Source organism: Gemmatimonadaceae bacterium (assembly GCA_035606695.1).
GTDB lineage: Bacteria > Gemmatimonadota > Gemmatimonadetes > Gemmatimonadales > Gemmatimonadaceae > JAQBQB01.
Map to the genome: position 1 here is coordinate 173,014 of DATNEW010000027.1, position 57,671 is coordinate 230,684.

Sequence of the window (57,671 nt, forward strand, 5' to 3'; positions counted from 1 at the left end):
GGACGAGGATCTCGAGCCCGATCCCGACAACAGCGCCGGCGGCGTCCCGAAGTCGGTCGTCATCGATCCCGCGTTCACGTGGGAAGACGACCGTCCGCTGCACATTCCGTGGAATCGCACGATCATCTACGAGTGCCACGTCAAAGGGATGACGAAGCTGCACCCCGACGTCCCGGAAGGGTTGCGCGGCACGTATCTGGGCTTATGCAGCGATCCGATGATCGAGTACTTCCTCGGTCTCGGAATTACCGCGATCGAGCTGCTGCCGGTGCATCAGTTCGTCGTCGATCGCCATCTCGCGGAGCGCGGCCTCACCAACTACTGGGGCTATAACTCGATCGGCTTCTTTGCGCCCGACGTGCGCTATGCCGCCAAGGGGCTCGGCAATCAGGTGTACGAGTTCAAGAGCATGGTGAAGACGCTTCACTCGGCGGGGATCGAAGTGATTCTCGACGTCGTGTACAACCACACCGGTGAAGGGAATCATCTTGGGCCGACGCTCTCGCTGCGGGGCATCGACAACCAGGCGTATTATCGGCTCGCGCCGAACAAACGGTACTACACGGATTTCACCGGCACCGGCAACAGTCTCAACATGCAGCACCCGCGCACCATCCAGCTCATCATGGATTCGCTGCGCTACTGGGTGAACGACATGCATGTGGACGGCTTTCGCTTCGACCTGGCGCCGGTGCTCGCGCGGGAATTGCACGACGTCGACAAGCTTTCATCGTTCTTCGACATCATCCATCAGGATCCGACGCTGGCGAACGTCAAGCTCATCGCCGAGCCGTGGGATGTCGGACCCGGCGGCTATCAGGTCGGCAACTTCCCGATTCGGTGGGCGGAATGGAATGGCCGCTACCGCGACGTCATTCGCCACTACTGGAAGGGCGATCCCGGCTACGTGCCCGAGCTCGCGTCGCGGCTCGCCGGATCGAGCGACATCTACGAGCCGAGCGGCCGCGGCGCGTACGCCAGCGTGAACTTCATTACCGCACACGACGGCTACACGATGTACGACCTCGTGAGCTACGAGCAGAAGCACAACGAGGCGAACGGCGAGAACAACAACGACGGACACAACGACAACATCAGCCGCAACTGGGGCGTCGAGGGCGAAACTGACGATTCCAAGATCCTCGACATGCGATTCCGCCTGATGCGTGACCTGATCGCGACATTAGCCTTCTCGCAAGGCGTACCGATGCTGTCGCACGGCGACGAGATCGGACGCACGCAGTCCGGCAACAACAACGCGTACGCCCAGGACAACGAGCTCACCTGGATGCACTGGGATCTCGATGAGCGGCGCAAACAGCTCCTGGCGTTTACACGGAAGTGCTTGAACCTGCGGCACAGCCACGCCGTGTTACGGCGGCGGCACTTCTTTAGCGGCGAACCAACGTTCAAGGGTGGGCCGAAGGATCTCTGCTGGATTCGGCCCGACGGACAGGAAATGAATGACGGCGACTGGCACAACGGCGAGAACCACGCGCTCGGCATGCTCATCTATGGCGAATCCACCGATGAGACGGACGATCGCGGCCGTCCGATCAAGGGCGACACGCTGTTGTTGATCACCAACGCCACCGATCAGGCAATCGCGTTCACGATGCCGACGATCGAAGGCGATGGCATGTGGGCCGAGATGATCGACGCGGCGCATCGCGAGCTGCGCGTCATTACGGGGCAGGTCGAAGTTTCCCCCTACTCGCTCGCGCTGCTGCGCTATGGCGAGAACAGACGAATGACCGATGGCTGAGAAAAAGAAACCGACGGACGACGCGAAACCGCGCGCCCCGAGAAAAAAGGCCGCGCCCAGAAAGAGCGCGGCAAAGAAAGCGGTGGCCGCCGTCGCTGCCCCGGAGCGCGCCGCGACGGAAATCTCCCGCGCCGACATTGAGCGTTTGATCAATGGCGACCACGCGAGTCCGCATTCGTTCCTTGGCGCGCATCCGTTGACGCTGTTCGGCGAGCAAGGCGCGGTCGTGCGAACGCTTGCGCCGAACGCGAAGCGCGTCGAGTGCGTGCTGCAAGACGGGCGCTCGGTCGAGCTGGAGCGCATCGCGGAAGGCCTGTCGGATTTGTATCAGTGTTTCATCCCGGGAATGACGCCGCCGTTCGCGTATCGCTTGCGCTTTACGTATCACGACGGGGCGGTGTGGGAGCGCGACGATCCGTATCGCTTCCTGCCGACGGTCGGCGAGATGGATCTCCATCTCTTCAACGAGGGCACGCATCGCGCGTTGTGGAAGAAGCTTGGTGCGCACGTACGCACGGAAAACGGCGTGTCCGGCGTGAGCTTCGCCGTGTGGGCGCCGAATGCCAAGCGCGTGAGTGTCGTCGGCGATTTCTGCGGATGGGACGGCCGAATTTTTCCCATGCGCATGCTGGGCAGCTCCGGCGTGTGGGAATTGTTCGTCCCTGAAATTCAGCCCGGTGCGTTGTACAAGTTCGAGTTGCTGACCCGCGAAGGATTGATTCGCGTGAAGACGGACCCCTTCGCGGCAAAGCAGGAGCAGGCGCCGGGGACCGCGTCGATCGTGCAGCTCGAGGACAACTACGAGTGGAGCGACAACGCGTGGATGTCGTCGCGCCGCAAGACGGATCTCGTTCGCTCGCCCCTTTCGATTTACGAAGTACACCTCGGCTCGTGGGCGCGCGTTCCCGAAGACGGTAATCGCGCGCTGTCCTATCGTGGGATCGCGCCGCGGCTCGCCGAGCATGTGAGGAATCTCGGGTTCACGCACGTGGAGCTGATGCCGATCATGGAGCATCCGTTCTACGGATCGTGGGGCTATCAGGTGAGCGGGTACTACGCGCCGACATCGCGGTATGGTACGCCCGACGATTTTCGATACTTCGTCGATGTGATGCACCAGCACGGCATCGGCGTCATTCTCGACTGGGTGCCGGCGCACTTCCCGAAAGACGACTACGCGCTTCGCCGCTTCGACGGCACCGCGCTCTACGAGCACGAGGATCCGCGGCTGGGCGAGCATCCCGATTGGGGAACGCTCATCTTCAATTACGGGCGCAATGAGGTGCGAAACTTCCTCGTCGCCAACGCGCTGTACTGGTTGAACGACTTTCACTGCGACGGCCTGCGCGTGGACGCCGTCGCGTCGATGCTGTACCTCGACTATAGTCGCAAAGCCGGGCAATGGATTCCCAACGCCAAGGGCGGCCGCGAGAATCTCGAGGCGATCGACTTTCTGCGGCAATTCACCGAAACGGTCGCCGCCGACGCGCCGGGGTGCGTCACGATCGCCGAAGAATCCACCGCGTGGCCCGGGGTGACGACGCCGGTGAACGAGGGCGGACTCGGATTCACCTTCAAGTGGAACATGGGTTGGATGCATGACACGCTCGCATACTTCGCGCGCGATCCCGTGCACCGTCGCTTTCATCAGGACCGGCTCACGTTCGCGATGCTCTACGAGTACAGCGAGCGATTCATCATGCCGCTGTCGCACGACGAGGTCGTGCACCTCAAGGGTTCGCTGCTGCACAAGATGCCGGGCGACGATTGGCAGAAGCTCGCCAATCTCCGCGTGCTGTATACGTACATGTTCACGCGGCCCGGCAAAAAGTTGCTGTTCATGGGAAGCGAGCTCGCGCCGTGGACGGAATGGAATCACGACACGAGTCTCGATTGGCATCTGCGCGACTACCCCGGGCATGCCGGCATGGAGCGCTTCGTCAGTCGTCTCGCGTCGGTCTACAAGCAGGAACCGGCCTTCTGGCGCGAGGACCACAGCTGGGATGGTTTCAGTTGGATCGACGTGGCCGACAAGGAGAACTCCGTCGTATCGTACGTCCGCCGCGCCGGTGACGCGCACGCCGTCGTCGTGCTGAATCTCACGCCGGTGCCGCGCGAGCGATATCGCATTGGTGTGCCGTCCGCGGGACCATATCGGATCGCGTTGTCGAGCGACGATGCGGAGTGGGGCGGCGGCGGCTACGGCTCGGCATCCGAGCTCGAGACGCAGCGGTCCGGCTTTCATGGATACGAGCAGTCGCTCGAGGTCACCCTTCCGCCGTTGGCGGCGTTGATTCTGAAACCAGCGCGCTAATGAGCTCAGCGCTTCGCGAGCTTGCCGATCGCGCCGGCATCATTCCCGAGTACGTCGACCAGACTGGCCGAGAGACGCGCGTCGCGAGCGACGAGACGCGGCGGTTGCTGCTCGCGGCGATGGGACTCGACGCGAGCAGCGACGACGCGGCGCGCGAGACACTCGCGGCACTGGATGCCGAAGAACGCGACGCGCTCATCGATCCGGTGCGCGTCGTCGAGATCGACGGCGACGACGCGCGCCGGGTTCGCGTGCGTGCGCCGGCGTCGCGCGCCAGCAGCGGTCCATGGCGGCTCGAGGTGGTGCTCGAGAATGGCGAGCGTGCGGTGACCGAAGGGCCGTGGCGCGGCGACGCAACCATCGAGCTGAGTCTCCCCGAGCTGCCACTCGGCTACCACACGCTGCGGCTCTCGATGAATGCCGGCGGCAGCGAATGGAGTGCCGAGCAGCGGCTCATCGTCGTGCCTTCACGCTGCGTGGTTCCTGATGACCTGTTGAACGGCGACAATGCGTTCGGCGTAATCGCGAACCTCTATACGGTACGCAGCACGACGAATTGGGGTGTTGGCGATCTCTCTGATCTCGCGACCCTGGCGCGATGGAGCGGCTCGGTCGGCGCGGATTTCGTTGGCGTGAATCCATTGCACGCGTTGATGAACCGAGGCCACGAGATCAGTCCGTACAGTCCCGTCAGTAGATTGTTTCGCAACCCGATCTATATCGATCCGGCGCGCGTTCCCGAGGTGCACGCCGACGCGGCGCTGCGCGAGCGAATTGCATCGCCGGAGTTCCAGACCGAGGGCGAGGCGCTGCGTGAGTCGCGCGACGTGCGCTACGCGCAGGTGATGGCGGTCAAGGGCCTCGTGCTCGATGCGGCATTCCGGTTCTTTGATTCGCAATCGCGTGACGGCGATCGCGCGCGCGCGTTCCAGGCGTATTGCCGAGCCAACGAGCCCGCATTGACGCGCTTCGCGCTGTGGATGGCGCTCGCCGAAGAGCACGGCGGCGATTGGCGGCGGTGGCCGGACGACTTGCGCGATGCGCGCGGCCCGGCGGTCGAAGCCGCGCGAACGCGCTTGACTCAGCGCGTCGAATATCACCGATGGCTGCAGTTCGAGGTGGATCGGCAGTTAGGGGATGCCTGCGTCGCCGCGCGCGAGGCGGGGATGCGCATTGGCCTCTATCAGGACCTCGCGATCGGCACGTCGCCGAGCGGGGCGGATGCGTGGGCGTTTCCGGAGCTGTTCGTGCGCGGCGTCAGCATCGGCGCGCCGCCCGACCCGTATTCCGCCACGGGACAGAATTGGGGCCTGCCGCCGATCTTTCCGCGCGCACTCAAACGCAACGGCTACGCGTACTTCATAGATCTCATACGCAGTGGCTTTCGGCATGCCGGTGCGTTGCGGATCGATCACGTGATGGGCCTGTTTCGCCTCTTCTGGATTCCAGAAGGAAAGAGCGGCGCCGACGGGGCGTACGTGCGCTCACCGTCATACGACTTGCTCGGCATCGTCGCACTGGAGAGCGTGCGTCATCGCGCGATCGTCGTCGGCGAAGACCTTGGCACCGTACCGCCCGACGTGCCTCCGGCGCTGAATAAATGGGGCGTGTTGTCGTCGAAGGTGCTGTACTTCGAGCGCGGTGACCATGGCTCGTTCCGTCCGGGCGCCCAGTATCCGCGCCTGTCGCTCGCGACCGCGAACACGCACGACATGCCGACGCTCGCGGGTTTCTGGCAGGGACGCGACATCGACGTCCGGCGGAGCGTAGGGCTCATCGAGAGTGACGACGACGCCGACCAGGCGCGTGCCGACCGTGAGGTCGATCGCGCGCAATTGCTGCGACGGTTGTCCGAGGAGCGCGTGCTGCCGGAAGACCACGTGTCGCCGACGTCGGCCGAGTTGCGCGCGGCGGTGCACGGGTTTCTGTGTCGCTCGCCCGCGCAGCTCGTTGGGCTGTCGCTGGACGACGTCGCGGGCGAAACGGACGCGGTCAACGTTCCCGGGGTCGGTCCCGACAAGTTCCCGAGTTGGACGCGCAAGATGCGCGAGCCGCTCGAGATCATCATGACGAGCGAGACGGCCGCGATCGCGATGCGCTGTGACGGGAGACGCGGTGTCCGGCCGTAAGCTCACGGCGACATACCGCCTTCAAATGAACGCGAAGTTCACCTTCGCGCAGGCGCGCGCGCAGCTCGACTACTTCGCATCGCTCGGCGTCTCGCATCTCTATCTCTCGCCAATCCTCGCGGCGCGCCGCGGCAGCATGCACGGCTACGACACCGTCGATCCGACACGCGTCAACCCCGAGCTCGGCACTGAAGCGGACTTACGAGATCTCGCAAGCGCGCTTCACGCGCGTGACATGGGGCTCGTCGTCGATATCGTGCCGAACCACATGGGGATCGGACCCGAGAACCTCTACTGGGACGACGTCCTCACGTACGGCGAGCGGTCGCGCTTCGCGAAGTGGTTCGACATCGCGTGGTCGGCGCACCCACAGCACAAGCTCGTATTGCCCGTCCTGGGTGACGAGCTCGAGAACGTGCTGGAGCGCGGCGAGCTCTCGGTGAAAGTTCAGGAAGGCGAGACACCGCGCGTTGTGTACTTCGGGCAATCGTTCCCCGTCGATCCCGCGTCATTACCACCCGAGCTGCAGCTCGCCGCGATCGATCCCGAGGAAACCGGCGAGCTCGCCGATCTCTTTTCCGGGACCGCGGGACGCGATCGGTTGCGCGCGCTCCTCGACGTTCAGCATTACCAGCTGGTCTTCTGGCGTCGTGGCCCAACGGAGATCAACTACCGCCGCTTCTTCGACGTCAACGATCTCGCCGCGCTGCGCATGGAAGACCAGGACGTCTTCCGCGCGACGCACGAGTTGATCCTGGGCTTTGTGCGCGACGGCGTGGTCGACGGGCTGCGTGTCGATCACGTCGACGGCCTGCTCGACCCGCGCGCCTATCTCGGCCGCCTTCGTGACGCCGTCGGACCGACGACGCCGATCGTCGTCGAGAAGATCCTGTCGCCGGGCGAGCAGTTGCGAACGGACTGGCCGATTCAAGGCACGACGGGATACGAATTCCTCAACGATCTCGAGGACGTGTTCCTCGACGCGCCGGGGTACGCCGAGATCGATTCGACGTATCGTCGCATGCGGCGGTTTGGCGCCACGACGTTTCACGATCTCGCGCGTGCCGGCAAGATCGCCGTCCTGAATGGAGCAATGCGCGCGGAGGTACTGCGTCTTGCAACGCGCCTGCAACCGATCGCGCGCGGCGGAGGACATCGGTGGTCACCGACCGAGCTTGCGACCGCGCTGACCGAATTCATGGCGTCGCTGCCAGTGTATCGGACGTACATCGATGGCCGGCCCGAAATCGAGCAAGCGGACCGTGCGCTCGTTGACGCAGCATCCTGCGACGCGCGGGAGCATGCACCGCAAAGTGCCGCGATCATCGCGTTCATCGCCGACGTTCTGCTCGACAACGTCTCCGGCGCCGCACCCGACCAGCGTCTCGCGTTCGTGCAACGCCTGCAACAAGTCAGTGGGCCGGCAACCGCCAAGGGCGTTGAAGACACGGCCCTGTATCAGTACAAGCCGCTCGCCTCGCGCAACGAAGTCGGTGGCGGGCCAGATCGCCCGCTCGACGACGTCGTCGGGCGCTTTCATCGCGCCAACATCGAGCGCCGCGAGCGTTGGCCGAGCGCGCTGATCACGACGAACACGCACGACACCAAGCGCAGCGCGGACGTGCGTGCGCGCCTCGACGTGATCTCGGAGTCGCCACGCGAATGGGTGCGTGCGGTCAAACGGTGGCGTCGTCTGAACGACAAGCATCGTCGCCCGGTCAAAGGCCGCATGGCTCCGGATACCAACGCCGAATACTTGTTGTATCAAATGCTCGTGGCGATCTGGCCGGCCCCGCGTGCTGCACGACGCGTGGATGATCTTCCCGACCGTGCCTGGCGCGACGCGGCGCGCGAGCGACTGAAGCAGTACATGATCAAAGCCGTGCGCGAAGCGAAGACGCGCACGAGTTGGGTCGATCCCGACGCCGAGTACGAAAAGGCGATGGAAGCATTCATCGCCGCCGTGCTCGAGCCGCGCGATGACGCGCCGTTTCTGTCGGACGTCGCGCGCTTCGTGTCGCGTATCGCGCTACCCGCCGCGTGGAATTCACTCTCACGCATCGCGCTGCATCTGACCTCGCCCGGCGTGCCCGACATCTACCAGGGCGACGAAGCGTGGAACTTCGCCCTGGTCGATCCCGACAATCGGCGACCGGTCGACTATGCGATGCGCGCCAAGATTCTCTCGAAGCCGCTGCCGGAGCAGCTCGACCCGTTCGACAACCAGACCAAGCTCGGGCTCACGCGCGCCTTGTTGCAGGTGCGCCGCTCGAACCCCGAGTTGTTCGCGGAAGGAGTGTATCGCCCGCTCATCGTGACCGGCGCACGCGCCGCACACGTGGTCGCATTCGTGCGCAGCCTCGGAACGACTCACTGCGTCACGATCGCCGGGCGCTTGTTGTGCACGCTTGCCACGTCGACACCGGAAGAATGGTGGGGAAACACGACGGTGGAGCTTCCGGCCGAGTTGCAGGGTATCGAATGGAGCTCGCAACTCGGATCGCAGCGGATCGCAGCGACGCGCGAAATTCGCATCGCTCCTCTGCTCTCAGCGCTTCCAACCGCTGTGCTCGCAAACTAGGTTGCTGTCGTTCGTCTCACCGCACTCCCTCCTTGCGCCAGGCTGATCCGTTCCGCTGGCACGAAATACTCGGGGCAACGCCATTTTTCATTTGCTTGCCGAGGCCTGAATGAACACTTCGTCGTCGACAGTCGCTTATTTCTCGATGGAGATTGCACTCCACAAGGCAATCCCCACCTATAGCGGCGGACTCGGCGTTCTTGCCGGTGACACGCTGCGCTCGATGGCCGATCTCGCCGTACCGGTCGTCGGTATCACGCTGCTCCATCGCAAAGGCTACTTCGAGCAGCATCTCGACGAGCAGGGCAATCAGACCGAACAGCCCGTCATCTGGCGGCCTGAAGACATGCTGGAGTTGGTCGATGCACGGGCCTCGGTGCAGATCGAAGGACGCACGGTGCATCTGCGCGCGTGGAAGTTCACCGTGAAAGGCCACGGCGGATACGAGCTTCCCGTCTATCTCCTCGACACGCAGCTTCCCGAGAACAGCGAGTGGGATCGCACGCTCACCGACTATCTCTACGGCGGCGACAGCCACTACCGACTCTGTCAGGAAGTCGTGCTCGGCATGGGCGGTGCGGCGCTGCTCGACGCGCTTGGCTGCCCGGCCGAGACGTATCACTTGAATGAAGGCCACTCGGCACTGCTCACGTTGTGCTTGCTCGAGTGGCAGCTCGACGGGCGCAAGTCGTTCGAGCTCGACGAGAGCGACATCGAGGAAGTTCGCCGGCATTGCGTGTTCACGACGCACACGCCGGTGCCCGCGGGCCACGATCGCTTTCCGAACGATATGGTCCGTGGCGTGTTGGGCGACGAACAAGTTGCGCTGCTCGAGGCCGCGCATTGTCTCGATGAGGGCATGCTCAACATGACACACCTCGCCCTGCGCCTCGCGCGTTTCGTGAACGGCGTGGCGATGAAGCATCGCGAAGTGTCGCAAGGGATGTTTCCGAATTTTCCGATCGACGCCATTACCAACGGCGTGCACGCGGGCACGTGGGCCGCGCCGGCGTTTCAGCGGCTGTTCGACAAGCGCATTCCCGAGTGGCGCAGCGACAATCTCTATCTCCGCTATGCCGTCGGCATTCCGCTGCCGGACATTCGCGCCGCACATGCGGAGGCGAAGAAGGACATGATCGACGCGATCGCCCAACGCAGCGGCGTCACGCTCGATCCCAAGGTCTTCACGCTGGGTTTCGCGCGTCGCGCCACGCCGTACAAGCGCGCCGATCTCGTGTTCAGCGATCCGAACCGGCTGGTCGAGATGGCGAACGCCGTGGGCCCGATTCAAATCGTGTTCGGCGGCAAGGCGCATCCGAACGACTCGGGCGGCAAGGATCTCATTCGCCGCATTCACGCCGCGGCCGCCGAGATCTCGGCGACGATCACGGTGGTGTACGTCGAGAACTACGAGATGGAGATCGCGGGCCGGATGGTGGCGGGCGTCGATCTGTGGCTCAACAATCCGATGAAGCCGCTGGAGGCGAGCGGCACGAGCGGCATGAAGGCGGCGCTCAACGGCGTGCCGAGCCTGAGCGTGCTCGATGGCTGGTGGATCGAGGGCCACGTCGAGGGCGTGACCGGCTGGTCGATCGGCGGCCTCGATCCCGAAGGGGATCAATCAAAGGATGCTAATGAGATTTATCTAAAGCTCGAACGGGTCATCCTGCCGCTCTATTACGGGCTGCCGTTCGCGTACGCCGAGGTGATGCGGTCGTCCATCGCCATCAACGGGTCGTTCTTCAACACCCAGCGCATGGTCGAGCAATACGTTCGCAATGCGTACTTTCCGTATGCCGAGCCGGCTGCCGTCGCGGTGGGGTAAGCCGCGTTTCCATTCGCCGCTTCCACTCGCTCTTAGCCTTTAGGCCGTAGCCTCCTCGAACTGCTCTTCCATCTCCGCGGTCTTTCGCACCGCCCTGATCGCCGTTCCGCCCGCCACGACGGCGCCCAGGACGATGTAGATGTAAAAAGTGTAAAACCTCCACCAGAGCAACGCCGCGGCGAACAGCGCCGGCCCGATCACGCCGGCCAGTGCGGCGCGAAACGCCAGCTCGACCGCGCCGCCGCCGCCCGGCGCCGGCACTACCGCCGCGCCATACAACAATCCGAGCGGCCACAATGCCAGCGGCGCAAGCGGCGCCGACGCTCCGGCGCCGAGCACCAATGCCGGCAACACGCAAAGACGCATGGCGACGTGAACGACGGACATGGTATACGACGCCGCGGCCCAGCGCATGTCGATGTGCTTCACGCTGTCCACTGTCGAGCGGACCTGCGCGAACCAGCGCTGAATGAGCTCCCACCGCCGGCCGCCGAGCCACATGCGCCTCGCCCATCGCGGAGCATCGTCGCCGACGTGGCGGCGCGACAACGTCACCGCCACGACCGCGATGCCGATCACGAACCCGGCATACCCGCCCACCACGCCGACCAGCGCGCCGAGCACCACTCCCGCGTGCCTGAACACGATCGCGACGACCAACACGACCGTGCCGAGCGACAGCGCCTCGAGAAATAATTCGGCGAACAACACGACGAGGGCGCTCGGCGTCGGCACACCGGCTTCCGCGAGCACGAGAAAACGAGCCGGCTCCGCCCCTGAACGCGCCGGCGTGATCGACGCACCGAAATCACCGGCCAACGTCGTGCGGAGTGCCGTGGTGAATCGCAGCTCGATGTTCGCGGCTTTCGCGCTCCACGTGATCTTGAGCGAGCGCGTGAGGATCTCGATCACGACCGCGGCGATCGCCAGCGCGTGCGCGCGCAGCGGCAGTCCGATGGCGCTGCCCGCACGCCACCAGCTCACGATGAAGTACGCCGACACCCCGATCACCGCGATGAACGACGCGATGGTAAAAGCCCAGCGCTTCCAGGTCATGCCGCGAGGTGTCGGTTTGGCATTCCTGCATGTTAACACGCCAAGATGCGAGATGCCGGATGCTAGCGTGCTGCTAGCATCCGGCATCTCACATCCCGCAACTCGGTTCGCTTACGGCCAGCGTGAGATATTGCCTTCCTCGTCCGCCGCGGCACCCGCCGACGCTGCCGCCGCCGGCTTGATGATGTGGCTGATCTGCTGCCGCGCATCATCCAGATGACGCTTCGTCGCAACGTCGGTCGCACGCTTCTGCGCCGTCGCCAGCTCCGCGTCGAGCTGCTTGAGCTCTCCGCGCAGCATCGACTTGATCTCGCCCGTGTTCGACGGCGGAGCCGCCGCACCACCACGTCCACCACCCGCGCCGCCACGACCGCCTGCCGCCGCACCAGCCGCCGGCGGATTGATCTTGTTGCCGACGTCCGTCAGATAGTCGCGCTGCAGACCGCGGCGGTACGCATCGATCTTCACCGGGCCAGTGCCGTAGATCTCGGTGAATACGCCGTGGCGCAGATCGCTGAGCATCTCACCGAGCGTGTAGACGTCGCTCGGATTCTTCGCCAGCGCTTCGTTCTCGACCAGGCGCGTCATCTTCGCATCGTTCAGCAACGCGTTGATGATCGACCCCTGCGCGTTCACGATGCGCATCACTTCGCCGTTCGGTTCCGTCTTGCGAAGGATGTCCGTATCGATCAACCACGTCGGCGTCTGGAAGCCATTCTCGGCGATGAACTTCATTGCCGCCTGCTGCTTGGCTTTCGGCACCGGCGTGAACCGGACGCCGGGCTGATCGCCGTACTTCTCCTGCGAGTTCATGCCGCCCACGACGTTCGCTACGTGGCCGAGCTCCGTGCGGAACTGGCCGACTTCGCGGTTGTAGAGCTCCGCGAGCACGTCGAAGTCGTCGGTCGGCTTCACCGTCGCCGACTCGATCCACTGCATGTTGCGCTTCAGGTTCTTGAAGCCGAGCTCCGTCGCGCGCACCGGATCGATGTCGCCGACTGCCTCGGTCTCGTCACCCGGATCCGAACCGAACGCGCCGCTCGTCGAGAAGCGGAGCCACGGCTTCGTATCCTGCTCGCGCGCCCACTTGTCGAGCGTCACTTCCTTCGCCTCGGCCGAACGAATCAACTCGGCGCCGGTGTGCGTGGCGCCCTGCTGCGCGACCTGCATCGGCGTCGCGATCGGCGCGTAACCCCAGTGCGTCGCCCAGATGTCGTACGGACCAATCTTGGGGATCAACAGCTCCGGCGCGATGTGATCTTCCGGCTGCACGACGTAGTTGAAGCGCGAGTAGTCCATCAACGTCGACACGTGGCCCATCCGGCGCAGGAAGTCGGCGTTGCGGATGGAGTCGATCGGATACTGCGAGCTCGCCTTCATGTTGTGCTGGAAACCGATCGTGTGACCGACTTCATGCGCGAGCACGTATTCCAACAAACGCCCCATGAGCGAATCAGGATATGGGAACGTGCGGGCGCGCGGGTCGTTCGCCGCGGCCTGCGTGAAGTACCACGTACGCGCCAGGTTCTGCACGTTCTGATAGAACTGAATGTGCGCGTTCAGAATTTCGCCGGAACGCGGATCGTGAACGTTCGGACCGCTGGCGTTCTCCGTCGTGGACGGCAACCACCGCACCACCGAGTAGCGCGCATCTTCCGGCGACCAGTCGGGATCGTTCGTCGGCGCATCCTTGGCGATGATCGCGTGGCTGAAGCCCGCCGCTTCGAACGCCGGTTGCCAATCCTCGATCGCCTTCTTGAGCCACGGGCGCCACTTCATCGGCGTGTTCGCGTCGATGTAGTAGACGATCGGCTTCACGGGATCAGAGACCGCCGCGTTCGGATCCTTCTTCTCGAGGCGATAGCGTGTGATGAAGCAGCGCGTGTTGTTCGCCATGCGCTGGTCGTCGCCCGCGTAATCCGTCACCGTCAGCGAGAAGTAACCGACGCGATTGTCGCACAGGCGCGGCTCCATCGGCGTGTCGGGCAGCTTGTGGAAGCTGTACGACGCAACGATCGTCGCGGTCGGCGCGCTGAAGCCGGCGCCGCCGCGACCACCGGCCGGGCCGCCACGACCACCCGCGGCCGCACCACGTCCGGCGCCGCTGCTCGTCAGCGTGAGCGTCGAATACACGTTCACGTTGTCCGGGAACGTCGCCGAACGCTCGATCCACGAGCGCGTCGCGTCGATCTGATAACCCGCGCCAACACGCTGCGCCGGCGACAGCTCGGTCGGCGGCTGCGTGAAGAGGCGCGTCACGTCGATGACCGGCGCCGAATCCGGCCCGTACGCTTCGACGTTGAAGATCGCGATCACAGGATGAACGTTCGACGCCGAGACGGCGCCCGCCACCGGCGACAGCGTGTCGCTGGCCATGATCTCGTTCGAGATGCCGCGCAGCAGCACCTTGTTCTCACGACGCTCGAACTGCAGCATGCGGTTGCCCGCCGCCTGACCGTCGTAGCCCGCGCCCAGCGCGGTCTGCGCGATTTCCTGCACGAGCAGGATGTCCTTGTTCAACTGTGAACGAGGAATCTCGAACAACAGGCGATCGCCGATCGTGTGCGTCTTGAAGAGACCGTTCTTGGTCTTCGCCTGCGCCGTGACGACGCGGTTGTACGGAAGCGGATTCGTAGCGCCATTCTGGCCACCGGCGCCGCCACCTTGACCGCCCCGACCACCGCGGCCGGTCGCGGCCGGAGCGGGTGATTCGGGCGATTCTTCAGGGTTGGCGGGAGCCGAAGGCTGCGGCGCCGGCCGCGTCTGGACGGGAGCGGGCGCGGGAGCGGGTGCCGGCTTTTGCGTGCAGCCGATCGCCAGGACCGCTGCTGCCGCAGAACCGAGCACGAGTGTAGAACTCGTACGCATAGACACCTATGGGGATGGGAGACTGAAACGACGAAGGGCCGAGAGCCAGCCCTCCGTCACACGAACGGCCGGAGCGCGAAAACCGTTGATTGGCGGGCGCGCACGCCACCTGCGTTGGGTCGGGACATGGCCAAGTCGACGTTCACGAGGCGAGCGGTCGAGCTCGACACCGGCGACGAGCCGGTGCCGGGAATTCTCCAGCTGCCACACGCCGACGCGCCCGCGCCGGGCGTCGTCCTGCTGCATGGCTTCAGCTCGCGGAAGGAGCGAATAGCCGACTCCATTGGTCGCGCGCTCGCCAAACGTGGTGTCGCGAGCCTGGCGATCGACCTGCCGCTGCACGGCACGCGCGAGGGCAACATCGAGAATCTGTCGCTGCGCAATCCCATGGCGCTCGTCGCGAAGTGGCGGCTCGCCGTTCGCGAAGCGCACGACGCTCTTCAATACATGGCGGAGCACCCCGCGATCGACCCACGTCGCATCGCGCTCGCCGGCTACTCACTGGGCGCCTATCTCTCGGTGATCGTCGCGGGTGACGATCCGCTGGTTCGCGCGGTCGCCTTGGCCGCGGGCGGCGATCTGCCGTCCGAAACGCCGTTCGCGTCGCTCGTTCGAACGATCGCCGATCCGCGGCGCGCGGCGCGCCGGCTCATGGGCCGTCCGTTGTTCATGATCAACGGGCGTTACGACCGTACCATTCGCCCCGAGCAGGCGCGCGTGCTCTTCGAGGCGGCCGAGGAGCCGAAGGAGTTGCATTGGTATAACGGCGGCCATTGGCCGCCACCCGATGCGATCGAACAGGTGGCGGTTTGGCTCGCTACCCAGCTCGCATCGCGTCCATCGGATCGAGACGAGACGCACGACGCGCCGGTACATAGCTCGCCGCGAGCGCGACGGCGAAAAGCAGGACGAACACCACGCCAAACGCGATCGGGTCCGTCGTCGTGATCTGATAGAGCAAGCCTTTCAAGACTCGCGTCGCGAACACCGCCGCGACTCCCCCGGCGACCATGCCGATCATCGCCAGCCACAAGCCGTGCGAGATCACCAGGCGCACGATGTCGCGCTGGCGCGCTCCCAACGCAACGCGAATGCTGAGCTCACGCCCGCGTTGCGCCACGAGATACGCGATCACGCTATACACGCCGAGCGTCGCGAGCTGCAGCGCGATGACGCCGAATACGCCGACGAGCAGCAGCATGAAGCGGCGAGTCGCTACCGAGCGGCCAATGATCGTCTCGATCGTCTGGAATCGCAGCGCGACGTCGGGCCGGAGATCATGGAACGCGCGCCGCGCCGCCGTGGTCGTCGCCGCTTCGTTCGACGTCGCGATGATGACCTGCACCTCGCGGTGCGACGGCCGCTGCCGCGCCGACACGTAGATCGTATTCGGCGGCGGCGACGAGAGATCCTCCTCGCGCGTGTCGCCGACGACGCCGACAATGGTCATCGGCGTCAGATCGCCGTCGATGTTACCGAACTCGATGACCTTGCCGATTGCACTTTCGTTCGGCCACTGCGATTTCGCGAGCGATTGACTGATCACCGCGACGTGCGGCGCGTCGCGCCGATCTCGATCGTCGAAGAGGCGCCCGCTGATGACGGGAATGTTCAGCGCCTTGAAGTATCCGTCGGTGGCCTGCTGATAATTCGCGTATCCGCTATGCGACTTGTCGCGGAACAGCGGCTCGAGCGAGTTGAAGTCGAGCTTCACATCGGCACTCGCGAGAATGCCGAACATGCCGTTGCTGCTCCCACTGCTGAAGGGCGGTGCGCTCGCCAGACCCACCGCCGTCACACCGGGAAGCGCTCGAGCGCGCGCAAGCAGCTCATCTTCATATTGCAGACGCCGATCGAATGCCGCCGCCGGGGGACCGTCGCCGTCTTCATACGCGGCGCCGGCGATCACGACTCCCTTCGTGCGAAATCCCGGGTCGACACTCAGCAAATTGACGAAGCTCCTGGCCAGGAGCGCGGCGCCGATGAGCAGGACCACCGTCATCGCCAGCTGCGCGACGACGAGCGTCCCGCGCACGCCGTAGCTCGCGCCGCCGCTCATCGTACGCTGCGACTGCGCGAGCGCGGCACGCAAATCACCGCGCGCTCCGCGCCACGCCGCGATGATGCCCAAGGTCACCGCCGTCGCCGCCGAGACCGCGACCGCGAACGTCATGACGCCCCAGTCGATGCTCAGCTCGTTCACTCGTGGAATGGACGCCGGACGAAGCACGAGCAGCACCTTCACACCCGCGTACGCAAGCAGCAAACCGGCGACACAGCCGAGCGCCGCGAGCAATCCCGACTCGATGAGCAATTGCTGAATGAGGCGACCGCGCCCCGCGCCAAGTGCCACGCGCACCGCGATCTCATTTTCGCGCGAGGCCATCCGCGCGATCATCAAGTTCGCGACGTTGGCGCACGCGATGATGAGCAGCAACGCCGACGCGGCGAATATCAGCACGAGGAGCGGCTTGATGTCACCGATGAGCCGTTCGCGCAACGTGATCGCCGCGCCGTCGACGGTCCACGTTGCATCGCCGACCCGCGCGCGCAACGATCGAAGCATCGACGAGAGGTCTGCGTTCGCCAGCTGCAGCGACACGCCCGGCCGAATACGACCGATCACTTTCCAGTTGTGCGCTGTGTAGCTCGTGTTCTTCGAGGAGGTCTCGCGCGCTTCGAGCAGATCCGTACCCGCGGGAAATTCCTTGCCCGGCGGCAGAACGCCAACGATCGTCACCGGACCCGAGCCCGTCAGGATTTTCTTCCCGATCGCACTCGGCGAACGTCCGAATTGCCGCTCCCAGAAGCCGTCGCTGATGACGGCGACGGGTCCTGCACCGAGTTGCTGCTCTTCGGGCGCAAAGAACCGCCCGCGCAGCGGCGTGACGTGCAGGACGTCGAAGTACCCGCGCGAAACGAGCGCGTACGGGACGCGGATCGCCTCTCCGTCGCTGATCACCGGCATCACTCCCGCCTGATACTCGGCCAGCGCCTCGAAGCTGTGATTCGCCGCGACGATATCGTCGAAAGTCGGATCGGCCATGTTGCCCATGGGCTTTCCCTTCGCGTCGATACCGAGCACGTACACCATGCGCTCGGAGTCGTCGAACGGCAGCGGTCGCAGAATCACGCCGTTGACGACGCTGAAGATCGCCGTGGTGGCGCCGATGCCGAGCGCCAGCGTGATGACCGCGACCAGCGCGAAGCCCGGCGCTTTGCCGATTTGTCGCAGAGCGAAGCGCGCGTCCTGAAGGATGGAAGCCAACCGTTCACTCGTCTGCATGCGTTGCATGTGCGCAACCTCGATGGAAACACAGTAGTCTTTGAGATCATCGACGTCGCCGAACCGGCGAAGCGCCTCGGCGTAGGCCTGTTCGCGAGAGTACCCTTGCGCCTGAAGCGCGTCGGCCCGCCGCTCGACATGAAACCGCACCTCGTCGTCGAGATCGCGCACGATGCGCTCGGCCGTCGTCGGCAGCCGAAACGCGCGTCGCACACCGGCGGGAATTTGCATGAGCGTTCGCTCAACTCGTTTCGAGAATGCGCCCGACGGCCGAGGCATAGCGGCGCCACGTGGCCGTTTCGGCGCGCAGCTGCGCGCGGCCGCGCGCGGTGAGCGAGTAGTACTTCGCGCGGCGATTGTTGTCCGACAGCCCCCACTCGGCTTCGATGGCGCCGCCGTCTTCGAGGCGATGCAATGCCTTGTAGAGCGCCGCGTCGACGATCACCAGCTCACCGCCGCCGCGCTCTCCGATCCACTCGGCGATGGCGTAGCCGTGCATCGGGCCCCAGGTGAGCGTCTTGAGCACGAGGACGTCGAGTGTGCCGTGCAGGAGATCGCTTGCGTCGCGCGCCATCCTTCTCTCCACAAACCAGGTTGGGGGAGAGCACGTTAGCGCTTCGCGATGCCGCGTGTCAAGCGCATGTCACGCGGGTGTCAGACGCGCATCAAGCGCGCATCGCGTACACCTCGATCCACGGCGCCCAGTCGGCGCGCGCCGCCGCGACGCGCCGCATCACACGCTTCATCATCAACTCTTCCCGCCGAGCCCACGGGCGCGTCCATTCGTCCCCGGTGGGAACCAGCACGTCCCCGCGCACGTGTGCGATGCGAAACCCCGCATCGCCGAACAGTCGCGCCAGCGAGCGCACGCTGAATCCGGCGCGGTACGGAAACGTCAGCAGATTGTTCTGCGCAAGCGCCGCCCGCGCGGTGCGACGCACGGACGTGAAGCGGCTCCGCAACCGCCGACGCACACGCGCGTAAAACTCACCACTCGGCACCCGTACGGCGAGCACACCGCCGTCGTTCAGCAACCGCGCCGCCGCGATCACCGCGGCGCGCGGCTCCGGCAACTGATCGAAGGTGTTCCAGATTGCGACCGCGTCGAAGCGTCGGTCGTCGTCGAACGTACTGAGCGTGCCATCGTGCACCGCAAAGCCGAGCGAGCGTGTGAACTCGTTGATCTCGGGATTGATGTCGAGCCCTTCGACGCTCAGTCCTTCGTCGCGTGCGGCGGAGAGAAACGCGCCAGCGTAGCTTCCGACCTCGAGCCCCGATCCGCCACGACCGAGCACGCGACGCAGCTCGCGCGCTTGATCGCGAATGGCGGGCAACTGCGTGTCGTGCAGCGATCGCAGGACGTCGCGATCCGGCGTGGTACGCGCGTAGATCTCGGTGAGCTCGTGCGAGCGCTCGACGGGATTGCGATAGACGAGCCCACACTCGCGACAGCGGACGACGGCGATGGGCGGATGCTGCGAGAACGCCACCCGATCGAGCAATCGTTCGGGTGGCGTGTCGGGACGCAGGCGTGCTTGATGGAATTCCCACAGCGCTTCGACTTCGGCGCGCAGGTCATCCTGATCGGCGATGAGATCGGAGTCCGAGTGGCCGCAAACGGCGCAGTGGGCGGGTTCGTACGATATGGACACGCTGCCGAGCGAATGCACGAGCGATGCCGAGGCAAAAGACCGTCATCCCGAGCGAAGCGAGGGATCCAACGTCTCCCTCAGAGAGCTGGCCGCTCTACTGGGACGATAGATCCCTCGATCGCTTCGCTCACTCGGGGTGACAGCCGAATCTTCACGGAATCTTGTAAAAGTCGATTTGATTGTCATTGAACCGCGGAATCGCCACCACGCTCCGCTTCGTATCCACCGCAATGTCGGCCGGCCCCGACACACCGGTCACGAGCTTCGACAGCACGCCGTTCCGCACGACGTTCACCGTGCCGTCGGCCCAACTCGACACGAGAATGCGGCCGTCGGCGAGCACTTCGACGCCGTCGTACTGACCGGGCCCCTGTACGAGCGTTGCGGTCGTCTTGTCGCCGTCCTTCCAGGTTTGCACCGATTTTCCGTCCGACGGACCGAGCACGAATCGCGCGTTCGCTTTGTCCCAGGTGATCCCGTTCGGCGAGTTGAGCGAATCGACCTTGATCGACGTCGCCTTCCCGCCCGCGATCCTGAAGATCTGATCCGTGCCCGGATGTGACTGGCCGCCCTTGTCGTCGAACGCAATGCCGGTGTCGGTGACGTACACGGAACCATCTCCGCCGATCGCGACGTCGTTCAGAAACGTCGCGTTCTGCGACGAGAGATCGATGTCCGCGAGCTGGGCGCCGGTCTTTCGATTGAACGCGCGCACGTGATTGATGTCGGCCACCCATAACGTGTCGCCCGATAACGCGAGGCCCTTCGGTGCATCGAGTGTCACACCGTTCTTTCCGCCTTCGACGAGCATCCTCATCGCCGCGCCGGTGCTGTCCGCGCGCAGAATCGCGATGAACCCGTTGTTGTCGTGCTGCGACGGATTGCCGTTGATGTTCGAGACGTAGTAGAGATCGAGCTCCGGATCGTATCGCACGGACTCGGGCGTCTTCATACCGGTTGCTTCGCCGAGTTTGGCGGCGGCGGGCGCGTTCGAGTCCGTTTTCGCGCAGGCCGGCAACACGATGGTTGCGAGCGGGAGGGCGATAATGAGTGAACGCATCGTAGATCTCCTGGTTGGGTCGCCGGACACAAAAAAACGGTGCTACGACAACGTCTGACAAGATCCGACAACATCTGAGCAGGACAGCAGCCCCTCTCGCCAGATTCGGCCACCGCGCCGTTCAACAGATCCGGTCAGATTCTGCCGGACCTGGTCGTAGTATGACGCAGTTGATCTGTTCATTGGCGTCCCCACTAGAGTCGCGCCAGATTCTCTGCCATGAGACATCTCCCACTCCTCGCGGCACTGCTGCCGTCGCTGCTCCTCGCCCAGCGCGACTCCGTCGCCTTCGCCGGCCTGCACTGGCGCGAGATCGGCCCCTATCGCGGCGGTCGCTCCGTCGCCGCAACCGGGAATCCATCACGCCCCGATGAATTCTGGATGGGCAGCCCCGGCGGCGGCGTCTTCAAATCGATCAACGCCGGCCAGTCGTGGGCGCCCATCACCGACAAATATTTCGGCGGAACGATCGGCGCCATCGCCGTCGCACCGTCGGCGCCCGACATCGTCTATGTCGGCGGCGGCGAGTATCCCATCCGCGGCAATGTCTCGCATGGCGACGGCGTCTGGAAGACCACCGACGGCGGCAAGACCTGGGTCTCGCTCGGGCTTCGCGACACTCGGCAGATTGGCGACATCGTCGTGAACCCGACCAATCCCGACATCGTTTACGTCGGCGCGCTCGGACACGTGTGGGCGCCGAATGCCGAACGGGGCGTCTATCGCTCGAAGGACGGCGGCCGGACGTGGCAGAAGATTCTCTTTAGAAATGACTCAACGGGCGTCGTCGATCTCGTCATGGACCCGAACAACCCCAGCGTGCTGTACGCGGGATTCTGGCAGGCGGGGCGCACGCCGTGGCTGTTATCGTCCGGCGGCAACGGCAGTGGTCTGTGGAAGACGACGGACGGCGGCGACAACTGGGTCGAGCTCACGCGCAATCCCGGATTGCCCGCGGGCATCTGGGGCAACATCGGCGTCACCGTATCCGGCGCGAATTCGAACCGGCTTTGGGCGAACATCGAGGCCGACTCCGGCGGCGTGTTCCGTTCCGACGACGGCGGTCGAACGTGGACGCAAACCAACAGCGATCGCAATCTCCGCCAGCGCGCCTGGTATTACACGAAGATTCACGCCGATCCCAAGGACACGAATGTCGTCTACGACAACAACGTGTCGTTCATGAAGTCGACCGACGGCGGCAAGACGTTCCGTGCCGTGCGCGGCATGCAGCATGGCGACTCTCACGACCTGTGGATCGATCCGAAGAATCCCAACCGCATGGTCGAGTCGGACGACGGCGGCGCCGAAGTCAGCGTCGACGGCGGCAAGACGTGGAGCGACGAAGACTTCGCGACGGCGCAGTTCTATCATGTCATCGCGACCACGCATTTTCCGTATCATGTCTGCGGCGCGCAGCAGGACAATTCCACGCTCTGCGGGCCGAGCCGCGGTGATTTAGACATCTCTCAATGGCTCGAGGCGGGCGGCGGCGAGTCGGGCTGGATCGCCGCGCGCGCCGACACTCCCGACATCGTGTACGCGGGCAGCTACGGCAATCTGCTCACGCGCAAGGATCTGCGGACGGGAATCACCGCCAACGTGAATCCGTGGCCCGACAATCCGATGGGCCACCCGGCGATGGACCCGAAGTACCGCTTCCAGTGGACGTTCCCCATCGTCGTGTCGAAGCACAACTCGAACGTCGTGTACGCCGGCTCCAACGTCGTGCACAAGACGACGAACGGCGGCCGGAGCTGGACCGTCATCTCCCCCGACCTTACCTACCACGATCCCGCCACGCTCGGCAACTCGGGCGGGCCGATCACCAAGGACCAGACGTCCGTCGAGTATTACGCGACTGTTTTCGTGATCGAGGAATCGCCGATCACGCCAAGGATTCTGTGGACTGGATCAGACGACGGCAAGGTGTTCGTCACGCGCGACGGCGGTGTGCATTGGACGGATGTCACGCCCAAGGACATGCTGAAGTTCACGCGCCTCTCGAGCATCGACGCGTCGAAGTTCGGCGAGTGCATCGCCTACGTGGCCGCGAATCGGTTTCAGCTCGACGACGATCGGCCATATCTATGGAAGACAGCCGACTGCGGCGCGCATTGGGCGCGCATCGATGGAGCGCTTCCGTCAACCGAGTTCACGCGCGTGGTGCGCGAGGATCCCGACAAACGCGGCCTGCTCGTGGCCGGCACCGAGCGCGGCACGTGGTACTCGCCCGACGACGGCACACACTGGCAGTCGCTGCGACTCAATCTGCCGTACGTACCTGTTCACGATTTGGTATTCAAGAACGGTGACATCGTGCTCGCGACACACGGCCGCGGCTTCTACATCATGGACGACATCTCGACGCTCGAGCAGATGACCGACGCCGTCGCGGCGAGCGACGCGCACCTGTTCACGCCGCGCGATCAGTACCGCCTGGCGAGCGGCGGCGGCTTCGGCGGCGGCGGACGCGGCGGCGCGGGTGCCGCACAGCAGGTGACGCCCGAGAACGCGCCAGTCCATCCCACCGGCCAGAATCCACCGAATGGCGTCGTCGTGCAGTACTGGCTCAAGTCGGCAAATCACACGGTGGCGCTCGATTTCCTCGACGCCACCGGCAAGGTCATTCGCAGCTACTCGAGCAAATCGGACACGACGCGCGCGCAGCCGAACGCAGGCGACGATTTCTTCGCGCCGCCGCCGCCGGCGCGCGCGCCCAATCAGCGCGGCGTGAACACCTTCGTGTGGAACATGCGCTATCCGGACGCGTCGAGTTTCCCGGGCATGATCCTCTGGGCCGCCAGCGTGACGGGCCCGCAAGTCCCGCCCGGCACGTACAAGGTGCGCATGCTGGTCGACGCCAAGCCGATTGCCACCGAGGCGTTCAGGATTCTCCCCGATCCGCGCGTGAAGGCCACGCTCGCCGAGTGGGACGCGCAGGCGAAGCTCGCGCTCCAGATTCGCGATCGCTTCTCCGAAGCGAACGACGGAGTCACCGACATTCGCCGCGTGAAAGCCGAGCTCCGCGACCGCCAATCCAAAATCCCCGCCGCGCAGCAAGGCGCCTTCTCGGCACTCGCCGGCGCGTTTGGCGCGGCATTGAGCCAGGTCGAGGATTCGCTGTATCAGACGAAGAATCGCAGCGGCCAGGACCCGCTGAATTATCCCATCCGTCTCAACAACCGCATTGGCGCGCTGCTCGGTGTGGTGCAGAGCGCCGATGGCGCGCCGACCAAACAGTCATACGACGTGTACACCGTCGTCTCGAAGGAGCTGAACGTTCAGATGACGAAACTGAAACAGCTCATGAACGAGAATCTGCCGAAGATCAACGCGATGCTGAAAGCGGCGGGGCTCAAGGAGATCGAGCAGAAAGGACCCATCGCTTGAGCGATGGGCGTTGTGCGATGGGGGTTGGGCGTGAGACTCCATGACCGCCCATCACCCATCACCCATCACCCACCGGGACCGCCATGCCCATCGCATGATACCCCTTGTCGACGTACACCGTCGACCCGGTAATCCCCGACGCCAACGGCGAACACAAAAACGCCGCCGCGTTCCCGACCTCTTCCGCCGTGAGCTTCTCCGTCAACGGCGCGTTCGCCGAGACATACTCCACCATCTTTCCGATGATGCCGATCGCGCTCGCCGCGCGCGACGCCAACGGGCCCGCCGAGATGGTATTGACCCGCACGCCAAACTTCCGCCCGGCCTCGAACGCGAGCGTTCGGGTATCGCTCTCGAGGGCCGCTTTGGCCGACGACATCCCGCCGCCGTAGCCCGGAATCACGCGCTCGCTCGCCATGTAGGTCAGCGACACGAACGAGCCACCGTCGCGCATCAGCGGCCCAAGACGCTGCACCATCGACACCATCGAATACGCGCTCGCGCTCACGGCGCCGACATAGCCGTTACGGCTCACCTCGAGCAGCGGCTTCTTCACTTCCGGCCCGTTCGCGAGCGAGTGAACGACGATGTCGAGCGGCTTTGCTCCGAAATCCGCCACGAGCCGCTGGGCCAGTCCGCCGATCGAGCAGTCGCCCACATCCGCATACCGTTTGTTGTTTCGAACCTCGTCCGGCATCTCGTCGTAGGAGTCGTAAACGGCGTCCAGCGGATAGATCTTCTCGAACGTCAGCAGGTCGCCCGACGAGAGCTTGCGTGATTCATCCATCTTCCCGCGCTCGAGCAGATTCAAAAAGATATTCAGCGCCGGCGGCCACGTCCCCACCGACACGCTCGCGCCGGCCTCGGCGAGTGCCTTCGCGATGGCGAATCCAAAGCCGGCATCATCGGCGACACCCGCGACCAGCGCGCGGCGGCCAGTGAGATCGAGGGAAAGCATGGCGGAGAATATAGGCCGCTCAGGGATTGTAACCCACAGCGCCCACATTTCGTCTAGTGGGCGACGACGTTCACGGGAGGGGCGCGGTGGCGACAGTACTGTATGTCGATGACGAAGACGCGATCCGGCGAGCGCTTCGTTCGTGGTTGGTTCGCCGAGGTCACGTGGTCTTCACCGCGGGTTCCGGCGAAGAGGCCCGCGCCGTGCTCGAATCGCAAACGGTCGACGGCGTCTTCATCGACATCTGGCTGGGCACCGAAAGCGGCTTCGATCTCTTCGAGTGGATCGACATGCACCGGCCCAAGGTGGCCGAGAACGCTGTTTTCGTCACAGGCGACATCATCCGCGACCCCGACGTCGAGCGTTCCCTGAACGCCCTCGAGCGTCCCGTGTTGACGAAACCCTTTGAACTTGGCGAGCTCGAGCGAATCGTTCGCGGGTGGACAGCGCAGTAGGCGGCACGCATCCTGTAATTCGCGATGGATGTGAGCCAACCTGCCCGCCCATTGATCATTGGCCGGGACGACAGCGATTTGCCTGTCGTTCCCGGTCCCTCGTTCGCGCGCGGTTTGTGGCGCATTGCTGCCGCGGACGTGTCGAGCGGGAATCAGGTCAAACTGCTGCGCGACGGACCCGCGACCTTCGAGACGATGATCGAGCTCATCGACGGCGCCGAGCAAAGTGTCGCGCTCGAGAGCTACATCTTTCGGTCGGACGAGGTCGGCAAGGACATGGCGAGCGCGCTCGAGCGCGCCGTTCAACGCGGAGCGAACGTTCGCTTACTGCTGGATTGGGTCGGCGCGCGCGGTACCTCGCGGAAGTTCATCAAGCAGATCCGCCACCGCGGCGTCGACGTCGCGATCTTCAACGCGCCCGGCTTCCACCGCTGGCTCGGCGCTGTGCCTCGCGATCACCGCAAGCTCCTGGTCGTGGACGGATCCGTCGGCGTGACCGGCGGCGTCGGCGTGGGCCGCGAATGGACGACCGGCGTTCAGAAGAAGCAGCGGTCGCGCTGGCGCGACACCGCGGTGAAGATCGAAGGACCCGCGGCGCACGACATGATGTCGGCGTTCGATCACATGTGGCGCCGCACCAAAGGGCACGAGCGGCGCGGATCGCACCGCTTCCTGCGCCGGCCCGCGCGGGGCGCCCATCTCGATCCCGCAACAGACCAGCCCGCGCTCGTCGGCATCATCGAAGGCGAACCGCTGCGCTGGCGCGTGTCCCGCGCGCTGCAGATTCAGGCGATCTCGGCGCGGCGATCGATCTGGATCGCCACCGCGTACTTCACGCCGTCGCCATCGGAGGTCGAAGCGCTGAATGGTGCCGCGCGCGACGGAGTCGACGTTCGCATTCTCTTGCCAAGCCGCAACGATCATCCATGGGTTTCGCTGCTCGCGCGGCGCTACTACCGGCGGCTGCTCACCAACGGCGTGCGTCTCTGGGAGTGGCAAGGCGAGATGATGCACGCCAAGACCAGCGTGGTGGATGGACGCTGGGTACGCGTCGGTTCCACGGACTTCAACCCACTCGGCGTCGCGATCAATTACGAGCTCGACGCCGTCATCGAAGACGCCGCGCTCGGGCGGGAAGCCGAGCACATGTTTCTGGCTGATTTGGAAGGATCTCGTGAAGTCACTCTGTAGTCTGTTGCTGGCTGCGACGCTCGCGGCGCCCCTGGTGCCCCTGGTGCCCGCGGCCGCGCAAGTCGATACGATCCGTCCCTCGCATTCCCTGTTCACCTGGCGTGACGGAGTGCTCGCCGCCGGCTTCGCGGTCGCGACGGTCGCCATTCGCCCGCTCGACAAGGCGGCGGCAAATGTATTACAGAATCCTTATCGTCAAAAAAACCGGGTGTTCAAGACGGCGGCGACCATCGTTCGCGACGTCGCGCAGCCGGGCTCCTACGTGATCGGCGCATCGATGTTCGCCGCCGGGAAGGCCACGCACTCGGAACGGCTCGCCGAAGTCGGTCTCCACGGTACCGAAGCGTTGGCGATCGGCGCGCTGTTCGCCGACGGGTTGAAGTACACGTTCGGTCGCGCGCGGCCGTTCGTCGATACGGTGCCCAATCCGGACAACTGGCAACTCTTTCGCGGCACGAAAGGCGGGAACTATCAATCGTTTCCGTCGGGGCATACGACGGCGGCGTTCGCCGCCGCGGCAGCCGTGAGCGCCGAAACGAGTCGGTGGTATCCCGAGCTCACGTATTTTCTCATCGGGCCCGTGATGTACGGCGGCGCCACGGCCGTGGGCCTATCGCGCATGTACAACAATCGGCATTGGGCGAGCGACGTGATCATGGGTGCCGCGATCGGCACCTTCGCCGGAACGAAGGTGGTGCGTTATCATCGTACGCACCCCGGCAACAAGGTCGACAAATCGCTTCTGAACATCGGTTGGTCGCCCGGACATGGGCTGACGCTGGGCGTCGTGCGCTGAGTCGTAGTTCCCAACGCCCAACGCCTGGCGCTCACCGCGGATGAAGCCCGGTCTCATCATCATGGCGGAGCTTCGCGGCGAGATCGCTGAACGGGTGCACGCGATTCAACAGCAGTTCGATCCGCGCATGGCCGCGGAGCTGCCGCCGCACATCACGATCACGGGTTCATCGGGCATGGGTCCTATCGCGCCGGATACGGGTGACGACCAAGTGCGGTCGGCCCTCGAGCCGATCGCCGCCGGTACCGCGCCGATCGTCGCGCGCCTCGAGCCGCCGATGCGCTTCATGCAGAGTCCCGTGGTCGTGATGACCATCGATCCCAACGGTCCCATCCGCGCGCTGCACGAAAAGATCAAGCTGAGCGGCTTATCATACGAGCAGCCGCGCTTCACGTTCACGCCGCATCTCACGCTCAGCTTCTATCCCGAGCTGGCGCGCGACCGGCTGCGCGAGCTGCTGCGCTTTCGCATCGCCGAGCCCATTCTCATCGATTCCATTCAGGCGTACCGCGCGATCGATCTGACGCGAACCGTCAAAGTCGTCGATCTCCCGCTGGGCGCCGTGTAAGCACGCACGCAATGTCACCATCCGAGCTCGCACCGCCCGAGATCCTTCGCCGCATCGAAGCCGACGCCGACGCGCAGGTGGGACGCGCGTTCATGCAAATCGCGGCCGACTACTTCACCCAAACACGCGCGCGCGATAGCCGCGTTTCAACTCCGCACACACCGGCTGGTCTCGCGGCTCGATTCGACGAACCGCTCCCGCGCGATGGTCATGCGATCGACGAGATCATCGCGCGCATTCGCGCCGACGTCGTTCCGGACAGCAATCATCTCTTTCATCCGCGCTACGCCGGCCATCAGATCGCCGGGCCGTTGCCCGCGGCAGTGTGGACCGAAGCCGTCACGGCCGCGCTCAATCAATCCGTCGCGGTCTTCGAGATGTCGCCCGTGGGGACGGTGCTCGAGCATCGCGTCATCGCATGGATGTGCGCGCTCGCCGGCTTCGGTGCGGAAGGTGGCGGAACGCTGACGAGCGGCGGGACTGAAGCCACGTTCACCGCACTGCTCGCGGCGCGCGGCGCGGCGATTCCCGATGCGTGGACGAATGGCGTCGGCGCCGATCCGCCACTGCTTCTGTGCGGCGAGCACGCCCACTATGCCGTCACGCGCGCCGGTGCGGAGTTGGGCATTGGCATGCGACACGTACTGCCGATTCGCTCGCGAGACTATCGCATGGACGTCGATGCGCTGCACTCCGCGCTGCACGAGTTGTCGCGAAAGGGCAAGCGCGTGATGGCCGTCGTCGCAACCGCCGGCTCGACAGCGACGGGGTCGATCGACGATCTCGACGCGATCGCATCGCTCTGCGACGAACATGGCATCTGGCTGCACGTCGACGCCGCGCACGGCGGCTCGGCGCTCTTCTCGGCGAAGCATCGCGCGCGACTCGCCGGCATCGAGCGCGCCAGGTCGCTTGCGTGGGATCCGCACAAGATGATGCTCGTTCCCACACAAGCAGGCATGATCCTCGTCCGGAACGAGCGCGACCTCGACGCCGCGTTCTCGCAACGCGCGCCGTATCTGTTTCAAGGCGGACACGGCGAGCGAAGCTGGGATCAGGGAACTCGTAATTTCATTTGCTCGCGACGCGCCGACGTGCTCAAGCTCTGGGTCGCGTTGCAGCGGCATGGCGCGGACGCCTTCGGCGCGATGTACGATTACTTCTGCGATCTGACGCGGCTCGTCTATGACGAAGTCATGGAGCGCCCCGACTTCGAGCCGCTCCACGAGCCGGAATGCAACATCCTGTGCTTCCGCTACGTCGGCGATCGATCGCGCACTGACGAGCAGCTCGACATGCTCAATCGCGAGATTCGCGAGCGCTACAACGTATCGGGCGAAGGCTGGATCACGGCGACGAACCTCGATGGCCGCCGCGTGCTGCGTGTGACGATGATGAATCCACGCACCACGGCGACCGACGTGCGAGAGATTCTCGACGGCCTGGCGAGAGTGGCGCGCGCGATCGGCTAACGGGCGGAATCAGCGCCCGTTCGTCGACACACTCACCGTCGTCTGGAACCTTTGCGTGATCGCGGTCAGGTGGTGCTCGATCGCATCTGCCGCCTCGGGCGTGAAGCGCCCTTCCTGGCAATCGTAGATGCGTCCACGCCGATCGACGAGCAACACGTAAATGCATTCTTCGTCCGGCAAGCCCAGCGCGTCGCGGAACGACCGCTTGTCGACGAAGAGGGTGATCGTACGCGCGCGCGCCGTCTGGTCCGCGGCGTCGTGGCGCATGCCGCTCGTGATGAAACCGCGCATCATCGCGAAGCCGCGACTGATCGTCGGCAGCTCGTAGATCCGCACGCTGTCATGGCCGCGCACGAGCATCTTGAGCCACGGCATCCACGTGTTCACGTCGCGCTGCTGCTCCTGCCGAAACGCGACGATGACGATGTTGATCGCGCCCGCGAAGCCGCGCGGTAACTCGAAGTGCGTCCCGTCGAGACTCTTGCCGGCGACGCGTGGAAAGTGTGCGGAGGCATTCATGGTGAACCGTCTCGGGAAGATGGCACCCAACGAATGCCGTTCGCGGCGCTCGACGACCATCCGACCAAAGTCCCACGGTCCCACAAACAGCACGTGCGCGATTCTTCGCGAGCAATCTCGACGAGGTGTAGATGTTCACTCGAAGCGGCGCCCTGGCGTTGGCGCTGGCGTGTCTCGCGCCAGTCGCCCTCCACGCACAAAACACTGCCACCGGTACGGTGCCCGCGCACGCAACCATCGGCGCGGTCGTGACGCTCAGCAATCCGACGGCGCTCGAGTTCGGCACGCTCCTCGCCGGACAGACGTCGACTGAGGTGCCGCCGCTCTTTTCTTCCGCCGCGGCTCACGCCGGATCGATTCAGGTGTCGTTCAGCGATCCGATCAACCTCAGCGTGACGATCGACCCGGGAGGCGAGCTCGCCAACCAGGGTCACACGCTCACGACGTCGCTGACGTGCGGCGCCGGCAGCTCAGCCACCGACGCCAACGCGGTCAGCATCGACTGTCAGAGCCAGCATCTTGGCGGCTCGCTGCAGCAGGCGGCGACGCGATCCACCCGCACCGCGTTTCTCTTCATCGGCGGCCATACCACGGCCGGCGACGACGCGCCCGCGGGTGCGTACTCCGGCTCCATCACGGTGCGTGTGACCGTGACGACGCAGTAGCGGACTCGCGATGCGCCGCATGCATGCGTGGTCTCGCGAGCGACTGGCGATCGCGACGCTTCTCTTCGTCCCGACGCTCGCGCCACACCGGGATTCGTTCGACGCGCAGATCATTCCGCGACAAGGCATCGAGTGGGGCGTGATGATGCCGGGCGTTCCCGTGCGCGTGACGCCGCAGAACGAGGGGCAGCGCGGCCAGATCGATTTCGTCGGCCAGGACAACTTCAACGCCACGCTGGTGTTTCCGGCGAACCTCACGTCGCTGAAAGGCGATCGTCTCGCCGTGAGCGTTCAGACCGGCGACCTGATGTTGCAGTACACGAGAAACGGCGGCACCTCGTTTCCAGATCCGACGCTCCCGATCTCCATCCATACGAACTCGGGACAGGGCGACGCGATGCTGTTCATCGGCGGAACGGCGTCGCCGGCGCCGACGCAGGCGCCCGGATCGTATGCCGGCCTCGTACGCGTCGTCATCGTCCGGACGACACTTTAGAGAATTCAAATGACTCGGCCGCGCGCCATCGGTGTGCTCGCTCTCGCAATCGCCGCGGCGGTGATTCTGCGTTGGCCGCGGCCGACGGAGGCCGTGTCGATATCGCCCACGGCCATCTATCTCTCGAGCCGCGACCGCACGGCGTCGTTCGAGTTGTACAATGGCGACGACACGCCCGCCGAAGTCGAGCTGTCGCTGGCGTTCGGCTATCCGGCGTCCGATTCGCTCGGGCGCGTCGATGTGCATCTCCTCGACAGTGTACCCGCCACCGAACCTTCCGCGGTCCCATGGCTCAGATTGTTTCCGCGCCGCGTGGTGCTCCAGCCGAAGCAGCGACAGCTCGTACGCGTCGGGGCATATCCGCCGGCCGGCATTGCGGTCGGTGAGTATTGGGCACGGTTGCTCGTACGGTCGCGCCCCTCACCATTGCCCGTCGAAGCCGACAAAGGCCGCTCGGCTCGACGGCCGCTCATGAAAATCGAGACGTTGTTCATCACGGCGCTCAACTACCGTAACGGCGCGGTCACCACGGGCGTGCAAGTCGACAGCGCGCGAGCACGCACCACCGATTCGACGCTCTCGCTCGTGCTGGACATGCATCGCACCGGCAATGCCGCGTATCTCGGGCGGCTCAATGTGGAAGTGCTGTCGACGAGCGGCGCCGTCGTGATGCAATCGGCTGAAGACGTCGCCGTGTATCGCTCGCTGCGCCGCATCATCACGTTTCCGCTGGCACGCGGCTCCGCGTCGACATTTCGCTACCGTCTGGCGACCGAACGCGACGACATCGACCCGTCCGTTGTCGCGCGCGCCGAACCGGTCTCAGGGCAGGTCCGTTTCGCGCCATGAGAGGCGCGTGCGCCGGCCTACTCCTGTGCCTCGTCGTACACGTGACCGCGGCGCAGTCGAGCGACGCTCTGGATCGAGGCTTGTACGAATTTCACATCGGACGCCTCACCCCCTTCACGTCGACGGTGATCATCACGCAGCAACGCGCATTGCTGCTGCCGCTCGAACCAATTCTGGCCGTGACCGGTGTTCGTCTGGACTCGACTGTCGACGCGCCCAAGGGCGTCCGGTTCGACGGCGTGACGTACCTCGCCGGCGCGCGCGTCGCCGCACTCCTCGCGGCGGAGCTGCGCGTCGACTCGTCGTCGCTCGTCATCGAGATTCGCCGCGGCGCGCTCTTTCCCGCCGAGCGCGAGCGTGCGCGCGCGTCGCAGGCATGTTGCTCACGGGGTGCGCACGGCGTTTCCGATCCGCGCTGGACGCCGCGCACGGGCGGTGGTCTCGTCGAATGGTACATGGCGTCCACGCCGGCGGATCGAACCATGTACGCCGAGGCGCGCGTTGGCGTCGCGGTGTTCGGCGGTGCGCTGAGTGCGGTCGGATACGCGCAGAACGGCGCGGTCGCCGGCGCAGCGGCGCCGTCCGGCGGATCGTGGACATACGATTTCGTGAATCCGACGTCGTCGTACATCCGCGACGTTCGCATCGGCGATCTGTACGGCGGCGTCGCGGCCACCGAATCGTTCCGGGGATTACAAATCTCTAATAAACTGCCCTTTCGCACCGGCTATTTCGACGAAATCGATTTTCAACCGCACCTCCCGCCGGGATGGTCATACGAGCTGTATCAGAATGGCCGGCTCATCGACGTGGTCGATTCACCCGAGAGTGCGCCTCCGACGCGGATCCCGCTCACCTACGGCGTCACACCGCTCGAGGTCCGCGCGTATGGCCCGTCGGGACAGACGGTCACGACACCGCTCACGCTCGTCACGTCGTCGTCGCAGCTTCCGCGCGGCCGCGTCGAATACGACGCGGCCGCGGGCCGATGTTCGTTCACCGGATGCCACGACCTTGCGTACGCCACGATCGACGGTGGCCTCACCGACGCCCTCACGCTTGGCGGTGGCGCTGAGACGTGGTCCGACAGCACGACTCGGCGATGGACGCCCGTTGCCCGTCTGAGCTACGCCACGTTCACCGGCTGGCAGATGCAGGCCGACTATCAGCCGGCCGTGCTCGAGCGAGCACTCGTCTCGTACATCGCGCCAAGACTTTCAGCAAGCGTGCAAGGCGGCCGCTCCTATGCACAAATCGGAGCGATCGGCGCGTCGAGCGCGATCGCTACCATCAGCGCGCTGTCATCGCAGTGGTTCGGAAGCGGATCGCTCGCCGCGCGAACGGGGCGCGACGACATGTCCGCGTGGTTGCCCTCCGCCACCATCGTGAACGCGTGGCTGAACGGCGACTCCTCGCGCGTGGCGAGTTGGGACACCGGGGTGCAGGAAGTGTTTCGCGGCGTGTCGATGGGCGCCCGGTACTCGCACGCCATCGGCACGTCGGATATCACCTCGCTGAGCGCGACGCTACTCCGGCCGCTCGACGCCGGCATTCTGCGCCACATCCCCGTGGTGAGCCTCGGCGCGGGAGGCGGAGGCGGCGGACGTTTCGTTGAAGGTGGCGCGACGATCGAGCTCGCCGCGCGCGGAACGATCTCGTTGTCCGGCCGCAGCGGTCTGACGCGCGACCGGCTGTCGTACGCGACGATCACGTATTCCGCCGTGCTCGGGGCCGCTCGCGTCGGCGCGCAAATGCGCAGTTCCACGAACGCTCATACGAGTACGCTCATCAACCTCTCCGGCGCGGTGGTCGCGACCGCCGACCGCGCGTTGCTCGTCGATCCGACGATTTCCGGCAACAGCGCCGGCGTCCGCGGTGTCGCATACTACGATGACGACGACGACGGCGTGTTCGGTCCCGGCGATCGGCCCGCGGCGCACGTGCGCATCTTCGTCGGAGGACAGGCCGCGGTCTCCGACGATCGCGGACGCTTTCGCGTCTGGAATGTGCTGCCGTACCAACCGATCGACGTTCGCGTCGACTCACTCGTTGGACTCGATCCGGCATTCGGCCTCGAGCCCGCACAAGCGCTCCGCGCGACGCCGAACATGTTCAATCCGGTGAGCGTGCGCCTCGTGCGAATTTTCGAGGTGTCCGGCCAGGTCCAGCTCGATGGCGTGTCCGCGCCAGGCGGCGTACGCCTCGTGCTCGAGAGCGCCGACGGCCGGTTTCGATTCGAAACGCTGACCTACGCCGACGGCAGCTACTCCTTCTCACGGGTGTATCCCAGCGCGTATCAGCTGCGCGTCGCGCCCGCGTCGCTTTCCGCGCTCCACGCCGGCGCGGATACGCGCACACTGACCGTTCGCCCGCCCGCCGGCGGAAATGAGCAAACTGTAATGGGGCCGACATTGATGTTGCGAACCAGGCAGTGACCGGTACGACGGCGCACACGTTCGCCTTACGTCCACTGTCCCAGACCATGTGCGCGAAGCGACCCTCCGTGTGTTGCTCACCAACGACACATGTGGCTTCATATTCCGCTCGCGGCCCTGCTCATGCAGGCCGCACCGTCACAGCAGGCACGCACGGCGAACGCGCCGAGCGGCGTCGAAGTTCTCGAGGCCGCCAACTCCGCGGTCCTCCGCTTTCTCACCACGTGGCGCGGCGCATGGCTCGAAGGCGCCGATGCGACCTCGCGCGGGCGATCCGACATCCGCTTGCGCGACGTGCACTGCCACTGGGACGGCAGCTTCGGTTCGAGCCTGCATCGCAATCACCAGCAACCACCGACGCTGATTCACCACAGCAGCCGTCGCTCGATGTGCCCGGACTGGATTCCCGTCGGCGAGGCTGATTTCGACGACGAGAGTGTCGATCGCGACGTGTCATTCTCACCCGAGCACCGCGCGCTCGTCCGCGCGGCGCGCTCCAGGCTGCTCGACTCGCTCGCCATCCTCGACGCGCGGAAACCAGGCGACGCGTGGATCACCGGCCAGCGCGTACGCTTTCTCGTCGACGAGGGTTCGCTCGACGCCGCGATCGAGATCGTGAAGCATTGCAAGGCCGCGCACGCCTGGTGCGCCGAGCTGGCGGGCTACACGTATTACGCCGCCGGCAAGTACTCGCGCGCCGACTCGGCGTTCGACGCGGCGGCCCAGACAATGTCTGCCGACGAACGCTGCGAATTCACGAGCACGCGCCAACTGCTGGATGACGACGGCCAAGCCGCGTACGACCGAATGACGTGCGACGAACGCGCGAACGCGAACGAGTGGTTGTGGTGGCTCTCGAAGCCGCTCTTCGCCGACTCGGTCGACGACCGCCGCAGCGCACACTTCGCACGCAAAGTCCTGGTTCAACTCCACTCCGCGCTTCCTTGGGACGAGCGCTACGACTGGCGCAGCCGTTACGGTGGCCAGGCGGTCGGCGACATGCTGCTGCGGTACGGTTGGCCGGCCTACTCGGATTGGGGCGGGAACGAGGAAGAGCGCTCGCACGCCGCGTGGATGGATTTCTACGACAGCACGCGCACGGCCACGGCCGAGTATCCGCGCGATCGGCTGCATCTCATTCCCGATTTTCGCGCCGTCGGCGATCCATATCACACCGAGGCCAGCGCGTGGCAGATCAACATGCCGCCGCTCGTCGGCGACGACGAGCCGGCAGACCAGTGGTGGCCGGCGGAACACTATCGCCGTCAGGCGGGACCGATCGTGCAACTCAGCGAACAGACCGCGCTCCTGCGGCGCGACGACGACATTCTGTTGGCGACCGCGTCGGAGTGGCCGGCGAAGAATCATCACGTCACACGCGATGCAACGGCCGCCGTACTCGTGCGCAGCGACGCGCTCCGCCGTGTCGAACGCGTTCCGTCGCGCGCGTTCGCCGGCACGCAGGCGCTCGTGCTCACCGCGCACGTGCCCGCGAAGCCCGCGCTCATCGGCACCGAGATCGTCGCGCCGCGCGGCCGCGAATCCGCGCGCACCAGGCTCGGCATCGATCCGCCGGCGCCGCTCGCGTCGCTTCATGCAACTGAAACGGCGATGTCCGCCCCGCTTTTGCTGAGTGCCGACGACGCTCCGCCGAACAGTCCTGAAAGCGCCATCGCCCACATGCTCGGCACGACACGCGTGCGCGGCACGAAGCTCGGCGTCTACTGGGAGACGTACGGCTTCGCGCCCGGCGACTCCATCGACGTGGCCGTGGTGTTGGCGCGCCATGAACCGCTCAGCGCCATGCGCCGCGTCGGCATGTTCCTGCGCATGGCGCACGACCCGAACGGCTCGGTCACCATGCGGTGGCACGAGCCCGAGCTCGGAACGGAAGGCTGGGCGATCCCCGGCGTCGTGCCTATCCGCGCGCGCAGCATTCGCGTGGACATGTCGCGCATCGAGCCAGGGCGATACACGCTGCAGATCCTCGTGAACCGGCGCGGCGCGCTGCCGATCACATCGAAGCGCGAGTTCGTATTCGAAGGGACGGCCGATGGTGTGGCGACCGGCCGCTGAGGCGGCCGGTCAAAGCGCCTTCTTGATCGCCGCCTCGAGATTCTGCTTTCCGCCGAGTCCCGTGTAGACCACCTTGCCCGCCTTGTCGATCACGACGACGTACGACGTGGCGGGCACGTCATACGCACCGGTCGCGTTGCCCTTGGCGTCGAACACCTGCTCGCCCGGCAGCTTGTGCTTCGCCGCGAACGCCTTCACCAGCGCGGGCGACTCGTTCACCGACACCGCGACACCAACGAACTTCACCTTGCCGTCGTACTTCGTCGCGGCCGCGAGCAGCGCGGGCTCGAGCTCCTTGCAGTTCGGGCACCACGTCGCCCAGAACTCCATGACCACTGGCGACTTGCCGATGTACTGCGACAGGTCCGCCTCTTTGCCATCGAGCGTCTGCACCTTCGCGCCAGGCGCCGCACTGCCGACTTCGATGCCAAGGTCCTGCGCGCGTGCCGACGCCGGCGTGAACGCCAACACCAGCGCGGCGATCGCCACAGGCAGCGACCTGGCGTGGAGCATCTTCGATACGAAACCGCTCATAGAATCAGTTGCCCCATTTTCACGAGATAGTATTCCGCCACGCCGATCATCACGAGCGCGAACACGCGCTTGATCCACACCATCCACATCCCGGCGCGCGGCAGCCGCGCGATCGCGCCCGACGACAAGCCGACGACCACGAGCAGCGTACACATGCCGAGCGAGAACACGAACAAGTACAAAAATCCGAGGCCGGCGCTTTTCGTCGACGACACCCAGGTGAGCACCGCCGCCATCACGGGCGCCGAGCATGGCGCCGCGACGAGCCCGGACATCGCTCCCATAGTGAACGCACCGGACACGCGGCCCGCGGTTCCCGCGCTCGCCGCCCGCTCGAGAATCGCCGTCGGTACGCGTACCGGAAGCACGTCGAGCATGGCCAGCGAGGCCAGCAGCAGCACGTTCGCCATGACGAAGTACAGCCATGGATTGCTACTGACGGAACCGAACAGTGTTCCCGTCATGCCCGCGAACAGGCCGAGCGCGGAGTAAACAAGCGCGAGGCCGAGCACGTAGGACACTGTGAGGATCACGGGACGCCATCGCGCGGGCTTCGCCCCCGGATCGCCGACCGTCGTTCCGCCGACGATCGCCGCGGTGATCGGGATCATCGGATAGATGCACGGTGTCAAACTGGTCAGCACGCCGCCGGCGAAGACGAAGGGAAGCGCCTTGAGCGGGTTGCCGGAGAGATTGGGAAGCACGGAGGAGAGGTCCACGCGATGAAAGCTACGGCCAGCATCAAAATCCTGACACTCGGCGCCGCGTTCGCGTTTGCGTCGGCCGGTTTGGCGCGCTCGGCGGCCGCGCAATCGAAGCCCGACATGGGGATGATGGGCATGAGCATGGACCCCGCCTCGAGCGCCCACATGCGCATGACGCCGCCGCGCGCCGCAACGCATCAGGATACGGTGCGCGCGCTCACGGTGGCGGCGGAGCTCAAGCGCGCCATCGCGAAGTATCAGGACACGGCCGCCGCCGTTCGCGACGGCTATCGGATGTTCCTTCCGAACGTGAAGAACCAGCGCGTCTTTCATTTTACCAACACCAGCCGAGCATTCGAGGAGGCCTTCCGCTTCAATCCGGAAAAGCCGACGTCCGTCCTCTACAAGCGCGGCGCCGACGGGAAGCTTCACCTCATCGGCGCGATGTACACCATGCCGCAGCGCGCCAGCCTCGATCGATTGAATGCTCGTGTTCCGCTTTCGATTGCGCGGTGGCACCAGCACGTGAATTGGTGCCTGCCGAAGTCGTCCGAATCGCGGCGCTACGGTGAGCGGATGGCGGACGGCGCGCCGAAGTTCGGTCCCGACTCGCCGATCGCGACGAAGGCGGCATGCGACGCGGTCGGCGGCGAGTTCCATCCGACGCTGTTTGGCTGGATGCTGCACGCCAACGTGTACGACGGCGCGGAGCTGAGCACGATCTTCGGCGACGAGCCCCACTAGCGCCATCTCCCGCATTAGTTGACAGAAGCAACCATTTGGTTGACTTTGTCAACTATGCGCGACATCACCCGGCGCGCGGAGGCCGTCCGCGACTTCAACCGCTTCTACACGCGCCGCATCGGCGTGCTCGGCGACGCCCACCTCGGGAGCCCGTTCTCGCTCACCGAGGTGCGCGTCCTGTACGAGCTCGCGCATCGCGACATGCGTCGCGATGCGCCCACGGCGAGCCAGATCGCCGACGCGCTCGGCCTGGACCGCGGGTATCTCAGCCGCACGCTGCGCGCGTTCAAGCGCCGGGGGCTCGTCACCGCCACGCGGGGCGACGACAAGCGGCAAACGTTGCTGGCGCTGACGGCGGCGGGCCGGAAGGCGTTCGCGCCGCTCGACCGCGGCGCCCGCGATGCAATCGTCGAGATGCTCTCCCCGCTCGGCGACGCCGAGCAGCAGCGCATCGTCGAGGCGATGCAGACGATTCGTACGACGCTCGACGCGTCGAACGCGAGAGGTACGGAGACCATCACGCTCCGCACGCATCGGCCCGGCGACATGGGATGGATCGTTCATCGCCACGGCGTGCTGTACGCGCGCGAGTACGGCTACGATGAGCGGTTCGAGGCGCTCGTCGCGCGCGTGGTGGCCGGCTTCATCGACGACTTCGATCCAGCGCGCGAACGGTGTTGGATCGCCGAGCGGGACGGGGAGATCGTGGGCAGCGTGTTCGTCGTCGCGAAGTCGAAGACGATCGCGCAGCTGCGGCTGCTGCTCGTCGAGCCGAGTGCGCGTGGACGGGGCCTGGGCCGTCGCCTGGTCGACGAAGTGATTCGATTCGCGCGCGGCGTGGGCTACAGGAAGATCCGTCTGTGGACGCAAAGCGAGCTGACGTCGGCGCGGAAGATCTACAAGGCGGCGGGCTTCACGCTCGTGGGCCGCGAGGGGCACGAGCACTTTGGGAAGCGGCTCGAGGCGGAGGTGTGGGAACGGGGCGTCTAGGCGTCGAGGCGCCGGGGCGCATGGGCGAACGGCGCGTGATTTAGATTTCTGCGCTCGTCATACGCCCCGACGCCCCGACGCCCCGACGCCCTATGCCTCCGCCATCATTCATCTACGTCATGAAAGACCTGCGCAAGGTCGTCCCGCCCTCGCGGGAGATTCTGCGCGGCATCTGGTTGTCCTTCTATCACGGCGCCAAGATCGGCGTCCTCGGCGCCAACGGCGCCGGCAAGTCGTCGCTACTGCGCATCATGGCCGGCGTCGACACGGATTTTCAGGGCGAGGCGTGGGCCGCGGAGGGGACGCGCGTCGGCTACCTGCCGCAGGAGCCGCAGCTCGATCCCAATCTCGACGTGAGAGGCAACGTCGAGCTCGCGGTGAAAGCACAGCGCGATCTGCTCCAGGAATTTCAGGACATCTCGATGCAGTTCGCCGAGCCGATGGACGACACGGCGATGGAGAAGCTGCTGGCTCGGCAGGCGCGCGTGCAGGAGCAGATCGACGCGCACGACTTGTGGAATCTCGACAACAAGATCGAGATCGCGATGGACGCGCTGCGGTTGCCGCCGCCGGACGCCGATGTCTCGAAGCTGTCGGGCGGCGAGCGGCGCCGAGTCGCGCTGTGCCGCGTGCTGCTCGAAGAACCCGACATGCTGCTGCTCGACGAACCGACCAACCACCTGGACGCGGAAAGCGTGGCGTGGCTCGAGCGCTATCTGCACGATTTCCCCGGGACCGTTGTCGCGGTGACGCACGATCGCTACTTCCTCGACAACGTGGCCGGCTGGATTCTGGAGCTCGATCGCGGCTACGGCATTCCGTACGAGGGCAACTACACCTCGTGGCTCGAGCAGAAGAGGACGCGACTGCAGCAGGAAGAGAAGACGGAGTCGGCGCGGCAGCGCACCCTCGAGCGAGAGCTCGAGTGGGTGCGGTTGGCGCCGCGCGCGCGGCAGGCGAAGAACAAGGCGCGCATTCAGAAGTACGAGGAGATGGCCGCGCAGGAGACCGCCGAAAAGATTCTGCAGCACGAGATCGTCATTCCGCCGCCGCCGCGGTTGGGCAATGACGTCGTCATCGCGGGCGACATCAAGAAAGCGTTCGGCGACAAGGTGCTCATCGATGGCCTGAGCTTCTCGCTGCCGCGCGGTGGAATCGTCGGCATTATCGGGCCGAACGGCGCGGGCAAGACGACGTTGTTCAAGATGGTGGTCGGCCAGGAGACGCCGGATTCCGGATCTCTAAAGATCGGCGAAACGGTCCAGATCGCATACACCGATCAGAGTCGCACCCTCAACGGCGACATCTCGGCGTGGCAGGAGATCTCGGGCGGGCAGGAGATGATCATGGTCGGCAAGAAGGAGCTCAACAGCCGCGCGTATCTGTCGAGCTTCAACTTCCGCGGCACCGATCAGCAGAAGAAGGTCGGCAATCTGTCGGGCGGCGAGCGGAACCGCCTGCACCTTGCCAAAACTCTAATGTCGGGCGGCAACCTGCTGCTGCTCGACGAGCCGACCAACGATCTCGACGTCGACACGCTGCGCGCGCTCGAGGACGCGCTGGTGGACTTCGCGGGCTGCGCGGTGGTGATCTCGCACGATCGCTGGTTCCTGGATCGCATCGCGACGCACATCCTCGCGTTCGAGGGGAACAGCGAAGTCGTCTGGCACGAAGGCAACTATCAGTCGTACGTCGAGGATCTGCACAAGCGGAAGGGCGCGGACGCGGATCAGCCGCACCGCGTCGCCTACAAGAAGCTGGTTCGTACGTAGCACGCACGCCTCGCGAGACGGAGCCGTCTTGGCCGAGCGTCGCGCCGGATCGCACGAGGAGCGGTGGGAGTGGGTGGAGCATCTCGTCCCGCTCCAGTTTCTCCGCGCGCTGTGGGACGCACTGTTTCCGAAGCGCTTCGAGCGCGTCGTCGTCGACGCGCTCGACGGAACACCGGCGCCCGGATACGCCCGGCCGCTGACGTTCTGTCTCGGCTGCTGGTTGCTGCTCTACGCGGTGGGCAAGACGACGCCGTGGGCGTTCTCGGGCACGGGTATCGTCACCGTGCTGCGCGAGCTGCCACCGGCGGAGCGCCACGCGGTCGCGGCGCAACTCGGAATCGATACGCTCGCGGGAGTGATCGTCGTCGACAGCGGCTCGGTCCCGATTGCGCGTGGCGCGCGCCTCGTGATCGCTCACGTCGACAAAGTCCTTGGCAAACCATTCGGTCGCGCGTCGGCGAGCGATGTGGCGCAGTATCTCGAGAAGAATCACCAATTGGATCTGGCGATTCGCGTCCGCGGCTATGTGGCGCGATATGAGGAACGGCCGACACCCTTCAGCGAGACGTCGCTGGTGATGTTCGTGGTGTTCGGGCTCGTACCCGGCTGGTGGGTGTCGCACTTGATACTGCATTCGCGGCGCCGAACGCTGCGCGAGACCCGGTACGTGCACATGTACAACGACAGCCTGCTCGTCGTGTGGTGCCTGGCGCCATTCTTCGTCGCGACGTGGGCGGGTGAAGCGTTCGCGACCGCCGGCCCACAACACGTGCTCACCGTGGTCGTGTTGGCGGGTGCCGCGTATTGGCTTTGGCGAACGGTCCGGCTATTTCGCTTGACGCACGCTGTGCCCGTGTGGCGAATTGCCGCGGCGCACGTCGCCGGCGTCACGGTTGCGTTCATCATGTGTCTGGTGTTCTCGTTCGGCGCGGGTATCCTGCGCGGGACCATGGCGCGCGCCGGATTCTGACAGCGTCAGCAAGCCTCCCGGATAGACCGGGAACGGGCGCGCGCCTTGCCGCCGGACGGCGCGGGATGAATGATTGATCCGTCGCCGCCGCTCGACGTGCTCTCCCACCTGGTCGCCGAAGGCCTCTAAACGTGACGTCCGATTTCTCGGGTGAGGATCTCGACCGGTTGGGCAACGGCGTTCGGCTGATCGCGCTTCGTGCGCTTGGCGATCCGGATGCCGCGCGGGACGCCGCGCAGGAAACGATGTCGCGCGTGCTGGATGCGTTGCGTGCCGATCGGCTGCGCGATCGTGACAAGCTGCGTGCGTTTGTCCGCGGCGTGGCGCGTAACGTGATCGTGGACATGCAACGCGCGCGTGCCCGCCACGCGCCGCTCAGCGACCAGCTCCCCGACCGCGCGCTCCACGATCCGCTCGAGGGCATGGTGCTGCGCGACGAAGCGGCGCACATGCGCCGAGCGCTCGCCGAGCTCACCGACGACGATCGCGAGCTGCTTCGCCTGGCGTTCGTCGACGGACTCACCCCCGCCGAGGTTGGCGCGCGGCTGAGCGAACCGGCCGAGCGCATTCGTAAACGGAAGTCGCGCGCCCTGCAGCGTCTGCGCGAGCATTTCTTCGCGCTCGCCGCGCGCGCGCGTCACGAATCGTTCGCTCGCGCGACCTTGGAGCAGCGGCACGATGAAGTCGTGCGCGCACAACGAGGCGAATCGTGATCGACCATACTTTGCGCTGCGACGACGTCGCGGATCGCGGGCTCGTCGAGCGGTACGCGGCGGGCCGGCTGCGTTCCGGCGAAACCGCGGCCTTCGAGGAGCATTTGCTGGATTGCGCGCGATGCCAGGAGGCGCTCGAGCTCGCGCTGGCGGTGCGGCACGCCATCGGATTTGATGATACGAAGACTGCGCCGCATCGCGTGCGCGTTCGGGCACCGCTGCTGGCACTCGCGGCGGCGAGCATCGTGTTCGCGATCGTCGCTGTCTCGTTGACGAAACGATCGCGCGCGGACACGCATGGTGTCGCGGGTCCGTCCGCCGCCGTGCTGCCGGAGGATGCACCGCTCTACCTCGGCGCGCCCGTGCGCGAGAGCCCGACGGCGGCCGACTCGGTATTCGCGGACGCAATGTCGAATTACACGGCGTCGCACTACGCCGCCGCCGCTGAGGAATTGAGTAAAGTCATATCGGCGGACAAGGGCGCGGAGCCCGCGCTCTTCTTCCGCGGCGCCTCGTATCTCATGCTCGGCCGCGCACGCGAGGCGCGCGTCGATTTCACGCGGGTGCTTGCGGCCGGCGACAACGTCTACGCGGCCGAGGCGCACTACTATCGCGCTCGCGCCGAACTGCAGATGGGCGACACGGCGGCGGCGCGCGCCGACGCCGGCGCGGTCCCGTCGAATGACGAGCGCGTCGGCCAGCGCGCACGCAAGCTGCTCGATGCGCTCGGAGGCGACGAGCGACGCTCGCGCTGATCTCCGCGCTATTGCTCGTTGCGCATGAGCCGCCGCTCGGCGATTCCCTTCGTGCGCGCCAGCTGTGGCTCGCGGGTGAAGCACGCACGGCCATGCTCGATATGGACAGTGCGCTGACGTTGTGGCGACAGGCGCGCCGCGCCGACCCGCATTTTCTCCCGGCGCAGCTTGCGTTGATGAATGGTCTCGTCGACCGCGAATCGTTCGCCGGGCGAGAACGTTCCGCCCTCGAGGATGTTACAGATCCCGCATTGGCGGCGTGCCTGCACGCCGTGGTCCTTCCGCGGAACGTGCCCGTCACGGTGAAGATGCTGCACGACGTCGAGCGCCGATTCGGCCCTGCGCCGTGCACGCGTGCGCTCATCGCCGAGTACGAGATTCGGCTGCCGACGTCGGTACGGCCTCCCATGCGGCCGTTGGCCGAATGGCGAGCCATGATTGGATCGTACGGCATGTCCGGCGAGCCATGGCTCCTGCGCGTCAATGTGTTGTGCGATGACGGCGCGCTCGCCGCCGCGGACTCCGTCCTCGATCAGGCCGAGCAAAGCGTGGCCACTTGGCGCGATCGCCTGAGGGTACGCGTGGCGCGCGCCGATGTGAGCGCGCTTCGCGGCGACACGGCGCGCGCGCAGGCGATTCGAGAGCAAGTCTGGGCCGCCGTGTTGCGCGACGGCCGACCGGGGCCGCTCGTCGAACTGCTGATCTCTCGAATCGATCGCATTCCTGATGCCCGCCTGCGCGACTCGCTGAGCGCGCGCGGCGCCATGGTCGCGCGACGCTACCACGCGCGCGCGTCACTCGTCGCAATCCTGCAGTCGGAAGGCACAGTCGCGCTCGATCGCGGCGATCTCTCGTCGGCGATTCCCGCACTGCGCGAGGCAGTTTCGGTATCCGACTCGACCTCCTGGCGTCCGCTTCGGGCGCGGTTACATGCCAAGTACGGCCGCGCGCTGCTCAAGCAGGGGCGAGCGCGCGAAGGCATCACACAGCTCGAGCAGGCGTCCGCAATTGCCGACACCGCGGATCGCTACGGCTGCGCTGATATCCAGCACAATCTTGCGCACGCGTACGAATCGCTTGGCGACCTGCCCATGGCGCTCGCCGCCGTGAACCGATTCGTTGCGCTCGCGGCGCCGTTGCGGCTCGACGGCCTGGCCGTGATCGCGAATTACGATGCTGGGCTGATGCAATGGGAGGCAGGACTGCACGCCTCGTCCCGCAACAGCTTCGAGCAGATGGTACGGATCGTCGACGAGATGAAATCGTACTTCTACTACGCGGGTGATTACTACGAGCGCATCGGCGATCTCCCGCGCGCGCGTTCGTACTACACGCGCGTGCCGGAGCGCGATTCGGAAGAAGGCGCGCGCGCGTTGGCTGGATTGACGCGGACGTTCGAGGCGCTCGGTATGATTGACAGCGCCGAATCCACTGCACGCCGGCACGATGCCGCGCCGGCGACGCCCGAGGAAATTCCGCTGCTCCCCGAGGTGCTCGCTCGTCGCGGCCGATTCGACGAAGCGCGCTCCGCGATGGCGGCGTGGGTTACGCGACGCTCGTCGGAGGGCGGCGTGCAGCGTGCGACGCGTGCCGGCGTGCAGCTCGCCCGCATCTTGTTCGACGCTGGATCCGCCGACCGCGCGATCGTCGAGGCTCGCCGCGCCGGGCAGCTCGCGCGTTCGTCGCATCTCGTGGAGGACGCCACGCGCGCAGCCGGGATCGAAGGGCGCGCGCTGTTGCAGATGCATCGCGCAAACGACGCGGTCCTGGTCCTGTCGGACGCCGCGACGTCGCTGGGCGCAAACCCGCCGCCCGAATTGCGCGTGGACGTCTTCGACGCGCTGGGCCGCGCGCTCGCGGCGGCCGGACGGAATGACGAGGCGTTGGGTGCATACGACCAGGCCGCGGCGGGCACCGATCGCATCGCGTCGCGCTTCGGCGACGATGTGGATCGCGTTCGTCTTCGCGCGGAGAAACTCGCGCCATTCGACGATGCCGTTCGATTGCTCGCCGTGCGCAACGGTCCGCGGGATTCGGACGCGCTCCTGCGGTGGGTGCAGCGCCGACAGGACGCGCTGTACGCCGACCCCGCGCACGGGACCGAGCCCATATCGCTGCGTGTGCTTCGAGCACGGTTGGGGAAGGCAGCGGCGTTCATCGATTACGTCACACTCGACACGCTCGCGTTCGCACTGGTCGTCACGCGCGCCGGCGCGGCGGTCGTTCGTCTGCCGGAAACGACGGCCGCCATCGCGGCGGCGGTACGTGCGCTGCGACGACCGATGGGCGCGTACCTGGGACGCATCGATCTGTCGCGGCTGCGGTTCGACCGGCGCGCCTCGGCCCAACTTTATAGAATGCTCATCACGCCGCTCGCCGGGCGGGTCGCGGGCGCGTCGCGTCTGGTCATCGTACCCGACGGCCCGCTGCACCTGTTGCCGTTCGATGCGCTGCTGCCGAGCGACGCGCCGGCGGCGCCGTTCCTGATCGATCGATATGAGATCTCATATCTCCCGTCGCCGCGGTTCTTCGGCACCGCGACGGGCGCGCCGTCGTTTTCCGGCGGATCGCTGTTGTTCGTGGGCTACGATGCCGTCAACGATTCCACGGAGTGGCGCAACGTCTCACACGCGTGGACCGGCCGAACGATGAAGCTTCTTGGCATCGCGGCAACGAAGGACGCGTTCAAGCGATCGGCGGCGCGGGCGACCATCATTCATTTCGCGGCGCATGCCCGGGCCAGCACGACCGACCCGCTCGCGGCGTACTTGCGACTCGCGCCCGGCACCGACGATGATGGACTGCTGCACGCGTCGGAGATCGGTCGAATGCGCATCGGTGCGTCGCTGGTCGTGCTGAGCGCGTGTGAAACGGACGAGGGCGTCGTGTTGCGGGGCGCGGGCCCGCTGGGTATCGCGCGCGGGTTTCTCCTGTCCGGCGCACGAGCGGTGGTCGGCACCGAATGGCCGGTGGGCGAGACCGTCGCCGCATTGATGCCACGCTTCTACCGGCGACTATCGGAAGGCGAGTCGCCGAGTGCGGCGTTGCGTGCCGCGAAGCAGTCGCTCGCGCACGATCCGAAAACGAGCAATCCGTTCTATTGGGCGTCGTTCACGCTGACGGAACGGTTGTAGACGTCACTCGACGGCAGCGACGTCTACAAGTGCCGACGTCAACCCGGCCCCGCCGTGCCGATTCGCTGTACGGGGTATCCGCAGCTGACGCGCGAGATTGATGCGACGTTCACCGGCGCTTGATCGCCGATCCAGTAGCGGACCGAAAAACGCTCGAGGAACACGGCCCGCTCGTGCTCGCTCAAGGACGGCCAGTTGGTCGGAAGCTGAGTGGCGCGCCACGACGCGAGAGCGGCGAATCGGTATGTCGTCAGCCTCTCGACGTCGTGCGAGAACACGGCTAAATCGCGCGCGTTTGCGCCATCACGCAGAAGACACGTCCGCAGTGAATCGACGTCATGCCGGTCGGCGACGTCACGCAAGTATGCCGCGTCGATGAGGCGCGGTGACCGCGAGAGCGGCCAACTCAGCACCGCGACGCACGATACGGCCACCAGGCACGCCACGATGTCGAAGTGCCGGGGCAATTCTCGCGCGATGTAGGCAAGCGCCACCAGCTCGATGAGCCAGAACGACGACGTGAAGTATCGCCAATCGAAGTATCCCGTGACGTAAAACGCGACGAACGCCGCGGCGACCGCGGCCAGGGTGACATAGGCGTCGCGCGGCAGAAACGGGGATCGGCCGGGGCGTTCGCGCGATGATGATCCTCGAATGACAATTCCAACCGCGACCAGCGCAAGGAGAATCGGAACGAAGAACGTGTCGGCGATCGCCTGGCGAAGCGCGCTCCTCGCCGTGGCCGCGGCGTGCAGCAGCTTCGCCAGCCATTGACGCGGCGCGTCGAACAGCGTGGGGACGCGGTTCGCATGAAAATCCAGGACGAAGGTGTACGTCGCGGCCAGTGCCGTCGCCGAGTTATCGGTCGCAAACGGCGTGTGAAAGTGCGCGATCGAGTACACGATCCACGGCGAGATCACGAGCACGAACGCGCCGCACGCATAAGTGAACAGTCGTGCACCCGCGCCAAGCCACAGGAGGCCGGCGAGGAAGACGAGCGCGCTTGGCAACGCATCGAAGCGCGTCATGACGGACGCGCCGATCAACATGCCGTAGACGGCGGCGTGGCGAGGCTCGCGTGCGCCGCGCGGCATCTCGAGCGCGATGAGCGCGAGCCACATCAGGGCGAGGGGAATCGAGCGGCCGCCCGCGAGCTCGCCCTGAACGCCAGAAAACGCGAATAACAGCGTTGCGGAAAGCAGTCCGATTCCGCGTCGGCTGAACCAGCGGTGGCTCAGCGCCTCACTTGCGGCGGCAAATCCCGCGTAGGCCAGGAGTGCGGCGATGTAGGTGCCCCAGATCCCGGCAACGCGAACGAAAGGCACCAGCACCAACGGCCACAGTGGTGGAAACGAGTTGGAATAGGGCGTGACACTCTGAAACTGCCGGAGGCCCCACGCCTGATACGGATGTCTCCAAAACGATTCCGCGAGATCGAAGTACGACCACGAATCGGGCGAGAAGCCGAATCGCGCCGGCACGGTGAGCGCCGTGACGACGAAGCACACGACGAACGCGGCGAGAATGACGATCCACGACGGAAGCGTCCGCATGGCGCATCAATATGCGGCGCGCTCGAATTCCCCGCTGGCTCGGATTGCTCTCCGCTGGTCGCTACAACGCGTCGGTGGCGTGGTAGAGCATGAAGCGATCTTCGCCGCAAACGATGAAGCGCGCCGGAATGCCCGGGTGCTGCAGCGTGTCGGCCATGTCGAGCCAGCTCGCCTTGCACGCGACGCTCGGATCGCTGGTCGGCTGGCATTCCGACCATGCTTGCCAGTTTCCTTTCACCACGCACTGTTGCGGCGGGTGCGTGTGGAAGACAATGCCGGCGCCCATCTGCGTGGCGTTCGGGCATGGGATGTTGACGCTGATCGGCGACGCGTTTCGTTCGGAGCGAACGACGCTCGTGATGCGAACGATCGTCGTGTTCCACGTCGGGTGCGACGTCACCCATGATCTCGCGCAGAACCCCTGTTCAATGAAGGGGGTCGAGTCGGGGTGCTCGTATTCAGCGTAGGCGGCGTTGAGCGTATCACGCGCATCGCCAACGATGAGGACCGTCGGCGGAAACTTGCGATAGTCCACGTGATGGTGCTGCCACAGGCTCGCACTTCCCACGAGTCCGATGATGGCGAGGACCAGCTTCCAATGCCCCATGGCGCCCGGCTCCCGACGACGGGCCCGCGGTCGGTGCGGGCAACCGCGAGGGGCAGGGCCGGGCGCGTCCGTGCGTCACCGGCCCCCCTCGCCTGCTGGGGTATCGGGTGCCGCGGCCTGGGTGAGCCGAGGGGTGTAACGGAACGTTGCAATTCGGAGGGGCGGCGGACTGGCGGGACTGCGGAAATACTCATATAAATGGCGGCTTACGAGATCTGCCGGAGTCAGGATGGGGTGCCGTATCAGAGTAAGCATCGTTGCCGTGGGGGCGATCGCCGCCTTCGCGGCTGTTCCAGTCGCGGGCGCGCAGCAAACCGACTCGTCGAGAGCCGCGTCGTTGCGCGCGCTGGACAGTCTGATCACCGACGCCGCCGCCATTGCGGCGCAGGTGCCGGCGACGGCGGCCATGCTGCAGAGCGCCCTTCGCGCCCAGCCTGGAAACACCGTCGGGTCCGAGAGCGCGTGGGGTGCCGGATGGGGCGATTTCTTCGCCGGCGTCGGCTACCAATCGCGAACCCGCTTCACGGCGCACCCCGACGGCTCGGCGTCGATCGGTTTCGGCATCGGTGATCCACGGCGCCTGATCGGTCTCGAGGTCGGATTGAATTCCGCCTCGACGTTGCGCGAGACGCCGGGCGACAATGGATCGGTGAGCATCAAGCTCCACCGGTCGCTGCCCGGGGAATACGGCATCGCGGTCGGAGTGGAGAATATCGCGAACTGGGGGAGCGCCGACGGTGGATCGAGCACGTACGGCGTCGTGTCGCATACGTTCGTGTTCCGCGAGGATCCCAGCCACTTCTTTGGCAGCATGGCCTGGAACGTCGGCCTCGGGAACAGCCGCTTTCTTTCGCAGCACACGCTCGACCAGGGAAAAACGGGCGTCAACGGTTTCGGCAGCGCCGGCATTCGTCTCATGCCGCGCGCGTCGATCGTCGCGGATTGGACGGGACAGGATCTGGACGCTGGGATTTCGGTCGTACCGCTTCACCATTCACCACTCGTCCTGTCCCTGGGCGTCGCTGACGTGACGCGTCACGCCGGCGACGGCCCGCGATTGATCGTCGGTCTCGGAGCGGGGTTTCGGGTGTTCGAGCTCTTCAAGGAGAGCGGCCGATAATGCAGACCATGAACGCATTCCTCCGCTTGGGCGCGCTTGCGGCGCTTTCGATGGTCGTGATCGCGCACCCCGCGGCCGCGCAGCGACATCCCCTTCGCGCCGGTTTTTCTACGGCGCCGTCGGGGAATCAGTCGGACAACACGGGCGTGAACACCGGGTCGAGCTCAGGGACGGCCGGTGGCACGTTCACTCCGACAGCTCCCGGCTCCGGACCGGCGACTGCTACACCAAACGCGACAACGGGCGCCCCGGCGAGTGGATCGTCTGGAGCGCCGAACGGCGCGGGCGTCACCGTCAGCTCGAGCGGGAATGTATCGGGAACGGTGACTTCGCCGCCGGCGGCCATCGTCGGCGGCCTCTCGTCCGGCAGCGTCACGGTCACGACCAGCTCGGGCGGTAGCATCACCGTGACGATTCCGCCGGCGGCGGGCGCGGCGATCGCGAATGCGATCACAAACCCCAGCCCGGCGAACGGGCAAGCTGCGGGGGCAGCAGCGGCGAATGTGCTGAGCGCGTCGGGATTGCCCGGCGGCGTGGTGTCGGCGGTATCGAATGCGGTCGCCGTGGTTGGCGGCAGCGGGGGAGCGGTCGGCCCGGCGGTCAGGCAGGCGGTGGCTTCGGTACGCAGCGCGCTCGCGAGTGGATCGATGACGCCGGACCAGGCGAAAGGCGTGGTTGCCGTGCTCGTGGCGATGCGAGCGGCGGTGGCGACCGGCAACAAACCCTAGGTCTCCACTAGGTCGCGGCGACCGCGAAGGAAAAGGGCCCGCGCAAGGCGGGCCCTTTTTGTTTGGACACTCTGACCGACAGCCTGAGCTCGTTCGATACGCTAACTACGCTCGCGCGTCAGAATGACGAGCCGTTGGTGATACAAATCATCGCAGTCCGGTCGGGCCCTCTTGCCAGTGTCATGTCAGAGCTTAGCTTGGCTGATTCTGAATTGCCCCAGTGGAGTGGGAGCGGTCGGACTTCCGGTGATGTCGTCGTCGTAGTACCCGCCTTCCGACCGGAAGCGATCATCCGCGATCGAACGCAGCCTGCCGTCCGGCCGATGCCGGGCGCGGTGGCGCGTTCGGCGTGCTCTACGGGATGTCGGTGTTTGCGCCGTTTTGAGCGCAAACACTGCGGTAGCTTTGCAAGCATTGCACGAGGCTGGAGCAGCTGATGGACCGGAAGTTCGACGTCGCAAGCGAGATGCATGGTCTGTCGTGGCTGCTCGTCTATACGAAGCCCGGCGCCGAATCCTGGGCGGAGATCAATCTCCGGAACCAGGGCTTCACGACGTTGATGCCGCGCGTGGTCGCGCGTGGACGGACGGCGCCGCTGTTTCCACGATACGTGTTCGTGGGCTGTCCGGCGGGAGCGCGAATCCAATCGCTGCACAGCACCTTCGGCATTCTCTATGTCGTGCAGTGCGGCGAACAACCGGCGCGGGTGCCGGGCGACGTGCTCGAGGAGATTCGCGGCCGCATGAACGAGCACGGCGTGGTGCACATCGACCGCGGCGCGCCGGCGGATGAGCTGTTCGCGCGCCGGGAGCGCGACCGGGTGCGCGCGTTGGTCAAGTTCGCACAGGCCGGCTTCCGGGTTCGCTCGGCATAGCGGTTCGCGCGTCCCGCGCCTAAGGCTGCGAATGCTGCAAAGCCTCCCGCATCGCGATCGGCGACCGGGCGGCAATCAAATATATTTAATGCAAATTCTCATAACGGAAGCGTGCCGCGTCACCGGCCGCGCCGGCCGAGCCGCCTGACATGTGCGGCATCGCGGGAGTCGTCGGCGTACCGGGCGACCAGCGCGGACTGGCCGAGCGGCTGCTGGGCGCGTTGCGTCATCGCGGGCCCGACGACGAAGGCATCGAACACGTCGCGCCGGCGGTCACACTCGTGCACAGCCGGCTCGCGATCATCGATCCCACGTCCGCCGGCCACGAGCCGATGCGCGACGAACGCGGCAACTGGATCGTGTACAACGGCGAGGTCTTCAACTATCGCGAGATCAACGCCCGCTTGGCCGAGCATGGCACGTCGGCCCGTACGCGTTCGGATACGGAGACGATCCTCCGCGCGCACGTCACGTGGGGCGACGACGCCGTACAGCACTTCCGCGGCATGTTCGCCTACGCACTGTTCGAGCGCGCGTCCAACCGCGTGCTGATCACGCGCGACCGCCTCGGCATCAAGCCGATGTATCTCTCTCGTCCCGCCGCGGGAGGTCTCGTCTTCGCCAGCCAGCTTCGTGCCCTGCTCGCGCTCGGCAGCGAGATTGTGGCGCGGCGCGTCAATCGCTCGGCGATCGAGAGTTTTCTCGCGCAGGGCGCCGTGCAGGGCGACGAGTCGATCGTCGATGGAATCGTGCAGCTCGCGCCGGGATCGCAACTGTCGCTCGACGCGGAGACCGGGCGGGAGTTGCGGTTGCGCCGCTATTGGCAATTGGCGCGCACCGATTTCGACGGATCGTCGCGCGCGGAATTCGTCGACCGATTGAGCCGCGTCGCCCGCGAGGCGGTTGGGCTGCGACTCCGCAGCGATGTGCCGATGGGACTCTTCCTGAGCGGCGGCGTCGACTCGACCGCGATGCTCGCGTTGGCCAGCGAGCACCAATCGAGCGGACTCCGCACGCTCACCGTCGGCTTCGATGATCCCGACTTCGACGAGACCGCGATCGCGCGGCGTACGGCGGCGCGATTCGGCGCGGAGCACGAGACGTTGACGCTCACCGCGAGCGACGTGCTCGGCTCCGTGCCCGCGCTGCTCGATGCGGTCGATCAACCCACGGTGGACGGCGCGAACATCTTCTTCGTGAGCCGCGCGGCACGCGCGAGTGGATTGACCGTCGCGTTGTCCGGGCTTGGCGCAGACGAGTTGTTCGGCGGCTACGCGAGTTTCTCCGACGTCCCGCGCGCTGTCGCGTGGCGACGCCGAATTCCCGGACGCGCGCTGGCGAACGTCGCGCGGTATGCGGCCGTCGGGCGCGCGGGCGCCAAGGTCGTCGAGGCGATGCGCCGCGATGCCGAGCCGTTGCAGATGTACTTGTTGCGCCGCGAGCTCTTTCTTCCCGACGAGCGCCGCGCGCTGCACACGCTGCCGTCCGAGGTCGATGCGGTGACGGGCCTTCGCCACGAACAGTTGGCGCTCGTGCGTCATCGCGCGGCGACGCTCGACCCGATCGCGGCCACGAGCCTGTTCGAGCTGGAGCTCTACATGGGCAGCATGCTGCTGCGCGACGGCGACGCGTTCAGCATGGCGGCGCCGATCGAGTATCGCGTGCCGTTTCTCGACCACGAGCTCGTCGAGACCGCGTTCGCGGCGCCGAGTGCGTGGAAGCGGCGCGATCCGCGGCCGAAGCCGTTGTTGCTCGACGCGGTCGGCGCGCGGATGCCGGCCGAAACGTGGCAAGCGCCCAAGCGGGGATTCACGTTTCCGTGGCAGAGTTGGCTCGGCGCCGGTGGCGCGCTCAACACGCTCGCGCGCGACGCCGTGCACGACACGGCTGTGTGGCGCGATCTCGCGATCGATTCACGCGGTATCGCCGATTTGTGGCAGCGGTTCTCGAGAAATCAGCGTCGCGTCGGCGCGCTGCAGATTCTCGGAGTCGTGGTGCTTCGCGACTACGCGGCCCGCCATGGTCTCACGGCCTGACTCCGAAGCAATGCGAATTGTCTTCGTTGCCTCGGCGGCGCAGTTGGGCGGCGCGGAGCTCAGTCTTCTCGACGTGTGCGCAAGCGTGCGGGCCGCGCGGCCCGGATGGCCGCTGGCGCTCGTCGTCCCTGGCGAGGGTCCACTCGCTGAGCGCGCGATCGCCGAACGTATTGACGTCATCACGGCGCCGTATCCCGATGCGCTCGCGCGATTCGGGGACTCATCGTGGGATGGCGTTGGAAAAAACGACAACGCTTCGATGCGTCGTATGTTGTCAGCCGCGTCGGCGGCGACGCGATACGGATTTGCGCTGCGCTCGCGGCTTCGTGCGCTGCAACCGGACATCGTACACGCCAACGGATTCAAGGCGCAGCTGCTGGCCGCTTGGTGGCGGCCGTCGAACGCACGCGTGATCTGGCACATGCGTGACTTCGTCAGCAATCGGCCGTTGATGGCGCGTGCGCTGCGCGCATCGTCGCACCGATGCGACTTGGCCATCGCGAACTCAGCGAGTGTCGCGGCGGATACGCGCGACGTGTGCGGACGCGCGCTCGCGATCGAGGTGGTGCACAACGCGATCGATCTCGAGCGGTTTTCGCCGACCGGAGCGACGCTCGATCTCGATGCACTGGCGAATCTGCCGTCTGCGCCCGAAGGCACGATTCGCGTCGGTCTGCTCGCGACGTTGGCGAACTGGAAAGGACACGACGTGTTCGTCGATGCGATGGCGATGCTCCCCGCTGATTTGCCGGTGCGCGGCTACGTCATCGGCGGATCGCTATACGAAACGCTCGGCAGCCAGCATTCGCTCGAGCGAGTGCGAGCGCACGTCGTGGCGTGCGGCATGTCGAGCCGCGTCGGGGTGACCGGCTACGTCGAACGCTCGGACGCCGCGCTGCGCGCGCTCGACGTCGTCGTGCACGCGAGCGAGCGCGCCGAACCGTTCGGGCGCGTTGTCGCGGAAGCAGCGGCGTGCCGTCGCGCCACGATCGTGAGTCCACGCGGAGGCGTGACGGAGATCATCGAGGATGGCGTGACGGCGTTGACGCACGAACCGGGAAACGCAAAGTCACTCGCCGGGCAGATCGAGCGGCTCGTGCGCGAGCCGGCATTGCGAGAACGCATCGCGTCGGCGGCGAATGCGGTCGCGGTCGATCGCTTCGATCGCGCCCGGCTCGCCGACGCGCTGCTTCCGATCTACGACAGCCTTCATGCGCACGAGCGCGCGCGAGTTGCCACGTGAAGCTTCTGCACGTGTACAGCGGCAACCTGTATGGTGGCGCGGAAGCATTCCTCGCGGCGCTTGGCGCGTTCGCCGGTTCGCTTTCGGCCGAACAGCATTTCGCCCTCTGCTTCGAGGGTCGCCTGTCGCGAGAGCTCGAGACCGCCGGCGTGCCGGTCCATCAGCTGGGTGAAGCTCGCGTGCGCTACCCGTGGACCGTGCGGCGTGCGCGGTCGCGATTGCGCGACGTCATGCGCACGCACCGAATCGATGGCGTGATGTTTCATTCGACGTGGGCCTATGCGCTGTTTGCGGCGACCGCGCGGCAGATGGATCGCACCGTGGCGCTTTACCTCCACGGCCCGGCGCGCGGGACACATTGGCTCGACCGGTTGGCACGGCGCGTGACGCCGGATGTGCTCATCGCCAACAGCGCATATACGGCCGCGGTAAGCGCCGAGATGTTCGCCGGCGTGCCGGCATCGATCGTGGCCTGTCCCGTCCCGGCGCCACCGGCGTTCGAGGCCGATACGAGGCTGGCGGTGCGGCAGGAGCTCGGAATCGGCGACGATGCCGTCATGATCGTTCAAGCGAGCCGGATGGAACCGTTCAAGGGTCACCGGGAGCTTCTGCATGCGCTCGCGGCGCTGCGCGATGTGCCGAGCTGGGTGTGCTGCATCGTCGGCGGCCCGCAGCGTCCCGCTGAAGAAGCGTATTACGCCGAACTGGTCGCGCTGCCGGCGACGCTCGGCATCGCGGATCGCGTGCACTTCACTGGCGAGCGGCGCGACGTGCGGCGCTTGCTCGCGGCGGCGGACATCCATTGCCAACCGAACACGGCGCCCGATGCGTTCGGCATCGCGTTCGTCGAAGCGATGTACGCCGGCCTTCCCGTCGTCACCACCGGGCTGGGTGGTGCATTAGAGGTAGTAGATGAGCATTCTGGAATACTCGTTCCGTCCGGCGAGGCGCGCGCGCTCGCCTCGGCGCTCGCCATACTGATTCACGAGCCGGCAACGCGACACCGCCTCGGCGCCCACGGACCGAGCCGGGCGGCGGCCCTCTGTGATACCGCGACGCAATGCCAACGGCTAGTCGACGTGGTGACGGACCGCATCACGCTCACTCGCGCAAGTACTCCGGCATGACAATGCTGGGCCCGGTCGTGCCGCCGAACGCTTCCACGAATCCATACGTGACGCCGTACGCGCCTTCGTATGGCGCGGAGTTCGTGGCGCGACCGTCGGCGCGACGCAAGCGCGAGCCGTGGGGCGCCGCCGAATGGTTCATGCTCAGCCAGACCGCCATTCCGGCGCTGCTGTTTCTTCCGGGCGCACAACCGGCACGGCTGCTCATTCGCGTCGCGGCGTTCGCCACGAGCCTGCTGTTGTTGTTGCCGTGGCGAGGGTCACGCAACACGCTGAAGCGTCATCCCAGCCGGATATGGCTCGCGCCGACGATGCTGTATCTGACATTGATGATCTTCCACCCGACGACGAATTCGCTGCTCGCCGGGGTCGCGCAAGTGGCGCTGTACGTGTCGGTGTTCGCACCGGCTTATTGGATGCCCAAGTTCGTGCGCTCGGCGTCGCAGCTCGACCGGCTCATCACCATTCTCTGGGTGTGCAGCACGGTCAATGCGGCGGTCGGTGTGATGCAGGTGTACGACCCCGATCGCTGGATGCCGCGCGAATTTTCCGCGATGGCGGTGTCGAGCATGTATCAGCTCGACGCGGCGCGGTACGACGGACCGAACGGCCGCCGCATCACGCGTCCGCCCGGCTTGTTCGATACGCCGGGCGCCGTCGCCGGCCCGGCGATGTTCGCCGCGTTGATCGGTCTCGTCATGTTCGCACGCCGCGGCGCGATGTGGCGCAAGCTGCTCGGGCTCGTATCGTCGGGCATCGGCCTCACCGCGATTTACCTCGCGCAAGTTCGTACGAGTTTTCTCATCGTCCTCGGCATGCTGCTGGTCTACGCGCTGATCAGTGCGGCATTCGATCAACGTCGCGTGCGTACCTTGTCGCTTCTCGTCGGCACCGGGGTCGTGCTCGCGGGGTCGCTCGCCGCGTCGTTGCTGCTCGGTGGCCAGGCGACGATCGACCGCCTCAACACGCTCGTCGCCGGTGATCCCGTGAGCGTGTACTACAACGCGGGACGCGGTTCGCAGCTGGACTATGCGGTTCAGACGCTCGCGCCGAAATATCCGTTCGGCGCGGGGCTCGGACGCTGGGGGATGATGCGCGCGTACTTCGGCAACGCGTCGAATCCCAATTCGCCGCAGATCTGGGCGGAGCTGCAGCTCCCGGCGTGGATTCTCGACGGCGGACTGGTGCTCGTCGCGTTGTACGTGCTGGCGCTCATTGCCACGCTCTCGCAGCAATTTCGCGTTGCTCGGCGATCGACGGATCCGCTGCTCGGCGAATCCGCTCGAACGATCCTCGCGCTCTCCGCCGGGACGCTGGCGCTCATCTTCGGCTTCACGCCGTTCACCACGCAGATCGGCATTCAGTTTTGGGTGCTCGCGGGTGCCTTGCACGGCGCGGTCGAGCGGCAATGAACGTCGTGTTGGATGGTCGTTCGCTCGCGTCGCCCGCGATGCGCGGGTGGGATCGATATACGGTCGGTCTCGTGCGCGCGCTCGTCGCGCGCGGCATCGCGGTCACGCTCGCGCACCGCGAGCGCAGTCCGCTGTGCCTGCCGCACGTCGAGGGCATCGATTGCCGAACGGTCGCGCTTGCCGATCGGGGCGGACTGTCGTGGGAGCAAGTGTCTCTGCCGCGATATCTCGCTCAGGCAAAAGCCG

General features: G+C 65.8%; 43 protein-coding genes and 1 pseudogene (2 of these 44 only partly in view). 32 read left to right on the plus strand and 12 right to left on the minus strand.

What is annotated here, in order from left to right; all coding sequences use genetic code 11:
• From glgX to glgP, 5 genes are all read left to right on the plus strand, one after another.
• Window positions 1-1,765, plus strand: the 3' portion of a protein-coding gene (gene glgX / locus VN706_14040) for a glycogen debranching protein GlgX (protein ID HXT16755.1). The gene continues 359 nt to the left of window position 1, outside the view; 1,765 of the gene's 2,124 nt are visible here — the last part of the coding sequence; its start codon lies off the left edge, out of view; the stop codon is at window positions 1,763-1,765.
• Window positions 1,758-4,079 carry a 1,4-alpha-glucan branching protein GlgB gene (gene glgB / locus VN706_14045; GenBank protein HXT16756.1) on the plus strand — a complete coding sequence of 774 codons (2,322 nt, stop codon included), beginning with the start codon at window positions 1,758-1,760 and terminating at the stop codon, window positions 4,077-4,079. The genes glgX and glgB overlap by 8 nt, the downstream gene beginning before the upstream one ends.
• Window positions 4,079-6,208 (plus strand): 4-alpha-glucanotransferase, encoded by a 2,130-nt coding sequence (gene malQ, locus VN706_14050; protein ID HXT16757.1) that lies wholly within the window; start codon window positions 4,079-4,081, stop codon window positions 6,206-6,208. The genes glgB and malQ overlap by 1 nt, the downstream gene beginning before the upstream one ends.
• On the plus strand, window positions 6,195-8,789 hold the full coding sequence (treY, locus tag VN706_14055; protein ID HXT16758.1) for a malto-oligosyltrehalose synthase: 2,595 nt from the start codon (window positions 6,195-6,197) through the stop codon (window positions 8,787-8,789). Before malQ ends, treY begins: the two co-directional genes overlap by 14 nt.
• A gap of 109 nt (window positions 8,790-8,898) precedes the next feature.
• The gene (glgP, locus tag VN706_14060) at window positions 8,899-10,614 is read left to right on the plus strand and encodes an alpha-glucan family phosphorylase (GenBank protein ID HXT16759.1); all 1,716 of its coding nucleotides are present in this window, start codon (window positions 8,899-8,901) and stop codon (window positions 10,612-10,614) included.
• A 39-nt stretch (window positions 10,615-10,653) separates the two neighbouring features.
• Here glgP and VN706_14065 read toward each other — a convergent pair whose 3' ends face one another.
• The gene (locus tag VN706_14065; GenBank protein ID HXT16760.1) at window positions 10,654-11,670 is read right to left on the minus strand and encodes a lysylphosphatidylglycerol synthase transmembrane domain-containing protein; all 1,017 of its coding nucleotides are present in this window, start codon (window positions 11,668-11,670) and stop codon (window positions 10,654-10,656) included.
• Between the two features lie 111 nt (window positions 11,671-11,781).
• A complete protein-coding gene (locus tag VN706_14070) occupies window positions 11,782-14,538 on the minus strand; it encodes a zinc-dependent metalloprotease (GenBank protein HXT16761.1) in 2,757 nt (918 codons plus the stop codon).
• A 126-nt stretch (window positions 14,539-14,664) separates the two neighbouring features.
• On the opposite strand from VN706_14070, the pseudogene VN706_14075 reads away from it, so the two are divergent.
• Window positions 14,665-15,327, plus strand: a pseudogene (locus VN706_14075) (alpha/beta fold hydrolase).
• Between the two features lie 28 nt (window positions 15,328-15,355).
• On the opposite strand, the gene VN706_14080 reads toward VN706_14075, so the two are convergent.
• The 4 genes from VN706_14080 to VN706_14095 all read right to left on the minus strand — a co-directional run bounded on the left by VN706_14080 (window position 15,356) and on the right by VN706_14095 (window position 20,536).
• Complete coding sequence (locus tag VN706_14080; protein ID HXT16762.1) at window positions 15,356-18,055, minus strand: ABC transporter permease; 2,700 nt, start codon at window positions 18,053-18,055, stop codon at window positions 15,356-15,358.
• Window positions 18,056-18,065: 10 nt separating this feature from the next.
• On the minus strand, window positions 18,066-18,398 hold the full coding sequence (locus VN706_14085) for a PadR family transcriptional regulator (GenBank protein ID HXT16763.1): 333 nt from the start codon (window positions 18,396-18,398) through the stop codon (window positions 18,066-18,068).
• Window positions 18,399-18,489: 91 nt separating this feature from the next.
• Window positions 18,490-19,476 carry a class I SAM-dependent methyltransferase gene (locus tag VN706_14090; protein HXT16764.1) on the minus strand — a complete coding sequence of 329 codons (987 nt, stop codon included), beginning with the start codon at window positions 19,474-19,476 and terminating at the stop codon, window positions 18,490-18,492.
• A gap of 151 nt (window positions 19,477-19,627) precedes the next feature.
• A complete protein-coding gene (locus VN706_14095) occupies window positions 19,628-20,536 on the minus strand; it encodes an SMP-30/gluconolactonase/LRE family protein (GenBank protein ID HXT16765.1) in 909 nt (302 codons plus the stop codon).
• A gap of 219 nt (window positions 20,537-20,755) precedes the next feature.
• Between VN706_14095 and VN706_14100 the strand changes: the two genes are divergently transcribed.
• Entirely contained in the window at window positions 20,756-23,929 is a 3,174-nt protein-coding gene (locus VN706_14100) for a glycosyl hydrolase (protein HXT16766.1), read from the plus strand.
• Between the two features lie 58 nt (window positions 23,930-23,987).
• Here the strand turns inward: VN706_14100 and VN706_14105 are convergent, their stop codons facing one another.
• Window positions 23,988-24,887 carry an enoyl-[acyl-carrier-protein] reductase gene (locus tag VN706_14105; protein ID HXT16767.1) on the minus strand — a complete coding sequence of 300 codons (900 nt, stop codon included), beginning with the start codon at window positions 24,885-24,887 and terminating at the stop codon, window positions 23,988-23,990.
• A gap of 86 nt (window positions 24,888-24,973) precedes the next feature.
• Between VN706_14105 and VN706_14110 the strand changes: the two genes are divergently transcribed.
• The 5 genes from VN706_14110 to VN706_14130 are packed head-to-tail and all read left to right on the plus strand — an operon-like array spanning window position 24,974 to window position 29,369.
• A complete protein-coding gene (locus tag VN706_14110; protein ID HXT16768.1) occupies window positions 24,974-25,342 on the plus strand; it encodes a response regulator in 369 nt (122 codons plus the stop codon).
• Between the two features lie 51 nt (window positions 25,343-25,393).
• Complete coding sequence (locus VN706_14115) at window positions 25,394-26,533, plus strand: phosphatidylserine/phosphatidylglycerophosphate/cardiolipin synthase family protein (GenBank protein HXT16769.1); 1,140 nt, start codon at window positions 25,394-25,396, stop codon at window positions 26,531-26,533.
• Window positions 26,517-27,329 (plus strand): phosphatase PAP2 family protein, encoded by an 813-nt coding sequence (locus VN706_14120; GenBank protein HXT16770.1) that lies wholly within the window; start codon window positions 26,517-26,519, stop codon window positions 27,327-27,329. Before VN706_14115 ends, VN706_14120 begins: the two co-directional genes overlap by 17 nt.
• A 40-nt stretch (window positions 27,330-27,369) precedes the next feature.
• Window positions 27,370-27,897 (plus strand): 2'-5' RNA ligase family protein, encoded by a 528-nt coding sequence (locus VN706_14125; GenBank protein HXT16771.1) that lies wholly within the window; start codon window positions 27,370-27,372, stop codon window positions 27,895-27,897.
• Window positions 27,898-27,908: 11 nt separating this feature from the next.
• Window positions 27,909-29,369: an aminotransferase class I/II-fold pyridoxal phosphate-dependent enzyme gene (locus VN706_14130; protein HXT16772.1), complete on the plus strand. Its 1,461-nt coding sequence runs from the start codon at window positions 27,909-27,911 to the stop codon at window positions 29,367-29,369.
• A 9-nt stretch (window positions 29,370-29,378) separates the two neighbouring features.
• On the opposite strand, the gene VN706_14135 is transcribed toward VN706_14130, so the two are convergent.
• Window positions 29,379-29,888 carry a hypothetical protein gene (locus tag VN706_14135; protein HXT16773.1) on the minus strand — a complete coding sequence of 170 codons (510 nt, stop codon included), beginning with the start codon at window positions 29,886-29,888 and terminating at the stop codon, window positions 29,379-29,381.
• 131 nt (window positions 29,889-30,019) lie between these two features.
• Between VN706_14135 and VN706_14140 the strand changes: the two genes are divergently transcribed.
• From VN706_14140 to VN706_14160, 5 genes are all read left to right on the plus strand, one after another.
• Window positions 30,020-30,553, plus strand: coding sequence for a hypothetical protein (locus VN706_14140; GenBank protein ID HXT16774.1), 534 nt, complete (start codon window positions 30,020-30,022; stop codon window positions 30,551-30,553).
• A gap of 10 nt (window positions 30,554-30,563) precedes the next feature.
• Entirely contained in the window at window positions 30,564-31,049 is a 486-nt protein-coding gene (locus tag VN706_14145; protein HXT16775.1) for a hypothetical protein, read from the plus strand.
• 9 nt (window positions 31,050-31,058) lie between these two features.
• Window positions 31,059-31,898, plus strand: coding sequence for a hypothetical protein (locus tag VN706_14150; protein HXT16776.1), 840 nt, complete (start codon window positions 31,059-31,061; stop codon window positions 31,896-31,898).
• Window positions 31,895-34,333 carry a hypothetical protein gene (locus VN706_14155; protein ID HXT16777.1) on the plus strand — a complete coding sequence of 813 codons (2,439 nt, stop codon included), beginning with the start codon at window positions 31,895-31,897 and terminating at the stop codon, window positions 34,331-34,333. Before VN706_14150 ends, VN706_14155 begins: the two co-directional genes overlap by 4 nt.
• Window positions 34,334-34,423: 90 nt before the next feature.
• Complete coding sequence (locus VN706_14160; protein HXT16778.1) at window positions 34,424-36,409, plus strand: hypothetical protein; 1,986 nt, start codon at window positions 34,424-34,426, stop codon at window positions 36,407-36,409.
• Window positions 36,410-36,418: 9 nt separating this feature from the next.
• On the opposite strand, the gene VN706_14165 is transcribed toward VN706_14160, so the two are convergent.
• Together VN706_14165 and VN706_14170 are read right to left on the minus strand one after the other, a co-directional pair.
• Entirely contained in the window at window positions 36,419-36,943 is a 525-nt protein-coding gene (locus tag VN706_14165; GenBank protein ID HXT16779.1) for a TlpA disulfide reductase family protein, read from the minus strand.
• Entirely contained in the window at window positions 36,940-37,662 is a 723-nt protein-coding gene (locus VN706_14170) for a cytochrome c biogenesis protein CcdA (GenBank protein HXT16780.1), read from the minus strand. The genes VN706_14165 and VN706_14170 overlap by 4 nt, the downstream gene beginning before the upstream one ends.
• A 3-nt stretch (window positions 37,663-37,665) precedes the next feature.
• Between VN706_14170 and VN706_14175 the strand changes: the two genes are divergently transcribed.
• The 7 genes from VN706_14175 to VN706_14205 all read left to right on the plus strand — a co-directional run bounded on the left by VN706_14175 (window position 37,666) and on the right by VN706_14205 (window position 46,725).
• Window positions 37,666-38,391: a hypothetical protein gene (locus VN706_14175; GenBank protein HXT16781.1), complete on the plus strand. Its 726-nt coding sequence runs from the start codon at window positions 37,666-37,668 to the stop codon at window positions 38,389-38,391.
• 54 nt (window positions 38,392-38,445) lie between these two features.
• Window positions 38,446-39,381, plus strand: coding sequence for a helix-turn-helix domain-containing GNAT family N-acetyltransferase (locus VN706_14180; GenBank protein HXT16782.1), 936 nt, complete (start codon window positions 38,446-38,448; stop codon window positions 39,379-39,381).
• Between the two features lie 92 nt (window positions 39,382-39,473).
• Complete coding sequence (ettA, locus tag VN706_14185) at window positions 39,474-41,153, plus strand: energy-dependent translational throttle protein EttA (protein ID HXT16783.1); 1,680 nt, start codon at window positions 39,474-39,476, stop codon at window positions 41,151-41,153.
• A 28-nt stretch (window positions 41,154-41,181) separates the two neighbouring features.
• The gene (locus tag VN706_14190) at window positions 41,182-42,123 is read left to right on the plus strand and encodes a hypothetical protein (protein ID HXT16784.1); all 942 of its coding nucleotides are present in this window, start codon (window positions 41,182-41,184) and stop codon (window positions 42,121-42,123) included.
• 131 nt (window positions 42,124-42,254) lie between these two features.
• Window positions 42,255-42,836, plus strand: coding sequence for a sigma-70 family RNA polymerase sigma factor (locus tag VN706_14195; GenBank protein HXT16785.1), 582 nt, complete (start codon window positions 42,255-42,257; stop codon window positions 42,834-42,836).
• Entirely contained in the window at window positions 42,833-43,591 is a 759-nt protein-coding gene (locus tag VN706_14200; protein ID HXT16786.1) for a hypothetical protein, read from the plus strand. The genes VN706_14195 and VN706_14200 overlap by 4 nt, the downstream gene beginning before the upstream one ends.
• A gap of 11 nt (window positions 43,592-43,602) precedes the next feature.
• On the plus strand, window positions 43,603-46,725 hold the full coding sequence (locus VN706_14205; GenBank protein HXT16787.1) for a CHAT domain-containing protein: 3,123 nt from the start codon (window positions 43,603-43,605) through the stop codon (window positions 46,723-46,725).
• A 38-nt stretch (window positions 46,726-46,763) separates the two neighbouring features.
• On the opposite strand, the gene VN706_14210 is transcribed toward VN706_14205, so the two are convergent.
• Window positions 46,764-48,278: a hypothetical protein gene (locus VN706_14210; GenBank protein HXT16788.1), complete on the minus strand. Its 1,515-nt coding sequence runs from the start codon at window positions 48,276-48,278 to the stop codon at window positions 46,764-46,766.
• Window positions 48,279-48,339: 61 nt separating this feature from the next.
• Window positions 48,340-48,885: a hypothetical protein gene (locus VN706_14215; GenBank protein HXT16789.1), complete on the minus strand. Its 546-nt coding sequence runs from the start codon at window positions 48,883-48,885 to the stop codon at window positions 48,340-48,342.
• A gap of 262 nt (window positions 48,886-49,147) precedes the next feature.
• On the opposite strand from VN706_14215, the gene VN706_14220 reads away from it, so the two are divergent.
• From VN706_14220 to VN706_14255, 8 genes are all read left to right on the plus strand, one after another.
• Window positions 49,148-50,005, plus strand: a complete 858-nt coding sequence (locus tag VN706_14220) for a hypothetical protein (protein ID HXT16790.1) — start codon at window positions 49,148-49,150, stop codon at window positions 50,003-50,005.
• Window positions 50,005-50,733, plus strand: a complete 729-nt coding sequence (locus VN706_14225; protein ID HXT16791.1) for a hypothetical protein — start codon at window positions 50,005-50,007, stop codon at window positions 50,731-50,733. The genes VN706_14220 and VN706_14225 overlap by 1 nt, the downstream gene beginning before the upstream one ends.
• 436 nt (window positions 50,734-51,169) lie before the next feature.
• Window positions 51,170-51,607: a transcription termination/antitermination NusG family protein gene (locus VN706_14230; protein HXT16792.1), complete on the plus strand. Its 438-nt coding sequence runs from the start codon at window positions 51,170-51,172 to the stop codon at window positions 51,605-51,607.
• Window positions 51,608-51,756: 149 nt separating this feature from the next.
• Window positions 51,757-53,643, plus strand: a complete 1,887-nt coding sequence (asnB, locus tag VN706_14235; protein ID HXT16793.1) for an asparagine synthase (glutamine-hydrolyzing) — start codon at window positions 51,757-51,759, stop codon at window positions 53,641-53,643.
• A 10-nt stretch (window positions 53,644-53,653) separates the two neighbouring features.
• A complete protein-coding gene (locus VN706_14240; protein ID HXT16794.1) occupies window positions 53,654-54,886 on the plus strand; it encodes a glycosyltransferase family 4 protein in 1,233 nt (410 codons plus the stop codon).
• A complete protein-coding gene (locus tag VN706_14245; protein ID HXT16795.1) occupies window positions 54,883-56,013 on the plus strand; it encodes a glycosyltransferase in 1,131 nt (376 codons plus the stop codon). Before VN706_14240 ends, VN706_14245 begins: the two co-directional genes overlap by 4 nt.
• On the plus strand, window positions 56,010-57,425 hold the full coding sequence (locus VN706_14250) for a hypothetical protein (protein HXT16796.1): 1,416 nt from the start codon (window positions 56,010-56,012) through the stop codon (window positions 57,423-57,425). The genes VN706_14245 and VN706_14250 overlap by 4 nt, the downstream gene beginning before the upstream one ends.
• Window positions 57,422-57,671, plus strand: partial view of a glycosyltransferase family 1 protein gene (locus VN706_14255; protein HXT16797.1) — the start only. The gene runs 941 nt beyond the window's last position; 250 of the gene's 1,191 nt are visible here — the first part of the coding sequence; it begins with the start codon at window positions 57,422-57,424; the stop codon falls past the right edge of the window. Before VN706_14250 ends, VN706_14255 begins: the two co-directional genes overlap by 4 nt.

Coding starts and splice junctions, on each gene's coding strand:
- glgB (HXT16756.1), top strand. CDS start 1,758: ATGGCTGAGAAAAAGAAACCGACGGACGACGCGAAACCGCGCGCCCCG.
- malQ (HXT16757.1), top strand. CDS start 4,079: ATGAGCTCAGCGCTTCGCGAGCTTGCCGATCGCGCCGGCATCATTCCC.
- glgP (HXT16759.1), top strand. CDS start 8,899: ATGAACACTTCGTCGTCGACAGTCGCTTATTTCTCGATGGAGATTGCA.
- VN706_14065 (HXT16760.1), bottom strand. CDS start 11,670: ATGACCTGGAAGCGCTGGGCTTTTACCATCGCGTCGTTCATCGCGGTG.
- VN706_14070 (HXT16761.1), bottom strand. CDS start 14,538: ATGCGTACGAGTTCTACACTCGTGCTCGGTTCTGCGGCAGCAGCGGTC.
- VN706_14080 (HXT16762.1), bottom strand. CDS start 18,055: ATGCAAATTCCCGCCGGTGTGCGACGCGCGTTTCGGCTGCCGACGACG.
- VN706_14085 (HXT16763.1), bottom strand. CDS start 18,398: ATGGCGCGCGACGCAAGCGATCTCCTGCACGGCACACTCGACGTCCTC.
- VN706_14095 (HXT16765.1), bottom strand. CDS start 20,536: ATGCGTTCACTCATTATCGCCCTCCCGCTCGCAACCATCGTGTTGCCG.
- VN706_14100 (HXT16766.1), top strand. CDS start 20,756: ATGAGACATCTCCCACTCCTCGCGGCACTGCTGCCGTCGCTGCTCCTC.
- VN706_14105 (HXT16767.1), bottom strand. CDS start 24,887: ATGCTTTCCCTCGATCTCACTGGCCGCCGCGCGCTGGTCGCGGGTGTC.
- VN706_14125 (HXT16771.1), top strand. CDS start 27,370: ATGAAGCCCGGTCTCATCATCATGGCGGAGCTTCGCGGCGAGATCGCT.
- VN706_14130 (HXT16772.1), top strand. CDS start 27,909: ATGTCACCATCCGAGCTCGCACCGCCCGAGATCCTTCGCCGCATCGAA.
- VN706_14135 (HXT16773.1), bottom strand. CDS start 29,888: ATGAATGCCTCCGCACACTTTCCACGCGTCGCCGGCAAGAGTCTCGAC.
- VN706_14140 (HXT16774.1), top strand. CDS start 30,020: ATGTTCACTCGAAGCGGCGCCCTGGCGTTGGCGCTGGCGTGTCTCGCG.
- VN706_14145 (HXT16775.1), top strand. CDS start 30,564: ATGCGCCGCATGCATGCGTGGTCTCGCGAGCGACTGGCGATCGCGACG.
- VN706_14150 (HXT16776.1), top strand. CDS start 31,059: ATGACTCGGCCGCGCGCCATCGGTGTGCTCGCTCTCGCAATCGCCGCG.
- VN706_14155 (HXT16777.1), top strand. CDS start 31,895: ATGAGAGGCGCGTGCGCCGGCCTACTCCTGTGCCTCGTCGTACACGTG.
- VN706_14160 (HXT16778.1), top strand. CDS start 34,424: ATGTGGCTTCATATTCCGCTCGCGGCCCTGCTCATGCAGGCCGCACCG.
- VN706_14165 (HXT16779.1), bottom strand. CDS start 36,943: ATGAGCGGTTTCGTATCGAAGATGCTCCACGCCAGGTCGCTGCCTGTG.
- VN706_14175 (HXT16781.1), top strand. CDS start 37,666: ATGAAAGCTACGGCCAGCATCAAAATCCTGACACTCGGCGCCGCGTTC.
- VN706_14180 (HXT16782.1), top strand. CDS start 38,446: ATGCGCGACATCACCCGGCGCGCGGAGGCCGTCCGCGACTTCAACCGC.
- ettA (HXT16783.1), top strand. CDS start 39,474: ATGCCTCCGCCATCATTCATCTACGTCATGAAAGACCTGCGCAAGGTC.
- VN706_14210 (HXT16788.1), bottom strand. CDS start 48,278: ATGCGGACGCTTCCGTCGTGGATCGTCATTCTCGCCGCGTTCGTCGTG.
- VN706_14215 (HXT16789.1), bottom strand. CDS start 48,885: ATGGGGCATTGGAAGCTGGTCCTCGCCATCATCGGACTCGTGGGAAGT.
- VN706_14225 (HXT16791.1), top strand. CDS start 50,005: ATGCAGACCATGAACGCATTCCTCCGCTTGGGCGCGCTTGCGGCGCTT.
- VN706_14230 (HXT16792.1), top strand. CDS start 51,170: ATGGACCGGAAGTTCGACGTCGCAAGCGAGATGCATGGTCTGTCGTGG.
- asnB (HXT16793.1), top strand. CDS start 51,757: ATGTGCGGCATCGCGGGAGTCGTCGGCGTACCGGGCGACCAGCGCGGA.
- VN706_14240 (HXT16794.1), top strand. CDS start 53,654: ATGCGAATTGTCTTCGTTGCCTCGGCGGCGCAGTTGGGCGGCGCGGAG.
- VN706_14250 (HXT16796.1), top strand. CDS start 56,010: ATGACAATGCTGGGCCCGGTCGTGCCGCCGAACGCTTCCACGAATCCA.